Annotated in this window: 48 protein-coding genes and 1 riboswitch (1 of these 49 running past the window's edge); of the genes, 6 read left to right on the forward strand and 42 right to left on the reverse strand. The window is 38.8% G+C overall.

The window, feature by feature from the left end; translation table 11 throughout:
• The first annotated feature begins 374 nt into the window (after positions 1-374).
• On the forward strand, positions 375-827 hold the full coding sequence (locus LMF89_RS09795) for a hypothetical protein (RefSeq protein WP_229534892.1): 453 nt from the start codon (positions 375-377) through the stop codon (positions 825-827).
• Here the strand turns inward: LMF89_RS09795 and LMF89_RS09800 are convergent.
• Positions 814-1125 carry a hypothetical protein gene (locus LMF89_RS09800; protein WP_229534893.1) on the reverse strand — a complete coding sequence of 104 codons (312 nt, stop codon included), beginning with the start codon at positions 1123-1125 and terminating at the stop codon, positions 814-816. The two genes, LMF89_RS09795 and LMF89_RS09800, sit on opposite strands and share 14 nt — an antisense overlap.
• Positions 1126-1407: 282 nt before the next feature.
• Between LMF89_RS09800 and LMF89_RS09805 the strand changes: the two genes are divergently transcribed.
• Together LMF89_RS09805 and LMF89_RS09810 are read left to right on the forward strand one after the other, a co-directional pair.
• On the forward strand, positions 1408-2301 hold the full coding sequence (locus LMF89_RS09805; RefSeq protein WP_229534894.1) for a LysR family transcriptional regulator: 894 nt from the start codon (positions 1408-1410) through the stop codon (positions 2299-2301).
• Positions 2302-2335: 34 nt separating this feature from the next.
• On the forward strand, positions 2336-3529 hold the full coding sequence (locus tag LMF89_RS09810) for an MFS transporter (RefSeq protein WP_229534895.1): 1194 nt from the start codon (positions 2336-2338) through the stop codon (positions 3527-3529).
• Positions 3530-3677: 148 nt separating this feature from the next.
• Here the strand turns inward: LMF89_RS09810 and LMF89_RS09815 are convergent, their stop codons facing one another.
• The 19 genes from LMF89_RS09815 to ribB form a co-directional block, all read right to left on the reverse strand.
• Complete coding sequence (locus LMF89_RS09815; RefSeq protein WP_229534896.1) at positions 3678-4043, reverse strand: 3D domain-containing protein; 366 nt, start codon at positions 4041-4043, stop codon at positions 3678-3680.
• A gap of 403 nt (positions 4044-4446) precedes the next feature.
• The gene (locus LMF89_RS09820; RefSeq protein ID WP_229534897.1) at positions 4447-4587 is read right to left on the reverse strand and encodes a hypothetical protein; all 141 of its coding nucleotides are present in this window, start codon (positions 4585-4587) and stop codon (positions 4447-4449) included.
• 200 nt (positions 4588-4787) lie between these two features.
• The gene (locus LMF89_RS09825) at positions 4788-6446 is read right to left on the reverse strand and encodes a discoidin domain-containing protein (protein ID WP_229534898.1); all 1659 of its coding nucleotides are present in this window, start codon (positions 6444-6446) and stop codon (positions 4788-4790) included.
• 407 nt (positions 6447-6853) lie between these two features.
• Complete coding sequence (locus tag LMF89_RS09830) at positions 6854-7009, reverse strand: hypothetical protein (protein ID WP_229534899.1); 156 nt, start codon at positions 7007-7009, stop codon at positions 6854-6856.
• Positions 7010-7189: 180 nt separating this feature from the next.
• Positions 7190-7960, reverse strand: a complete 771-nt coding sequence (locus tag LMF89_RS09835; protein ID WP_229534900.1) for an ABC transporter permease — start codon at positions 7958-7960, stop codon at positions 7190-7192.
• Between the two features lie 10 nt (positions 7961-7970).
• Positions 7971-8750: an ABC transporter permease gene (locus LMF89_RS09840; RefSeq protein WP_229534901.1), complete on the reverse strand. Its 780-nt coding sequence runs from the start codon at positions 8748-8750 to the stop codon at positions 7971-7973.
• Positions 8743-9666 carry an ABC transporter ATP-binding protein gene (locus LMF89_RS09845; protein WP_229534902.1) on the reverse strand — a complete coding sequence of 308 codons (924 nt, stop codon included), beginning with the start codon at positions 9664-9666 and terminating at the stop codon, positions 8743-8745. Before LMF89_RS09845 ends, LMF89_RS09840 begins: the two co-directional genes overlap by 8 nt.
• Before the next feature lie 132 nt (positions 9667-9798).
• Positions 9799-10731, reverse strand: coding sequence for a sensor histidine kinase (locus LMF89_RS09850; protein WP_229534903.1), 933 nt, complete (start codon positions 10729-10731; stop codon positions 9799-9801).
• 3 nt (positions 10732-10734) lie between these two features.
• Complete coding sequence (locus tag LMF89_RS09855; protein WP_229534904.1) at positions 10735-11436, reverse strand: response regulator transcription factor; 702 nt, start codon at positions 11434-11436, stop codon at positions 10735-10737.
• Between the two features lie 526 nt (positions 11437-11962).
• A complete protein-coding gene (locus tag LMF89_RS09860; RefSeq protein ID WP_229534905.1) occupies positions 11963-16777 on the reverse strand; it encodes a PDDEXK-like endonuclease domain-containing protein in 4815 nt (1604 codons plus the stop codon).
• 153 nt (positions 16778-16930) lie between these two features.
• Positions 16931-17353, reverse strand: a complete 423-nt coding sequence (locus LMF89_RS09865; RefSeq protein ID WP_229534906.1) for a C-GCAxxG-C-C family protein — start codon at positions 17351-17353, stop codon at positions 16931-16933.
• 214 nt (positions 17354-17567) lie between these two features.
• On the reverse strand, positions 17568-18119 hold the full coding sequence (locus LMF89_RS09870) for a CBO0543 family protein (protein WP_229534907.1): 552 nt from the start codon (positions 18117-18119) through the stop codon (positions 17568-17570).
• Between the two features lie 204 nt (positions 18120-18323).
• Positions 18324-18722: a nucleotidyltransferase substrate binding protein gene (locus LMF89_RS09875; RefSeq protein WP_229534908.1), complete on the reverse strand. Its 399-nt coding sequence runs from the start codon at positions 18720-18722 to the stop codon at positions 18324-18326.
• Positions 18709-19008, reverse strand: coding sequence for a nucleotidyltransferase family protein (locus tag LMF89_RS09880; RefSeq protein WP_229534909.1), 300 nt, complete (start codon positions 19006-19008; stop codon positions 18709-18711). Before LMF89_RS09880 ends, LMF89_RS09875 begins: the two co-directional genes overlap by 14 nt.
• A gap of 307 nt (positions 19009-19315) precedes the next feature.
• Positions 19316-21136, reverse strand: a complete 1821-nt coding sequence (locus LMF89_RS09885) for a DNA/RNA non-specific endonuclease (protein WP_229534910.1) — start codon at positions 21134-21136, stop codon at positions 19316-19318.
• A gap of 374 nt (positions 21137-21510) precedes the next feature.
• On the reverse strand, positions 21511-21810 hold the full coding sequence (locus tag LMF89_RS09890) for a zinc-ribbon domain containing protein (RefSeq protein ID WP_007952459.1): 300 nt from the start codon (positions 21808-21810) through the stop codon (positions 21511-21513).
• Between the two features lie 306 nt (positions 21811-22116).
• Entirely contained in the window at positions 22117-22746 is a 630-nt protein-coding gene (locus LMF89_RS09895; protein WP_229534911.1) for an HAD-IA family hydrolase, read from the reverse strand.
• A 375-nt stretch (positions 22747-23121) separates the two neighbouring features.
• Positions 23122-23292: a hypothetical protein gene (locus LMF89_RS09900; RefSeq protein ID WP_229534912.1), complete on the reverse strand. Its 171-nt coding sequence runs from the start codon at positions 23290-23292 to the stop codon at positions 23122-23124.
• Between the two features lie 225 nt (positions 23293-23517).
• On the reverse strand, positions 23518-24162 hold the full coding sequence (gene ribB / locus LMF89_RS09905; protein WP_229534913.1) for a 3,4-dihydroxy-2-butanone-4-phosphate synthase: 645 nt from the start codon (positions 24160-24162) through the stop codon (positions 23518-23520).
• A 124-nt stretch (positions 24163-24286) separates the two neighbouring features.
• A riboswitch (FMN riboswitch) is annotated at positions 24287-24432 on the reverse strand.
• Positions 24433-24868: 436 nt separating this feature from the next.
• Between ribB and LMF89_RS09910 the strand changes: the two genes are divergently transcribed.
• On the forward strand, positions 24869-25144 hold the full coding sequence (locus LMF89_RS09910; protein ID WP_229534914.1) for a hypothetical protein: 276 nt from the start codon (positions 24869-24871) through the stop codon (positions 25142-25144).
• Positions 25145-25240: 96 nt separating this feature from the next.
• Here LMF89_RS09910 and LMF89_RS09915 read toward each other — a convergent pair whose 3' ends face one another.
• From LMF89_RS09915 to LMF89_RS09940, 6 genes are all read right to left on the reverse strand, one after another.
• Positions 25241-25657 (reverse strand): cupin domain-containing protein, encoded by a 417-nt coding sequence (locus LMF89_RS09915; protein ID WP_229534915.1) that lies wholly within the window; start codon positions 25655-25657, stop codon positions 25241-25243.
• A 27-nt stretch (positions 25658-25684) separates the two neighbouring features.
• Positions 25685-26644 (reverse strand): 6-phosphofructokinase, encoded by a 960-nt coding sequence (gene pfkA / locus LMF89_RS09920; protein WP_229534916.1) that lies wholly within the window; start codon positions 26642-26644, stop codon positions 25685-25687.
• Between the two features lie 46 nt (positions 26645-26690).
• The gene (tkt, locus tag LMF89_RS09925; RefSeq protein ID WP_229534917.1) at positions 26691-28688 is read right to left on the reverse strand and encodes a transketolase; all 1998 of its coding nucleotides are present in this window, start codon (positions 28686-28688) and stop codon (positions 26691-26693) included.
• Positions 28689-29000: 312 nt separating this feature from the next.
• Complete coding sequence (locus LMF89_RS09930; RefSeq protein WP_229534918.1) at positions 29001-31190, reverse strand: peptidase domain-containing ABC transporter; 2190 nt, start codon at positions 31188-31190, stop codon at positions 29001-29003.
• Positions 31191-31193: 3 nt separating this feature from the next.
• Positions 31194-32612, reverse strand: a complete 1419-nt coding sequence (locus LMF89_RS09935; RefSeq protein WP_229534919.1) for an HlyD family type I secretion periplasmic adaptor subunit — start codon at positions 32610-32612, stop codon at positions 31194-31196.
• A complete protein-coding gene (locus LMF89_RS09940; protein WP_229534920.1) occupies positions 32605-34758 on the reverse strand; it encodes a peptidase domain-containing ABC transporter in 2154 nt (717 codons plus the stop codon). The genes LMF89_RS09935 and LMF89_RS09940 overlap by 8 nt, the downstream gene beginning before the upstream one ends.
• Positions 34759-35147: 389 nt before the next feature.
• Here LMF89_RS09940 and LMF89_RS09945 point away from each other — a divergent pair, with 389 nt between their 5' ends.
• Positions 35148-35387: an Imm74 family immunity protein gene (locus LMF89_RS09945; protein WP_229534921.1), complete on the forward strand. Its 240-nt coding sequence runs from the start codon at positions 35148-35150 to the stop codon at positions 35385-35387.
• 13 nt (positions 35388-35400) lie between these two features.
• Here the strand turns inward: LMF89_RS09945 and LMF89_RS09950 are convergent, their stop codons facing one another.
• The 6 genes from LMF89_RS09950 to LMF89_RS09975 all read right to left on the reverse strand — a co-directional run bounded on the left by LMF89_RS09950 (position 35401) and on the right by LMF89_RS09975 (position 41624).
• Positions 35401-36054: a hypothetical protein gene (locus LMF89_RS09950; protein WP_229534922.1), complete on the reverse strand. Its 654-nt coding sequence runs from the start codon at positions 36052-36054 to the stop codon at positions 35401-35403.
• A 251-nt stretch (positions 36055-36305) separates the two neighbouring features.
• Positions 36306-37847, reverse strand: a complete 1542-nt coding sequence (citF, locus tag LMF89_RS09955) for a citrate lyase subunit alpha (RefSeq protein WP_229534923.1) — start codon at positions 37845-37847, stop codon at positions 36306-36308.
• Between the two features lie 2 nt (positions 37848-37849).
• Positions 37850-38731: an aldolase/citrate lyase family protein gene (locus LMF89_RS09960; RefSeq protein ID WP_229534924.1), complete on the reverse strand. Its 882-nt coding sequence runs from the start codon at positions 38729-38731 to the stop codon at positions 37850-37852.
• Between the two features lie 10 nt (positions 38732-38741).
• Positions 38742-39014 carry a citrate lyase acyl carrier protein gene (gene citD, locus LMF89_RS09965; RefSeq protein WP_229534925.1) on the reverse strand — a complete coding sequence of 91 codons (273 nt, stop codon included), beginning with the start codon at positions 39012-39014 and terminating at the stop codon, positions 38742-38744.
• A gap of 329 nt (positions 39015-39343) precedes the next feature.
• On the reverse strand, positions 39344-40036 hold the full coding sequence (locus LMF89_RS09970) for a response regulator (protein ID WP_229534926.1): 693 nt from the start codon (positions 40034-40036) through the stop codon (positions 39344-39346).
• 16 nt (positions 40037-40052) lie between these two features.
• Entirely contained in the window at positions 40053-41624 is a 1572-nt protein-coding gene (locus tag LMF89_RS09975) for an ATP-binding protein (protein ID WP_229534927.1), read from the reverse strand.
• Positions 41625-41859: 235 nt separating this feature from the next.
• Here LMF89_RS09975 and LMF89_RS09980 point away from each other — a divergent pair, with 235 nt between their 5' ends.
• On the forward strand, positions 41860-43185 hold the full coding sequence (locus tag LMF89_RS09980) for a CitMHS family transporter (RefSeq protein ID WP_229534928.1): 1326 nt from the start codon (positions 41860-41862) through the stop codon (positions 43183-43185).
• Positions 43186-43336: 151 nt separating this feature from the next.
• Here LMF89_RS09980 and LMF89_RS09985 read toward each other — a convergent pair whose 3' ends face one another.
• The 10 genes from LMF89_RS09985 to mmsB form a co-directional block, all read right to left on the reverse strand.
• Entirely contained in the window at positions 43337-44569 is a 1233-nt protein-coding gene (locus LMF89_RS09985; RefSeq protein ID WP_229534929.1) for an NAD(P)-dependent malic enzyme, read from the reverse strand.
• Between the two features lie 804 nt (positions 44570-45373).
• Positions 45374-46357: a galactofuranose ABC transporter, permease protein YjfF gene (yjfF, locus tag LMF89_RS09990; protein WP_369412575.1), complete on the reverse strand. Its 984-nt coding sequence runs from the start codon at positions 46355-46357 to the stop codon at positions 45374-45376.
• Positions 46332-47414: an ABC transporter permease gene (locus LMF89_RS09995; RefSeq protein ID WP_229534930.1), complete on the reverse strand. Its 1083-nt coding sequence runs from the start codon at positions 47412-47414 to the stop codon at positions 46332-46334. Before LMF89_RS09995 ends, yjfF begins: the two co-directional genes overlap by 26 nt.
• 1 nt (position 47415) lies before the next feature.
• Positions 47416-48927 carry a sugar ABC transporter ATP-binding protein gene (locus tag LMF89_RS10000; RefSeq protein WP_229534931.1) on the reverse strand — a complete coding sequence of 504 codons (1512 nt, stop codon included), beginning with the start codon at positions 48925-48927 and terminating at the stop codon, positions 47416-47418.
• Positions 48928-49066: 139 nt separating this feature from the next.
• On the reverse strand, positions 49067-50074 hold the full coding sequence (locus LMF89_RS10005) for an ABC transporter substrate-binding protein (protein WP_229534932.1): 1008 nt from the start codon (positions 50072-50074) through the stop codon (positions 49067-49069).
• Positions 50075-50200: 126 nt separating this feature from the next.
• Complete coding sequence (locus LMF89_RS10010) at positions 50201-52057, reverse strand: substrate-binding domain-containing protein (RefSeq protein WP_229534933.1); 1857 nt, start codon at positions 52055-52057, stop codon at positions 50201-50203.
• 5 nt (positions 52058-52062) lie between these two features.
• On the reverse strand, positions 52063-53274 hold the full coding sequence (locus LMF89_RS10015) for a response regulator transcription factor (protein WP_229534934.1): 1212 nt from the start codon (positions 53272-53274) through the stop codon (positions 52063-52065).
• 15 nt (positions 53275-53289) lie between these two features.
• Entirely contained in the window at positions 53290-55095 is a 1806-nt protein-coding gene (locus tag LMF89_RS10020; protein WP_229534935.1) for a cache domain-containing sensor histidine kinase, read from the reverse strand.
• A gap of 208 nt (positions 55096-55303) precedes the next feature.
• On the reverse strand, positions 55304-56506 hold the full coding sequence (locus tag LMF89_RS10025) for an ROK family transcriptional regulator (RefSeq protein WP_229534936.1): 1203 nt from the start codon (positions 56504-56506) through the stop codon (positions 55304-55306).
• 192 nt (positions 56507-56698) lie between these two features.
• Positions 56699-57671, reverse strand: the 3' portion of a protein-coding gene (gene mmsB / locus LMF89_RS10030) for a multiple monosaccharide ABC transporter permease (protein WP_229534937.1). 191 nt of this gene lie beyond the right edge of the window; only the last 973 of its 1164 coding nucleotides appear in the window; its start codon lies off the right edge, out of view — the gene reads right to left on this strand; its stop codon occupies positions 56699-56701.

A 57671-nucleotide genomic window follows, 5' to 3' on the forward strand; every position in this document is an offset into this window, starting at 1 on the left:
CGCACGGTTCCGTGCGGGTTGCGCGTCGTGAGGCGCACTTCTACTCGACTAATGTCCCTTAATTGCCTAAGTAAAGCATCACGCTCTGTTTTAGGCCAAGCTGCTATTTCATGATTCTCTTCCTTTTGTACATCGCAATATCTGCGACGAAATAAAAGTCGCTTTCCTCCTCAAATAAATGCTGCCGATTTATGCCACATAAATATAACAGGTAAAAGCAACACAAAGTCTCTTCTACCTGTTATGCGTATGCCATTAAGACAATTCAGGGGCGTCAGACCCAGGGTTACCTCATTTCATTCTTTCCATTGTCATACTTTTGTCAAAGTTTTGTAATATAGTAATTTCAGACTGAGATTAAGGAGATGTTACATATGAAAAAATTACCTTGCTTCGCACTACTCACCTGCTTCCTTGTCACCTTATCTGGAACCGCTTTTGCCTGGAGTGACCGTTCCGAGGGCCGTCCTGCACAAAGTCCCTCCAGCCTGTCCGTATGGCATGATCGAAATGACAAGTTTCATGTGAAAACAACTAACTTTCGTAAACAGCATGTATTTTCTGGCGTGATTCGTACAGACGGACGCTTTTACGGCATTGAAGAGAAAAATCTGGAAAATGGTGATTTCGTTAAAGTAGACCGTGACCGTAATACAATTCGCTTCCGTTTCACAGGACGCGGGATTGATGAATTAGATTTCAAAATAAGAGGAGGAGATACCTTAACTTTTGATATCAATAAAGATGGTCATGACATGGCGACTAATCAAATATTCATCGGTAAAAAAGGCTGGCATCCTAAAGACAATAAGTTTACCTTACGATAATAACGAATCCATTCCTAGCGGGCGTTTCATACGCTCGCTTTTTCGCTGTGCTTTTGTATATTATAAATCCTTCTTTTTCTTTTAATTGCCTAAGTAAAGTATCACGCTCTGCTTTAGGCCAAGCTGCGATTTCATGAGGTTCGCTTCCTTCTGTACATCGCAATATTTTGCGACGAATTTCTTCTTCAGATGGATTGATCCTTCCTGACACATCAAAATGGTCATTTGTGTTAATTTGGTGCAATCGCAGCCATTCATCTCTACCCAACAGTCCCAAAGAAAAAGCTGTATCTGTCAATGTTCAACCCTTTCTTTATGTCTACGATTAAAGACATAGTTGAAGAAAAGGTCCCTAAATTAACTCACGTGCTCAATATAAATCCTTTAGAACGTATTATACAAATCAATAGTTGGCTTAATTAAAAAAGCCTATTGATGCAATAGATATATTCAATTTCTCTTTTGAGTAAGAGAAGGGTATCATTAAGAAAGAGAAAAGGCCGGATAGATGATCAATTGTCAGGAAGCAACTATTATACTACAATAAGTACAAAGTGAAAATCGGGGATGTGGCAATTGGATGGATATACGGTTATTACAAACTTTTCTCTTAGTTGCAAAAATAGGCAATGTAACACAAGCGGCAGAACAGCTCAATTTTACTCAGCCAACAGTAACAGCTCAAATTCGAGCACTGGAAGAACATTTCGAGGTAATCTTGTTTGAAAGGGTCGGTAAAAAACTCTATATAACGAAAGCAGGTTTACGTCTTATTGCTTATGCAGAGAAGCTATTGCTATTGTATGGGGAAGCACGAGCAACAGTACAGGAATTTTCCCATGATAGAACGATTAAGGTAGGTCTTGGTACTGCTGTGGCGGCGCATACACTATCACCCATCTTGCGAGAGTTTCAAGAGCGGGTTCCCAATGTATCAGTTAGTATTGAACATTGTTTCAATATACCGATTACCGTTAAAGGTATCTTAGATAATAGCTTTGATTTAGCTCTGGTTCATGACAAGATATCGAATAGCAGAATTCTGCAGTTTAATGTTGTAGCCGAGAAATTATTATGGGTTACTCATGCAAGTCTTCTAGATACATATGGCGATACTCTGCAGCAGCAGCCTTTTATTGCCTTAAAACAAGGCAGTGTTTATCGGGAAAAATACAATCCATACTTACGGCAAAATGCAGTCATACCTATTTTAGAATATAGCGATTCTGAGGCAGTTAAACAGGCTGTTCTGAATGGGTTAGGTATTGGCGTACTGCCAGAGGTGCTGGTTCGCTCTCATATAGAAGATGGGACCCTTCATGAATTTTGTGATGCACCAAAGTTAGAGATTGATTTTTCGGTAATATTTCATAAAGATAAAACCTTTACGCTGGCAATGCGTACGTTATTAATGGCAATTGCCGAGCATGCCAATATTAATGGTGGTTTATCAGAGTATGTATCATCTATGTAGCATCAATGCATAGAGGAAAGGTTAAGAAACGAAAATGAATAAAATTTGTGACAGTAAAGAAATGACCAAAGGTAAGAAAGTCTTATTTGCAGGATGTCTTGCGCATCTTATACATGATGGATTTAGTGACATGCTATACATTTTTTTCCCAATCTGGCAAGTTCAATTTTCTTTAACCTTTGCTGAAATTGGTCTTTTAAAAACATTGTTTTCTGGTTCCTTGGCAGGATTTCAGGTACCAGCAGGTTTTCTAGCTTCCCGTATGGGCGAAGTTAAATTGCTGCTGCTTGGGACGATTCTCACCAGTGCTGCCGTTTTCATGCTCGGCTGGGCAGCAGCACCAATAATGGTTGGCTGTTTATTAGTAATTGGAGGGTTAGGATCAAGCACTCAGCATCCCTTGTCGTCTTCCTTAATATCGAGTGCTTATCCTGATAAAGCTGAACGCAGAACCGCTCTTAGTACTTTTAATGTAGCTGGAGATTTTGGTAAATTACTATTACCAGGCATGACCGCCCTGCTAATTGCCCAATATAACTGGATGACTGCAAGCCGATTCTTAGGTATGCTTGGCATGATGAGTGTAATTGTCATTTTTCTAATTACTAAAAACATTCGGCAGCACTCTTCAACGAATGAGGGAAAAACAGAGACAGCAACACTTGGCTGTTTTGCGTGGAAGGGAAATCAGTCCTTTTGGTCCTTGTCGATGATCGGAGTGATTGATAGTGCAACTCGAATGGGATTCCTTACTTTTTTTCCATTCTTATTGCAAGAAAAAGGTGCACAGGTTAGTTTGATTGGTTTAGCATTGTCTCTTGTATTTGCAGGAGGTGCAGTTGGTAAATATATATGTGGAAAATTGGCTACGAAATTCGGTGTATTGCGAACGGTAGTGACTACGGAGATGGTTACAACCTTGTGTATTTTAGGAATACTGTTTCTTCCCTTAGAGCCTGTCCTTCTGCTTTCGCCTATTCTGGGCGTTGCATTAAATGGTACTTCATCGGTATTGTATGGCAGTGTTCCGGAATTGGTTTCTGATGAACAATGCAAGCAGGCGTTTGCTATTTTTTATACAGCAACCATTGGTTCAGGAGCGATATCTCCTTTTCTTTACGGATTAGCAAGTGATATGGTTGGGATAAACATTGCTGTCGTAATGATTGCTTTCGTTGTTCTTCTGACTCTTCCATTAACATTACGCCTCCGAGGAAAATTTGCATAATTATTTTTAAAATGTTCCATATGCACAACCTTTGTAACAATGTAATACCGTGCACAAATTCATCGTCTGCATAGAAATTTCTATGCAGACGTCGCAGTATTCTTGTATCCTGTTCATTCTTCAGTCCAACCACAGTGAATTCTCATCGTTATTCCTCCTCGATCTTCACCTTTTTCCTCTGCCTCCCGAGTCTCAATGCCTTTTCCTTGTCTGCAACGTATACATCGACCCTATCGCCTACAATATAACCACCTCGATCCTCATTAACATACCAATGTCCATCTATGCATATCCTAGTTCCCAAGGCATACCTAGAACTCATTGCTACTGTGCGCCCCTCGTTTACCCTAGTACCACTTGCGGTAATTCCATGACCATTCATACCTTCATCATTTGCGGTGTAGTACGAGATTTCCATGACAACTTCACGATATCGAGGCTCTGGCTCCGCAACTACGGTTTCCTCTATGGGAGCTACATACTCCACGGGTACTTCGTAGTTATCTTCGTACAAGCAATGTGGTGCAGTGAAAAGCAGCACCAAAATAAGCAGTGTAATACGCAGTAATCATCGACCTCCCTTAACTCCCAGAATACAATCGTAAAACCTATGCAATATTCACACAGAGCATCAGTAAGTCCCTCCTATTATCTTATGAAGTCTTAGTTGATTTTGTAACCTTATTTTGTCTTCTTGATTTCTTCCCTTGCATTGGTATATATAAAAAAGTACCATCAAAGCTATCATTGGATAACATTGGTGGTACTTTTATTGTTCTTATATTGCTGCTTTCTAAAGCCTATGGGTGAAAGGAGATCAATCAACTTACCCTCTTCAGTTCTTGCGAACGATGTAATCGATATAGCCTTGGCGGATTTTATGACCTTTATATAGCCTTTCTAAAACTCTATTTTCTTTATAATTCCATATCGTCAAAGTGTTTGTCCCCTTCATCCAGTTGATAATAGGAATGTATGACAGTTTCAGTTTTGGGTATCAAATCTTTTATTGCATTCCAAAATTCGTCCGTAATTTCCCACGATTTCTTTTGTATCATTGTTCATCCACCTTTATCTTGAGTATTCCTCAAGTATTTCGGCATGATGAGTAATTAATTTAGGGATAAACCCTAAGTATAGCTATATAGTATTCAACGTTCATTTTCAAGGCTTTAAAGGCACTATGTTTACTATGAATACTGTGACTTTTAATAGTTAAGTTAATCCGACAATGTTGGCGACACCCCTTCATCGGCTATTAGTATCCGTATAACTCAAATTCAACAATTCGGGCAGTTTGATCAGTAGTCTGCGTCGGTGTAGTAATATTCAAACGGAAATAGCGGGCGTTTTTTGTAGCCATCTGCGCGTCTGTGACACTAAAAGAGTTACCGCTTACTGTATAAGCAACGAACCAGTTTGTGCCATCCATACTATACTCCAGCTTAAAATTCTTCGTATTCAAGCTAGTATCAAGACCTGCTGCACCTGCATGACGTGCCACAAATCGACTGACAGTCCTAAATTCACCTAAATCAACCTGTAAGTATTTATCCCCCGATACATTACTTGATGTCCATAAGGTATTTTTTTGTCCATCTACCGCGTTGGATGGGGGGGTGACATTAGAACCGTTATTCCAAACATATTTATTCAACGCCTGATTAGTGTCTATGTCAAAATAAGTTCTTATTGCTTTGGCATAACCGGCAGGAGTATTAACACTTATATTGTTTTGTATTTGATCATAGTTCCATATAAATGCACCAGCAAAGGAAACTTTAGTTGGGTCTAAACTACTTAATGCCGTTGCGACAGTATTTTCTGGACTGTACGCAGTATTAAAGCCATAAACCACAGGCATTCCCATAGCATTCTTCCACGATCCAGGATCTACTGTGCCACCATAGCCTTGCAGATACACGCGGTCTACTATGCTACCAAGAGTGTTTTTGACAATTGCCCAAGTACTTTGATGATCGAAAGGACATAAGGTAACCTTTTTACCCATGCTATTAACCATATTACCTAAGTCTATCATTAATTGGGAACTATATAGGTCTTCATCGTCAAAATTGACAGCATCAGCACCGGTTGCATTAATCAATGCCTGTAAGTTTTGTTTGAAAATGTTCTTAGTGTCAATGTTCTGCGTTGGCTTGGTAATATAAAGACGGAAATAACGTGCATATAAACCTGCCGGAAAAGCACCACTTACGATATCTTGAGTATTGCCGGTTATCGTAGCCTGATCCGTCCAGGTATTTCCATCGTCGCTGCTTTGAATTTTAAAGTCCGAGGTGTTCATACTGATTTTATCCCCATAACCCAAACTTGCACCTAAACCTGCATTTCCTATCGCCCAAGTAGAAACATTTTGCCGCGAACCGAGGTCAACCTGAAGCCATTGGTTACCCATACCTACATTTGAAACCCATTTGGTATTTTGTAAACCATCCACTGCTAAATCTGGCCCATAGAAATCTACATACTGGTTGGCTGTAGCAGGCTTGTTCTTGCAAAGATTGACGGTTGGCTGATTAGGAGGATTGATTTCAAATTCATAGATACGGGCAGCATCATTTGCAGAAAAAAATGAATTCATGTTTTGAAAGTCGGTTGTACTGCCCCCGCCTATCGCTATTTCCACACGATTAACACTTGTCGGGCCTGTCTTTAATGTTGCCCATTGTTGTCTTGCAGCATCAGTGCCTACATACTGGCCGCCTGAGCATACTAACGTGTTATTAAGGTATAAATCGCCGTTAGGATGAGGATGAACCAAACCTATGATAACAGTGTTATACCCCGAATTTTTTATGGCGTTGATGGTAGATTGCCCTCCTGAGTATATGGGGTCGCCTACAAAAATTGCCGCAACCGAATTGGCGTCAGCATGCACCACATAACTCGGCAAAGAAACACCGGCTAATAAACTTAGAACCATAGCTACGGAACATAATCTTGCTAAAAGTTTTTTCTTCATGTTTTTCCCCTCCATTTTTTTATTAATTGAGCTAGATCTATTCCGCTATATTGTATAGTGTTTAAACCGATATCTTTGTCGTATTGGGTCAGCAAATTAATTATTTTCTTTAATGTGTATAACCCCTCCATTTGTAATGTTGTGGATCTAAAAGGATTTTCAGAAATTGAAATATAATCTTTAAAATTGGTCTTTAATGAAGTAACCCTGAGTCTGATGTTATCGGACTCAGGGTTACTTCATTTAATATTTGTTAAAGCCTTGTTCCACTTTTCTACTTGTCCTTGAAGGCAAGTCGATCCCAGTTCTTATACCCTTGTGTTCTAATCCATTGCTCATTATCTTGTCTTCCTGATGAGCATTAGTCCTTCCGATACTTTAGTTGCCATTAATTCTTTAGCAGGAGCAGCTTCTGGAATTTCTCTGAGTTCAATTAGCTCTATTACCTCAATCGGTGAAACTCCTCCATCACTGGACCACGGTTGCTCGTTCAATTGGCGAATGGATGTCCTTCTTTTTCTTTCAATTGCCTAACTAAAGCATCACTTTCCAAGTTGATATTTCATGAGGTTCGCTTTCTTCTGTGCATCGCAATATTTTGCGGTGAATTTCTTCTTCAGATAGATTGATAATAAGTTTTTACCTGTATTATTTTCTTGCATGGCATTGCCCCCTTATGCTCTGCGTACTTGCTTAACAGGCTTATCTTTATATTTCAGCGTTTTTACGCGATCATGAGCGTTTAATAATAAAACGAATGAGAGTACAATCATTAATAAAATGACAATAAAGCATATTGGCTGGTTATATACGGAACCACCATCTTCCTGATAATTAATGATTCCCAATCCTGCAACGATTGGATATAGATTCGTCAATCCATGGCCTGATGCAAAAACACCCACAAATCCATAAAAAAAAGTAAAGCCGACACCTGACATAAAACTACCTGCACGCTGCCCGGTAAAAATAACAACAGGCATTACGGCAATATAGACGAATATATTCATGCCAATCATCTGGAACAAAGATTGCACCATGCCTCCAATCGTTAGCCCCGGATAATGGCTAAAGAGAACTATGAGCAATGTAAAAAGAAACTGCATAACTGCTAAAAAGATAGAGAGTAACCCTACTGTAATCAATTTTCCCGCCAGTAAACGCCGAAAAGATAGGGGGATTGTCAATATGTTCTTTAAGGTATCATCTGTTCTTTCACGTTCTATCATATATCCACTGATCAATGCTATTGTTGCAGGGAAAATCAAACTAAAATTATTCCAAATCACTGTATTGGAAAAGTTATGGAAAGTATGCGTTGTACCATCGGTAGCCATCGCCATAAATCTTGATAGAAGCACGACCGAAAGGGTTGCAGCAATGCCGATCCAGATTACAGAGTAGCGTTTAAGTTTCAAAAATTCCGTTTTAATAATTCGTAACATTCCACTCACCTCAACTTTCATGCTTTCTATAAATTTGGATAATTGCAAAATAGGAAATTCCAGCAAGGATTGCAATTACGAGAGATACCGTTTGTAGAGACAGAAAATATGGTTTTGAAAAAGAATATGCGGCTGTTCCCGGAGTAAATATTGTTAATTGCCAGCGATAGATTGTTGGTGTTGGCAAAATACTGGTGAGTAACTTCATTACGGGTTCAGGTGAAGATAAACCTGAAAAGGCCAATACATAATTGAACATTGTATAAAACAACGTGATAATAATTGAAAAAATGTAGGAACGGTTAAAAAACACTATAGCAATAATTACGGGCAGGGTTCCCGCTGTATATAGCACGCCTGTTATTGCGGCAATACCTAATTTGAATATAATCCCATCAATATGTCCGCCAACAATTACGCCTCCAATCATAGCAGCCCCTACCGAAACCATTGAAAAGATAAACCCAAGTATGAACAAGACTAGAATTTTGGCTGTAGCAATTTTGGACGTTGATATAGGTATTACTCGTAAATTTTTAAGCGTGTCGTTATCCCGCTCCATAAAGAACAGCATAGAGGCAATAATTCCAATTACACAGGGAAGCATGATTGATTCGCCCATACTCACAATCATGCCGAACAGTCCTTCAAAGGCTTCTACTGACCCCAAACTGCCGCCCATTACAAGCGCGGTAAAAGGAATTGGAAACAAAAAGGCGGCCAAAACGACAAAATTTACAAACTTTTTTCGTTTTAATTTCCAAAATTCACATTTTATCAATTTAAGCAATTCCCTCACCCCCGGTCACTCTCTTGAAGTAATCTTCCAATGTATCCTCACATGTATGAACCTCTGAAACTTCAAGCCCATTTTGCATGAACGACCGATTAATATCAGACACTGACAGGTCAGTATCATACAAGAAAATGTTACTGTTATCGACAATACGGAAGTTTTTGGTTTTAAAGGTTGCTTCGAGAATCCTAGCTGCTTGCGCCGGGTCTGAAACGCCAAAATGAATGTACTTATTATTTTTCTGTTCCAATTCTTCAAGGCTTTCTTCTTCCAGTAAAACCCCATGATCAATAATGCCAATGTCATCTGCCAGCAGAGAAATTTCAGAAAGAATATGACTGGAAATTATAACAGTTTTTCCCTTTGCATCACACAGTTCACGAATAAAGGAACGAACCTCTGCAATACCTATTGGGTCTAGGCCATTGATTGGTTCATCTAAAATTAAGATTTCGGGATCATGCATGATTGCCAAAGCAATAGCAAGACGTTGTTTCATTCCGAGAGAGTATTTTGAAAACAGTTTCTTGTCTTTGTAAGGCAATCCGACAAGCTCTAACGAAGTCTTAATTGCTTCGCGATTAGGGACACCGCGTAGTTCTGCAAATATTCGCAAATTTTCCGTGCCAGTGAGGTTCGGATAGAAGCCAGGAGATTCAATCAGGCAGCCGATACGGGGAAGGATTTTCTTTCCCTCTGTCCGCATATCTTTTCCTAAAATAAAAACTTCGCCAGAAGTCGGATGAACGAGGTTCAACAACATTTTCATAGTAGTTGTTTTGCCTGCACCATTACGGCCCAGCAGTCCATAGATCCGGCCCTTTCGTACATGAATACTCAAATCGGCAACACTTTTTTGACTGCCGTACGTTTTTGTCAGGTTATTTGTTTCGATAATAAAATCACTCATTGTAATTTAAGCCTCCTTGTCTTTATGAAGCCGATTATAGCACACCAACCTAGAGCTAACCTAGAGTTAACCTAGAGTTAACCTAGAATTTTGAAAATAGAAAAAGCCCCTGCGTATCAGGGACTTCCTTTATCACGAAACGTCCAAGGGAAGTTTCATGATAAACTCCGTTTGTTGAAAAGGAACACTTTGAACATCGATTGATCCTCCCATTTTACGGATAAGTTGCTGCACGATAGAAAGCCCTAAACCGCTTCCCTTTTCTGAACGTGCCTTGTCGCATTTATAGAGGCGGTCAAAAATAAACGGCAGGTCTTGTTTCGGTATCCCTTTTCCATCATCAGATATGGATATTGATACTTTGGTATCATTTCTTTTAATTTTTACTGAAATCTTTTTTGCCCTGCTATGAGCAACGACATTTTGAATGAGGTTATTTATAATTCGGGAATATGCGTTATGATCCACAGATACCAAAATCGACTTTTCAGGAATATCAATATCATAGTTTAATTGAATATTTTCAAATATTGGAATCCAATTTTGCAGGATATTTCGGGTGGATTCAGATAATTCTATGCGCTGAAAATCAAAAGTTTCTTCGCCAGAATTGAGTTTGAACCATTCAAACAGTTTATCTATATATTCTTTCATATCATATGCTTTTATGCGGGCTGTTTCAATATACTGTTCCCGTTCCTGTCCCTCCACAATGCCCTTTTGTGCAGCGTCTAAATAACCAATCAATGTAGTAAGAGGTGTGCGTACATCATGCGAAAGGCTCGTCATTAACTGCTTGTTTGTCTGTTCAGCTTTTTTTAGACTAATAAGTTGTTCGCGATAGTCATATACAATCTCATTAATTTTATAGCAAATGGAGGCTGTTACATCAGTAGGGGCAGCAAGTATTTTATGATCATCATTTCCTTTCGCTATATCGTCTAAAATCTCACATACATCATTTAGTCGATGTTTAATACGATGGTTTTTGAGTACCAAAATAACGATAGTTATTATTGAAAATATTGTTACTGTGATTAGAAACAATATTAAACATGATTTCATAGCTTATACCTCCCGATTAAAGCGATAGCCCATACCCTTGACTGTCTGTATGTATGTCGGGTTATTGGGGTCGGATTCTATCTTTTTTCGTAAACGGCTGATATAGCCCATCAAATTAGCATCGTCATAAGCATATTGTTCTTGCCAGACTTTTTCATAAATCTGTTGTTTGGTAAGGACTTTTCCTTGATTTTCCGCTAGATATCGCAAAACATCAAATTCCTTAGCAGGTAATTGTAATTGCTGTCCATTTGCAATTACAATACAAGTGTCCAGCTCAATAGAAAGACCCTGAAAAGAAAGCACTTTTATTTTGTCCTCCACTTTAACAGAATTCAGGGTTGTATATCTGCGGATTAAGGATACGACGCGGGCGTTAAATTCTTCTACTTCAAAAGGTTTTGTCAAGTAATCGTCGGCTCCGGATCTTAGCCCCCGCACTTTATCGCTGTTTTCGGTTTTGGAAGTCAACATCATGACAGGAACACGGCTTGTCTGTCTAATTTTTTCGAGGGTATCAAAACCATCAATACCAGGCATCATAACATCCAGCACAACCAGCTGATAATTGCTGTTAGAAAGTGCGTCCAGCCCTTCAATTCCTGAATGGCAAATGTCGGCGTCAATCGTTTCCTTGCTGACACATTTCTTTAGAAGTGTACAAAGTTCTCTATCGTCATCTATAATCAATATTCTATTTGGCATTTAAATTCCTCCGTTTTGTCCTATTATCATCAGATTTTAAGGTATTAGCAGGAGTCAGCCATAGATTATCTTTCTTCTCCGCACCGGCGATTCGTCTGGCAGAAAAATGATAGTTTGTTAGTCGGTAGTTTTTTCACAATTAAATAATCCATACCCAACACCTCGATAAACCTTTTATTCCATTATATTTCAGGTAATGAAATAAGCAAGAAAAAACCTGCCGAGGTGACGGTTCTGTTGTCTTATACATTTGCTATAACAATACACCCAACCAGTTCTTCCGAGTCATCTTTGGTTGATTTTCAATAGTTTTAAAATTATTTTTTATACAAACTATATTTACCATATAATAAAAAAAACTGCAATACTAAAGAAAATGTTAGGTTTAATCTCATTCAGAATATCAACAATAAATAATTATAAGTTAAAAGCACGTTTTAATCCGACCTTTTCCCCTTTAATGAAGTAACCCTGAGTCTGATGTAATCAGACTCAGGGTTACTTCATTAAAGGCCACTTTTAAAGACTATATTTCACTTTCTGAAAAGCCTTGCAGAATGCACTTCTCCATCATTTGCCTACCTTTGGCAGCCTGATAAAATGTAATCTCCCTTACATTCATTACGCTCTTACTAATCATTTGTGCAAAAAGAATATATTTTGAATTAAGTTTCCCATTCTTCGTACCCCATGCAGCAAGTCGATCCCAGGCCTTATATCCTTGGGTTCTAATCCATTGCTCATTACCTTGTTTTCCTGATGTAAGAAGAAGCATTAGTCCTTCCGATTCCTTAGTTGCCATTAATTCTTTAGCAGGAGCAGCTTCTGGAATTATTCTGCGTTCAATTGGCTCTATTACCTCAATCGGTGGAACTCCTCCATTACTGGACCAGGTGATGCGCAATAAATCGGCATCTCGGATAACTTTCTGAACGATCTCACTATCTTGAGAGATATCTGCTTCTTTCTCCATATGATTAGGAAATACTTCAAGTTCATTCAATCGTGCCAAGACGGCTTCCATGGTTTTTTCAGGGTCTAAATAGTACTGACTTCCACGAATACGGATGAATCTCCATCCTAGCCTTTCTAATACTGCTTGCCGTGCCATATCTTCTGCTAACTTATCAAGGGCGTGGTACTTTTCTCCATCACACTCGATAGCCACTTTTTTATCGCCACAAGTCGCAACCATGTCAATTCGATAATAGCCAACCTTCCATTGAGGAACTACTGTATATCCCTTATGAACTAAATTCTTTAATACTTCTTCTTCAAAAGGTGATTCTGTTGCATTTGCTAAACTTTCTAATTCTCTTTCACTCCGAAATGGATTTTCAACATGTTCAATCAATTCTCGTCGAATATCCCCTGGTTTTAAATCGATGTTTACATCCAGAGAATGGACAACCCACATTTGTTCACAGGCACGACTAGCTGCAACATTGTATCTTTTTTTATACATCCCATCTGGCCCGTCTGCCCTCATAGCTAGTGGTGGATTATCCGTAGAATCTACAAGAGATAAGAAGATAATGTCTCGTTCATCGCCTTGGAAATGAGCTGGATTACCACAAATAATATGTCTTTTGGTATATTCATCATCAGTAAGATGTTTTCGCAAATGTTGGTCGATTAACAGAGCCTGCTCATCCCCTAATAAGGTGATGACTCCTATCGTTTTGTCTTTATATACAGGCAACTTACAAGCGGCAACTATTAAGGAGGCAATCGTTATTGCTTCTTGTTCATTTATCTTCCCATCTTTTGAACCGCCTGTAACTCTATAAGGAATCGTCGCTGGTTTTAGATAGGAAGAATTTGATTCTCGTAAGGGTTTGAGCCCCATGTTATAGCAAAGCTTATTGCTGAAATGAATGATTTCTGGAACGCAGCGAAAATGTTCTGTAAGACAAAGAATCCCTCCGAAACTTGAACGGGCAAGATCATATATGGATGCTTTGCCATCGTAAAGAATAGCATTGGGTATTCCTTGCAAAAATTGGCTAATCAGGCTATCTATAATCGTGCTATTTTGACCAACTGATAATGGACTTACTTGTTCATGGTCACCCACTACAACAACTTTTTTACCAAGATACAGCGCAAGCAATCCCATTAAATCACACTGACTTGCTTCATCAATGATGACAACGTCAAATTGTGTCTGCGTTGGACTAAAGGTTTCAGCGACTCTTGTTAATGGCATAATCCAAACAGGGACTGCCGAACGGCACTCTGACATCAACCGTCTTGCTTCTTTTTGCAGCTCTGGAACACGCTTGCCAGTGCCGCGCCCGATTCTCTTCGTAACATCCAGATAACCAACTAATGCCTGTTGCTGATTCAATTTGACTCTTCGTTTTTGATGCAGCCAAGCACGATTTGAAATGAACTGATTTGTGATTGCATACAAATCAGTTGTTAGCAAGTCTAATTCTTCTTGCATTTTGTCCAAGGACAAACTGGCTCGTGCTGATAGTTCTTGATGTAGCTGCTTCCAAAGCCAGGCATCTTCCACATTGCCTGGCGGCTGAGAAGCAACATGATTCTCATTAAATTCTTGCATCTTTGTTGCCCATTCCTGGGCGTAAACAGCCAATTTATCCAATAGTACTTGTCGTTGCAAGACTACCTCACTCATAGTAATGGTATGATGCAAATTAGCAATAGCAAGTCGATATTCAGGTACATCGCGATTCCGAATCGCGGTACGAAGAGCGATTGCAATATCGGCGTACTTACTATGACAATAGCAATCTATATATGCCTCAACTTTTGATAAAGATCGCTGTATTTCTTCTAGACGATATCGATTCGAACGAGAAGTAAGACATTCTTTCAACGGACCGCAAATGGTTTGAAATAGTCGAATCAATTCAGCTGATTGTCCTGTTACCATGGGTTGCTTTGTCAAGAGTAACTCCCACGACAAGCCCACTTCTATAAGCTTTTCCTGGTGATTTTTCCATATTTGATCATACCAATTTAGCCTCTGTAAAATGACAGGATAAATTTGAGGAAGGATTTCCTCAATATTTTCCTCAGACTGTAGAAGTAAACCTCTGCAATCACTCATGCATCCATTCCAACGTTGTATTAAATTCAATCGATCCTGTTGAAGTATCATATATTCTCTAATGAATTGAAACTCATCAAGAGTACTAATCATCTTGTTATTTACAGTTACACTCTTGCGAAACGTTGACCATGAAGGGTGTATGATTAGGGTCAATCTCCCTAGTGTACCACCGCTTTCAAGATGAGCAATGATTTCATTCACAACATTCATATGCTGGTGAAATTCAAGCTTTGTAGCAAAGAGAGGTTGGTATTTATATATTTGAGTTTTGAAAAGAGCATGCTTCGTTACGTATTGATCTGCATCACTCACAAGCTGATCCCACACTTGCCGATGGGCCTTTCCTTTCCAACCAGCCTGTAGTATTGCTTTATGCCAATCAGCTGCTTCCCCTATTTCTTCAATAGCAGAGGAAAGTGCCTGGTTCAATTCATGAAGTTTTAGATAATAACCATCTTCAAAATCGAGGGGAATATCATTCCAATATTCTTCGCCGGTACGATAGTCCATATGGAGAAGTTCTCGTTCTTGTTCCATCCATAAGGCAACATCATCTTCAAAAGGTAAGCATTCTAAAGAAGGTAAAGCTGAGGCAATAACTGATACATTTTCAGTAGAAAGTGTATAGGTATATTCATATAACGTATTACATTCTTCTATGGACAATGGAACAGGCGAAAAAGGCTCAATCGTTCCCGGTATCCAATCATTACTATTTCTTCCCGATAAAACAATCTGAATTGCCTCTTTCGGCGAATACTCTTTTCCGGCAATTACGATGCTTTGAAATTCGATAGATCTTGCATCAATTAGATTTTTCTGGAGATCTTTTATACGCTTAATAATCCAGTCTCTTCGGGTCTTTAAATCATCAGTTTTACGGATATATTCGTTTTCATTGATGGTAGACAATTCTGAAACTATGCTCTCAATTGAGTTTTTCATTTCTTCCTGACTTTGGCTATCACGATCAAGAACGCTGACACATAATGGTTGTAATTCTTTCGCTACTTTTTCCCTCAATACCCGTAGAGCTTTGGTTGTATGACTTGTTACCAATACAGTTTTACCTTGTGTCAACAAATGACCCAATAAATTAGCGATCGTATGAGTTTTACCAGTTCCAGGAGGTCCTTGAACCAAGACTCCAAAATTATGATCTAGAACTTCAGCAACCTTGATTTGCTCTATGTTGGCTGGTTTTCCAAAGTAAATGTTATCTGGTTCATAATACTGTAGTTGACTGTTCCGTAAAGATAAATCCTCTTTATTGGGTTGACTAATACCAACAATACTTTGCAAAGAACCAGGTAATTCATTATTTTGTTGGATATGTTCAATAATGGACTGAATCGTAACCAACAAGCCACCACTACGGTCTTGAAGAAAGATACAAGGCCTTCTAAATATGCGTGGTGAATCAAGCTCTCCCTCCACATTGTCCTTCATGATAAATTCACCATAAACAGACAATTGACTAATAAATCGCTTGAAAAATGAATCTGTTGCTTCTTCCCCCAAGGGACTGTAATTTTTGTTTTCAATGTCATCACGGTGGTAAGCTAATAATTTTCCATCTATATCTTCCAATGAGGCAAAAAGCGCGCTGTATAGTTCTGGGGCGTCATTCGTTTCTTCAAATGAAAACTCAGTATTTGCAGAGTCAAATTCCAATTCTAATTTTTGCAATAAAATAGGATGATGAATTCCTCCCTCTGGCTGTCGCCAATTGAGAATACCATCCCCTAAGACAATCCGATATTTTTCAGACTCCTTCTGAAGAAGAACATATAAATCATAAATTCGCTCATATACCTTCATTACTTCACGAGCTGGGCATTCCGCTGCAGCCCATACATTACGTCGGCAAGTCCATTCCGCTACCTGTTCTATACGTTCTTTATCATCAATAAAAAAAATGGTAATTGTATTTTCACCACTTGGTAAATTGATGGATTCAAGAATTTCTACTTCCTTGAAAGGGTCCTGCCACCCATTCTTTATCCAATTTCTAAGATGATGAGGCGGCTCTGGAGCAACGGAAACGTTTGGACGCTTCACCTTAATGATAGACGATTTTTGTTCTTCAGTGGAATAGCTTCGAGAAAACTTGATGTTCGGATGGTCTGTAAGACTATCTAACCAAAGTACCCAAGGCTGCTCAGAGATTTGCCTTTTCACTGGGTTACGATGTTGATACAACGCTTCTAAATATTTGAATATCCTAGTTACTCTTTCTTTTGTAATATCTATACTCATAAATACATCCACCTTCTATTATTCAAAACATGTTCATTTTTATAGTCTTTTTCTGCTTTCGCAAGATTTTGGTGCGGTAATAACTGTTACTATCTTTTCAACGTCTGTAGGATTTAACTGTAAAATATGTTTATGAGTAATAAACGCCAGCATTTAGCAAGCCATTCCCATTTCTTCTAAAATGAATTGCGCAGAAAAAGTAACAGCCTGTTTAGTGATATTTTCGCAAAGATGTGGAGGGTTACCTGGACTGAACCCTTGGGTTCTTAATTCGTTACATAATAGACCACCGAAACGTGCTTGAAACTTACGACAAAATTCATGACATATGACTGCGATGTTTTCTTTATTCATATTTCTATAGCTTCCGTAGCTTCCGATAAACAGTAATGCTCCCTCAACTAAACCGCACTGAGAACCGAATCTGCCAGCATTTAACCCAAATGCAGCTTCTACGACCTGTGGATGCAGCTCAGTATAGAATAATTCAGATAGAATTTTTAGTGTTGTCACTGCACAACTAAGATCTTCATCCCAATAATAGTCATGTACTCTTACATTTATCAACTCCTGCAACTAGAATTCACCTCCGCTTTCCAGTTCTGGACTTAAATAATCGAAATCACTTTCCCATTTTTGTACAAACCCTTAGTATCTTACATTTCAACTTCGTTCATTGATTTTCCTTGTTTTATATTGTTACACAAAAAAATACAACGTCTGTTTTTAGAACGTTGTATTTTTGAATAAATCTAAATTTGAAAAAAACTCGTACCTAACTGGTTTCTCCTTATAGAGATTGGTTCTTTTTTATCAATCTCCCCATTACCCAGCGAAGAAATATGGCAAGGAAGAAGTATCCTGGAACAGAATATATGTGTTTCCATTGCATCATTTGATATATATCTAACCACATCAGAAGCGGTTCCGCACCAAAGGCAAATACAAATGCAAGGATAATATGAGCAATAATGAATGGCTGCCACTTTGGAAAATACTGATAAATAACCATATAGCTGACTGGCAATACCGCTATATCATAAACAATGAACACATCCAGCAAAGGGACAAGGTCGTATTTATATTCCCAAGCATCCGCTTCCACACCGATGGCATCGAGTAAACCGCTCAGTAACGTTACGAGTAGTCCGTAGGTTGTTATTTCGAAAAGTCTTCTGCGGTCAACAATTTTCCACCAGACTATATAGGGAATAATGGTTACGACCACTAATAACCACCACTGATAAGAAAAAACCACGTTATTAAACCAGAATTCACGGCCTGTTGCATCAGCTGCTGATTGCAGGTCATACATCTCTTCGAACATTGGTATCCGCTTCATTTTATCCCCCCATACCTTAGAAGGTTAAATTGTAAATAAATCTTCTGCTCATAGTCTCACCAATGAGTAACTAGATATGCACTGACCTCATCGTTTCCACCAGCAAAGCCCCTATGCTTATAATAAAAAACACACTATCTATGATGACAGCGCGTTTCTAAGTATCTCATAAATTCTGCTCTTATAAGCATTTAAACTCTCCACTCATATACCTATTCTCATTTTAATCTGTTCTTTCAATTGGCCAAGTTCACATACATATTCTTTGATAATTTTATTACATATTTCAATTGCTAATTGTTCATTGTAGATATGTGCAGTTGTGTTCCTATCACTTAACATTGCAAGCCACAATTCATCTTTTTCGATAAGTCCTGCGGAGAAAGCTTCACGAAGTACTGTTTTGGGAGAATTAAGACCTGTAAGTCCTTCCTCCTCAAAAATAGCTTTCAATGCTTTCCAAGCAAGCTCAAAGGTGAATTCAAAACGTTGAATTAATCCATCCCGTAACAAATCATTTGTCTGGTCAAATTTCATAATTCCATCATTTAGTCTGTTCAATGCATTCTTGTAGTTTTCAAATTTTTGCTTATAATCGCTCATATATAACCACACCTTCTTTTTTTATATTTTCTAATAATTTTATATCGGTATGATTATCTATAAATATTACATCTATTTTGAAAAGTGTTGCAAGATCGTCAATTTCACTGGAGAAATATCCTTTACTTTTAAATTCTGGCAAAGGGTACACTGCAAGATCAATATCGCTAGTTGACTTGTTGTCACCTCTTGCTCGAGAGCCAAAAAGAACAATTCGTTTGATTGCATACTCTCTGCCGATAGCTTGTATGGAACGAATGAGTGTATCATTCAGTGCACAATCCATTTATACGCCCTTCTCTCTCATTAAACCTTATTTTCACTATATTGTTGCCAATAAAACTTTATTAAAAACATCGACCAACGAATATTTCTTTGTTCAATAGTATATCATATAATCTTATGAAATTCATTACAGCTTATCCTCAGCCTGTAGAAGCTTCCATAGCTTCCGATAAACAGTAATTCGTACAAACCCATAGTATTTTACATTTCAACTTCGTTCATTGATTTTCCTTGTTTTATATTGTTTAACCAAAAATACAACGCCTGTTTTTTAGAGAGCGTTGTATTTCTGACAATATTGACCTTAATCAGATTCTAATATCTGAAGGAGTGTTGATAACATTAACGATTGCGGATTCAGTATCATCAGCAACCTCTGTAATACTCCTAAGAGGATCATGGTTCCGTAAATCACCAAAGTCAAGTCCCGTTAAAATTTCGATGTTACTGACAGCTACTTGGTACGTTTTGTAACTGCCAAATGCAAAATCCAAGTCTCTAATAAGGTTCTTTTGGGTTTGCAAATAGGCTGTTGCTGACATATTGCCATCCTCTTTAACCATTACCGCTATTTTCCAAAACTCGGCGGGAATTTTAACACCACGATATAGCATATCGTCCGTACGAAAGACCGGTCCAGTGAACACGGTCACTTTAAGATCAAAAGTCTCAGCGTTTTTTAAAATATAGTTTTCTAAATCTAGCCATGTGAGTTGATTAAAGTTTTTATGTTGGGGAGAGCAATTCGTAAAATGAAAAGTATCTTCGTTGGCTTTTTTGGCAAGCTTTCCCCATATTGGATCCAGTCTACGGACAAGATGCCCCCGGTCAATATCATTGTTGTCATACAATTCAGGACCACATTGATATTTGCGGTCAATACGAGGATCAAAGTACCATTTCTTTGGACGCTGAATATTAATGAGCTGTTGTCCATTAATATTTACTGCTGTATAATACGCTAAGCGACGCGATTTACTCATAACAATCGAAAAATGGGTATAATCTAGTACTGTTGTACCATTCTTTAGCAGGGCAATATCCTGCTTTAGATCAGATCGCAACTCAGGGAGAGGTACTGCATAATGGTTGCCGAGAAAGGCAGTGTTATAACCAGTTGATCTTTCGTACCAGTCAATAGCTAAGTTCCCTATTATCATTTGACTTCTTTCAATGTACGGTAACCCAGAACTAGCAAAGAGACTATCAAGTAGTACTTGCTGCTCTTCATGTAGTGTGGGTCGCAGCAGGGTAATACACTCCATAATACTACTGATACGAATGCCTTCATTAGCAATGTATTTGGTACTGTCATCGGGGTCAGGAACGCCTGTATGATGAAGAGCAATGGTCACCCACTCATCATTAAACACCGGAGAACCCGACGAACCTGGCATAGTGTCTGTTGTATAGTTGATAAAGTCGTCAAATATATCGGTGATTCTATTCTCTCTAATCGCAACTACTTTGGGTGCTCCTGAAGGATGCTGGATGCTTGAGACATATTCACCTAAGAGTGCTTTTCCTGATTCCATGTACAGTGGTAAGAATCCAAATTCGCTTAATTTCGTTCCGTCAGCAGAGTCAGTCTCTAATGCGACTAATGTGAAATCAAGTTTCACATCCGTTATAAACAAACGTTCCGGTACAAAACGGAAGCTTTTGATCTGACGCGGCATTAAGTTGAGATCAACCTCGCAGTTAAATTGGGCGAGGCTAGAACGTGCTACGCTTGCGCTGTCTAAGACGTGATGATTGGTAAGCAGCAAAGAAGGCGCAACGAGAAATCCTGTACCATGCCCGAGTACCCTACCTATAGAATCACGTATTTCAATTCTACACACGGACTTACCAGCTTTCAACCCCGCTTCCAGATACGAAATGGGAAATAGGTCACTTTCACCGATGATCCGCTTCATAGACAAGCCATCTCGAGGATTGATGAGTGTTTTGCGAATCGCAACTCGGTAAGATGTATCTACCTCGAGAGGGCTTTGGGTTGAAAGTTTACTAGCAATATGCTCTCGTTCACTCCTTCGATCTATGTAGCGTTTCAGTGAATTTTGCTCTTGCCTATCTACAAGGCTCTTATTCAATCTAGGAAAATCTTGATATGATATGACTGACAATGGTTAGACCTCCTTTCATCTGCCAAAAGTAAAGGAACAGGTTTAATAATATTATTAGAAAATTAAAGAGATAATGAATTTTTTCTTCAAGGAAATACATATTCCCATATTTTAGCATTTGTCATAGTAAGATAAAACTCCTGCTAAATGAATCACAAATTTAACAGTAACAGGAGTTTTGTTGATTTAATAATCGAATGCAATGGCTACTAAAGAAAATATTATAGTTGAAAAACTACTCACATTATATGGTGAGTAGTTTTTTTGGGATTGCATATCAAACCGTCTGTTTGCTCCATTTGCTATATTTTCCATCAGACTAAAAAAACTGCCCACCATGAGGCAGACAGTTAAATCAGAGATCGGTTACTTCGTTATCGATGGTTGATTTTGCTAAAACAGTCTCTGCAATACACTGGACGATCTCCGCTTGGGCGAAAAGGTACTTGAGTGGTTATACCGCACTCTGCACAAATAGCCTCATGCATTTCACGCTGTTGATAGTTATTACCTCGACCGCCGCTATTATGGGCTTGTTTGCGGGCAGCTCTGCATTCAGGGCAGCGTCCAGGTTCGTTAGTAAACCCTTTTTCGGCAAAGAAATCTTGTTCTGATGCTGAAAAAACAAATTGAACACCACAATCCTTGCATGTTAATGTTTTGTCTTGATTCATATTATTAGCCTCCTCGAACATATAAGAAAGCAACGAGCTACTATGTAATAAGGATCATAATGATTGATATAAAGATTATAATCGAAATCTAATTACTCATTGCTTCCCTTGTAAATAACAACATTTCTGGAATAAGAATGTTATTAATTACAGTGTAGTACTAATTTTTTTTCATGTCAAGCCTGAGCTAAAAGAGAATGGATCTGGGGCACCTCGCTTTGCTATTAAACACAATTCATCTTTTATTAACAATGCAGCAGTTACAGTTCTCATCTTTATACTCCTATGCGTACTTCTTTTAAGCTCCTAAATCGACTGCGAAATACTTAAAATTTCATGGGGTTTATGAACTATATAGTTTGGATGTTCCTTCTTCGCATTATCAATCTGATCGTATCCCCAACTTACCCAAATCACCTTAACACCACTTTTTTTGCCCGCAATAATGTCTCTAACTTCGTCTCCAACATAAATCGCTTCGGAATCTTTCAGTTTGTGCGTTTTTAAAAATCTTTTAATATCTTCATTCTTTCCAAACATATTGTTAGAACAAATAATTTCATTAATAAAGTCAATCTGATTATGCTTAAGACATTCTCTTATATTCTGCTCCGAATTTGTTGAGACAATTGCTAGCTGAAAGCCACACGCATTTAATTCTTCCAATAATTCCTTAATTCCATCAAACAAAATAAGATCCTTTATGGAGTACTTATATAGTTTGTAAATGTCCAACGCTAGAAGTGGAAATTTATATAATTTAAAATCAAGAAATTTAGACCTTTCCGTAATAGATAGTCTTTTTATATGTGCAATATCCTTTTGCTCTATCTTCTTTGCTTCATACTTGCTTGCAAGCTGGTTATACACTTCGATAACGATATTTAGTGAATCTACCAAAGTACCATCAAAGTCAAATAGTACGTACCTTACCATAACAATACGTGTCCTCCTTTTAAATTGTTTACCTAATTGATATTCACTACTATGTCAAATCAAAACAGAAGATACTAATGATTTAATATGCAGATTCCCTATACCTGCGGTTCAATTCGTTTTAATTCTTCTGGTATTTTCTATTTCACCTTCTTTCACTGCTTTTCCTTGTTTTATATTATTTAGCCAAAAACTACAACGCCTATAGTAGAGCGAGTTATAGCCGACCTATAAAACAGAGAGAACGTCCCTGTCAAAATGTCTAGGAACGCTCTCTCTTTCTTTGCGGTTAACTGGCGCAATATGCTAGAAAGTCAACGCTACAATTACGGTGAAAGACAGCCATCCTGCAAACAGAGCTCCGGGGGCAAAAGGTCAGCTACTAGTTGTATGATTGTCCATTTCCTCATTTGCAACTCCGTTTTGGCTATTGATTTCCTGCTGCTCAGCTGGCGCATCCTCAGCCTCTGACTCAGCAGCCAATAACATCATTAATTCAGCTTCGGACACAGTGGAAAACATGCCAGAAATCAATTTTTCTCTCATGCTTCAAACCTCCCTTGCTGTGCTTATGCTACCAGTTTACCGCATGATTAGTTATTGACCTGTGGCGAAATTCTTATGCACTGCATTTTCAGGAAATCTTGTCTCTAGCTTCTAATTAACACTTTTAAACTACCTAATTTTTCCTACAAAACTCCTCTTACTGCAATTTATTATAACTAATAAAAGGTAGAAGCAACAAAACCGTCGCTTCTACCTTGCTGTATTTTATATTCCCCTGTTCTTGCGATAAGCAATTATATCTTCAACCGTAATTACCGGCATATGATTTTTCTCTGCAAATGCTACTATTTCAGGCATACGTGCCATTGTACCATCAGGATTTGTTAGTTCACATAATACACCATAAGGTTTTAATCCTGCAATGCGCATTAAATCAACATTGGATTCGGTATGTCCTGCTCTTTCCAAAACGCCGCCTTGCTTGGCCTTTAATGGGAAAACATGACCTGGCCGCCGAAGGCAATCAGGTCTTATAGGATCAGCAATCGCCGCTTTCACCGTGGCCACACGGTCAGCAGCAGAAACACCTGTAGTAACTCCGGCTGCCGCTTCAATTGAAATGGTAAAAGGGGTTTCAAAGCTACTGGTATTTACATCTACCATCATGGGCAATTCTAATGCCTGTACTCTTTCTTCCGTCAAGCACAAGCAAACAATTCCGCTTCCCTCACGAATAAGCATAGCCATTTGTTCATTGGTTAAAGATTCTGCTGCAAAGAAAATATCGCCTTCATTTTCCCGCTCTTCATCATCAGTAACCAAGACCCCCTGACCATTTCGCAATGCGTGTAATGCGGCTTCCACCCGCTCCATAGGATTTCCAAATCGAGTTAGTAATGTTTGATTCACAGTATACTCCTCCTAATGATTTTAGTCGGACTTACTAGAATCAGGGCACAGATGGACAGACAGCTCAACACAGACATAAAACAGCATTAACCCACATTTTAGAATAAACTTTTTTAGCTGACTGCCTTATCCTCTTCCATCCGGACTATACCGTCGGCACTGGTTTCTCACCAGTTCTGCTGACCTCTTTTTCTAAAAGAGCGCTCGCGGGCTCCTCAGTACAACTGAGATACCGCCGATGGGGAATTTCACCCCGCCCTGAGAATAAGTCGATACTTATAAGTATACTTGTGATTTTATATTTGTCAAGGAATTCCATTCCTCTGCTCCTAACAGTTCAATCCTACCCTTTTCTTGCACGCAAAAAAAGAAACTGAGGTTTTTGAGTGAGGCGTTCATAAGCTTGAGGATGTATTTCGGTGAATAAGGAACTCGCACTGGAGAGATACTAGGTGTATGTCGATGATGGGAGGGCTAGTTGTCTCTTGCTGGAATCGGAGCATTTACAACGACGCTGGCACATTTAATTTTCGATTATATCTGTCAAATGTGGCAGGAGAGCATATTCGTCCGCAGCAGTTAAACCGCTAGATCAGAATTTACCCCATTTGGAATTGGTTGCCAATCGTCATTATTTTGTCACATTTATATACTATTCTAAAGATAGTATTTCAAGTAAATTCCAAAAGAAAGGAGTTTATCATAAATGCAACCAATCATTAAAGTATCTCCCATACGAAAAATGGGTGCTGCCTATCTTCAAATATCGCAGCAAAATCAAATGACTAACATACAAAAAAGCAGCAAATACAATAAACGTAATTTTGGCTCAAAAATTACACGACAAAAAGCAGATGTTGTTGAAATTAGTGATCAAGGTTTACGCGCATTACAGCAGCAGGAATACTTAGCCTCTCCTGCGCAAAGCAGTACCGCTCCCTTGTCATATGCTTCACGTTTAATCGCAAATTACGAAAAATAGGATTCTGCCAGGGAACGCAAAAAACCGAACGACTTGCAAGAACTCAACAGAGAACTTGCAGATCGTTCGGTTTTTATTGCATGGTAGTATTATTTTTTAAAAGCTGCTATACCACTCATCTAAGCTTCCGTTATCCTCAACGGTAACTTTATCATTACCCGAAGGATATTTAAAAAACAATAATTTAAGCCCCGCTTTTGACTTTTGTGCATAGGTAATTCCTTGATGAATTAAATAAAAATCTCCTTGTTTAACAAAGGTTTCTTCTCGCGTCTTTACGTTGATATACTTGCTTTCCCCTGCTAATACATAGATATACTCGGTTGTTGTTGTATGATAGTGCGGTTTTTCAATCGTATACTCTGTATATTCTGTAATGCCGGCTTCTACATGAGGATCTCGTAAATATTCCAGTTCTTGAGGCAAGGCTAATTCACCCACTAGATATTGTCGCTTTGAACTGCCTAGTGCTAATTGGATATTTTCACCGCTTATTACTTCGATTCTTTTCATCCTTCTCACCTTACCCTTACCGTCTTGCTAGATTGACAATATTTGAGATAAATTGTACATTTCTTGATCAAATACTTTTCTTTTCGTAAGCGCTTCCATAATATCTATGTTAATCAAGTGATTGTCTTTTATGCCAATGGCACGATTGGATTTCCCCTCAATCAATAGATTAACAGCCATAGCTCCCATTTTGCTTGCTAATATTCGATCAACAGCGGTGGGCACTCCGCCTCGCTGAAGATATCCAAGCACCGTAACTCTTGATTCAATACCAGCATTATTCAATATTTCTTTTTGTAACTCTGCAGCAGATCCTCTGCCTTCAGCCAACATAATAATATTATGAGCTTTCCCGCGCTTCCTGCCTTGCAGCATTTTCTCACAAATTTTCTTCACTTCATATTGTTCTTCTGGAACTAAGATACTTTCCGCCCCTCCAGCAAGACCTGCGTAAAGAGCGATATCCCCGCAGTGCCTTCCCATCACTTCAATAATGGTTACTTTCTCATGAGACATGGATGTATCTCTTATTTTGCTGATGGAATCGAGCACCGTATTAACTGCTGTATCAAAACCAATTGTATAATCGGTGTACGCTAAATCGTTATCAATGGTACCGGGAATTCCCATTACTTTGATATTGCCGCGACCAAGTTTATTAATTCCCTGGAAAGAACCATCTCCACCGATTACGATGAGGCCGTCAATTTCATTTTTCTCTAATATTTCAATTGCCTTATTGATGCCAGCTTCTGTTTTCATTTCTTCACATCTGGAAGTTTTAAGAATCGTTCCGCCTCGGTGAATGATATCGCCAACCGATGCTATATGCATTTCTTTTATTTCACCATGTAAGAGACCCGTATAACCTCTTTGGATTCCAACAACTTTGAGATCATGATAAATGCTTGTTCTTACTATGGCTCGAATGGCTGCATTCATGCCTGGGGCATCCCCGCCGCTGGTTAACACTCCTATCTTCTTCATGAATCCGATCTCCTTTTTTAACACTACAGTTCCTATTTCTTCTACGCTAGTTGCCTTTCAATACCTTCTTGGTTACTGCAACAACATTTTCTGTGGTGAAACCAAATTTATTAAATAATGTTTTCGCTGGCGCTGATGCCCCAAAACCTTTCATGGTTACATATGCACCATCAAGTCCAACATACTTGCCCCAACCAAAATCGCTGGCTGCTTCTACTGCGACTCTCCCTCTCACGGCTTTGGGCAGCACACTTTCTTTATATTCGTCTGACTGCTCCTCAAAAACATCTATAGAGGGCATACTTACGACTCTTACGTCAATATTTTCTTTAGCTAATTCTACTTTGGCATTCACAGCCAATTCCACTTCTGATCCGCTTGCTATAATAATTCCATCTGGCACTGCTTTATTGGAATCGGCCAGGACATATCCACCTTTTAATGCTTCTTTGCTTGCCCCTTTTAATTGTGGCAGATTTTGTCTTGATAAAACCAAAGCAGTCGGCGTTTTTGCCGTTGTAATGGCATAGTACCATGCAGCACATGTTTCTGTTGCATCTGCTGGTCTGAACACGGTAAAATTAGGCATTGCTCTCAGCATAGCTAATTGTTCAATTGGTTCATGGGTGGGACCATCTTCACCAACACCGATGCTGTCATGAGTCAAAACATATGTAACAGGCAATTCCATCAGCGATGCCAATCTTGCCATTGGTTTTACATAGTCACTAAATACAAAGAAAGTCCCAACAAAAGTTTTCAGTCCCCCATGTAAAGCAAGACCATTACCAATCGCTGCCATTCCAATCTCTCTTACACCATAGTGAATATTTCTGCCACTGTAATTTGATTTTGAAAAATCTCCGGCATCTTTCATATTTGTTTTATTGGAAGGTGCAAGATCGGCACTGCCGCCAATAAAGTTTGGCAATATATCTTTAATGCGATTGATCATAATTCCAGACAAGTTTCGTGTTGCATCTGCTTTGTCAGCGTAAGCCCAAAACTCTTCTTTATTTAGAAGATCTGTTAATGCATTATTATCGAAATATTGCTGCCAAAGAGTTTTCATCTCAGGGTATTTTTCACTATAGGCCAAAAACAGCCCATTCCAAGTTGTTTCGTCCTCTGCCTTTTTTTCTGCAATCTTTTTGTAATGATGGTAAACAGCATCAGGGACATAAAACGCATCTTGTTTTTCCCATCCGAGATTTTCTTTCAAAGCCGCAACATTTTCTACACCTAAGGGTTCGCCATGTGCACTTGCTTGGCATTGCTTTGCCGGGCAGCCATAGCCAATTTGTGTTTTTACTATGATAAATGAGGGTTTATTGGTTTCAGCCTTAGCCGCTTGAATTGCCTTTCCAATTCCCTCAAGATCATTTCCATCCTCTACTACGATGGTCTGGAAACCAAATGCCTGCATCCTTTTTTCTACATCTTCTGTGAAAGCAATGTCCGTGCTTCCTTCTATGGTAATGTTGTTGCTATCGTAAAATACAATCAGCTTACTTAGACCTAAGGTTCCTGCCAGTGAAAGTACTTCTGAGGTGATTCCTTCCATCATGCATCCATCACCGCCTAGTACATAGGTATAATGATCTACAATAGGAAATCCTTCTTTATTAAAGATGGAAGAAAGATGGGCTTCTGCCATTGCCATACCTACGGACATACCCATACCAGCGCCAAGTGGCCCGGTTGTAGCTTCCACTCCTATGGTATGACCATATTCTGGATGACCTGGAGTTAGCGAATCCTCTTGTCTAAATTGCGCGAGGTCTTCAATTGACAAATTACCATAGCCAAATAAATGTAATAGCGAATAGAGTAATGTAGATCCATGACCAGCTGATAAAACAAAGCGGTCTCGATTTACCCATTTCGGATTTTTAGGATTGTGTTTCATGTGATTTGCCCATAATTCATACGCCATGGCTGCGCAGCCAAGGGGCAGTCCAGGATGACCGGAATTCGCTTTTTGTACCGAATCTGCTGCTAGAATTCGAATTGCATTTACTGACATCTCATCAATTTTACCCATTTGTTTCTCTCCTTTTACATACCGTTTTTTTAGTAACTACTAGTTTTACAATAAAAGCTGATATGAATTTTCATATCAGCTTTTATTGTAACTCTTAATCGATAAATATTCTACTTATTATACATCGCATCTTGTTCTTTGCGAAGCTTATAAATCAGTGTTGTTTGATCTAATTCCACCATATCCAGAGTTAAAAGCTTACCTTTTTTCGCATCTTTTAACATGCGAGTCTTATTCGATACCAAACCGTAAGAAACATAGCCTTTAGCATCAGATTCTGCAGCACTGGCAATCGAGCCATACTATGTTGAGTTAATGACCACCTGTCGGGTGGTTTTTGCTCTCAATTTCCTGCAGTTTATACAATTCGTAATAACTGCCTTTTTGGGCTAGCAATTCAAGATGCGATCCTTGTTCAACGATCTTTCCCTGCTCCATTACGATAATGGTATCACAGTCACGTATTGTCGTCAGTCGATGAGCGATCATGATTAATGTTCGTCCTGCTGCCATTTGTCCGAGATTCGCTTTTATAATATTTTCTGATTCATTGTCTAGTGCACTGGTGGCCTCATCAAAAATAAGAATTCTAGGATCTGTAAGCAATGCCCGGGCAATGGCGATGCGTTGTTTTTGCCCTCCTGATAAGGTAGCACCTCGTTCACCCACAATCGTGTTATAACCATTGGGCATTTCATTGGCAAATTCATCTACTCCCGCAATCTGTGCGACCTTTTGTATTTCTTCCATACTAGCATCCAGTTTAGCTAATGCAATGTTATCTTTAATACTCCCATTGAACAGATAGGTTTCTTGCAGCACTACCCCTACCTGTCGTCTCAGCCAAGCGGGTTCGACTTGAGCCATATCCACACCATCAATTAGTATTCTGCCTGTTTCTGGTACATACAGTCTTTGAATGATTTTGGTCAAGGTACTTTTACCTGAGCCCGATCTGCCAACAATACCAATACTAACACCAGCCTCTATTTTCAGGTTGATTTGGCTAAGTATCTCATTTGTATCTTCCCGATACCGGAATGTGACTCGATCTAATACAATTTCTCCACGAATCGTTGATAGGGTGGTTCGGTTTGGATCAAAAACAGGTTCTGATTTTTCACTCATAATATCATCAAGTTGATTGATCGATACTCTTGTCTGTTGGAAATTCTGCCAAAGATCAACTAATCGCAGCACCGGAGAAACTACAAAACTGGAATACATTTGAAAAGCAATCAATTCTCCAACCGTTAGTCGATTCTCCATGACTTGATTGATGCCAACCCACAGTATGCCAATCATGCAAAGTTGCTGAATCAACGCTGCTGTGTTATGACCGATATTGTTTATATTCGCAGTGACAAAAACCGATTTAATATATCTTGATAACATTTCATCCCACTTTTGGATAAAATATTTTTCTACTGCCAAGGATTTTACGGTTTGAATGCCTGTAATGGCTTCTATCATAAAGGTTTGGTTTGCAGTCTCAAGCTTAAATTTCTCTTTCAATTTTCTTCGAAACAAAGGGGTCAAGATTAAATTAAGGATGATATAAAGCCCCAAAGCTACTAATGTAATTCCGGTGAGATAACCGCTATACGTAAACATGATGGCAAGATAGATTACTGAAAACGCACTGTCGAGAACCGCAGTGAAAGCAGAGCCGACAATAAACCCCCGTATCGTATCTAACTCTCGAATCCGAGATACAATCTCACCAACTTTATATTTTTCGAAAAACCGTATTGGCAATGCCATAACATGATGAAAGATTCTCGCACTAAGCGTAACATCAATTTTACTTACGTGATGATTAAACATACAACTTCTTAAACCATTAATCCATGCTTCAAAGATGCAAAGGATTATCATACCTACAATGAATATATTGAGGGTACTAAGACCGTGATGTACTAAAACCTTATTAATGATTACTTGGGTAAATAAAGGGCTCACAAGTCCGAACATCTGTAACACTAATGAAAGCAGCAGTATTTTACCAAAGGCTTTTTTGTACTGCATAATGATCGGGAGAAACCAGCCTAATCCAAATTTGGGCTCTTCTTTTTCGATATAGCTAGGCTGCTTCGCAATCAGAATGATTTTGCCACTCCATTGTTCTAAGAAAACACTTTCAGCGATACTTACTGGATGGTTCTTGTAAGGGTCAAAGACAATTGTGTTTTCATGATCTCGATTCAGTATAATTATGTAACAGCCATTTTTTAAGATCCCGATTGCAGGCAATGGGAATGATGCTTTACCTTTTTTATTACTGTAATCCGTAAAATGAGCTTTTAGCCCCATTTCTTTCGCTGTTCGGATGAGAGTTGTTAAATCCATCCCCTCATTGCCTATGATATGAGCACGACGTATTTGTTTTTCATTAGCTGCAATGCCAATCATTTGAGCTATCATTAGTAAGCATTTTAATGCTGAATCAACAAAAATGTTTTCTTGCAGCTTCACTTCTTCTTGCATTTTTTGTTTAGCCATATCTTATCTCTCTCTCAAAGATTCGCTTTGGTATTTTTTAAAGGGTTCTAAGAAAAATTCATAGATTTGCTTTTGCCGCGTTTTAATTTCAGCATTGACCACCATGCCACTATTGAAACGCGTTTCTTGGTTGTTCACAACCACATAGTCTCTATCCATTTGCAAAATTACTCGATATACATTGCCCTTTTCCCGGTCTTCTACTGCATTCGGGCTAATCGTAAGGACAACAGCAGGCACCGTGCCATATTTTTGAAAATTAAAGGATTCTATCTTAACCTCGGCAGACTGTCCCTTCTGTATGAATCCAATATCTTTATTTGCCACCCAGGCCTCAACTTCTAAGCTGACTTTATCAGGCACTACCTCCAGCAGTACTTGCGCAGGCGTCACAATGCCTCCAATTGTATGCACTGCTAAATTGCTTATGTATCCGTCATCTGGCGCCACAATAGTTGCTAAACGATTCTTTTCTTCTGCCTTTTTCACTGCTTCATTGCAATAGAAAAGTTTTTGTCTTGCCTCAACCAGCTTTGTATCAACTTCCACATTTTTTTCTGCTACAACCCGCGCTAAAGATGCCTGGCTTTTCGATAATAAGGATTCTTGTGCCTTGATTATCGATTCTTGTTCTGCCAAATTCTGCTCAACTTCTTCTCGTTTACTTTGCTGGTCTATTAAGGTAAATTTTGATATCGCATTTTCATTTACTAATTGTTCTAATTTACTCTCTTTTTCTTTAGCAAGCTGATGCAACTTTGTTAGTTTATTCTTCTCCACTTGAGCACTTCGCAAATTTTGTTGATATTGCTGCATCGTATGCCGAGCCTCTTCGATTCTTGTCTGATATGCAAAATTACGACTGTTATAGAGATTGATTTGCGTTTGTATATCTTTTTCATCTGCTTCGGGTATTGTATGGGGCAGAAAGGATCGATTTTCTTTTTCGGCGATCAAGCGCTCTACTTCAAGATTGGCATAAATAGCTTCCCTTTTCACTTTAGCTAAATCATCTGCAGAATATGTAGTATCTAATTCTAATAACAAATCTCCTTTTTGTACTTTTTGTCCATCTACAACATAAATCTTTTTAATGATCCCCTTATCTTCGGCTTGAAGTATTCTAACATAGCCATTAGGAATAATTTTTCCTGGCGCTATAGCAACTTCGTTTACACTGCCAAATGTCACCCACAGCAATCCAATAACTGCTAAGATGAAAAATGTCCATAATACAGTTCTACTGCCATAGGATGGCGGCGATTCAACGATTTCCAAAGCTGCAGGTAAAAATTCAGCTTCTTTACTTTGAAACTTTTCGATGTTCTTAATTTTTACTCTTTCATAAAATCCCTTTATCTTTTCTGGAAGAATCTTTAATTCTTCATTCTTCTTTATATATCCATACATTTTATTAAACATGGCTGTCTCCTTGCTGTTGATAGAGATTATAATACGCGCCTCTGTCCTTTATAAGTTTGTCATGTGTCCCTTGTTCTATAATTTGACCTCGCTCCATGACAATGATTGCGTCACACTCTTTGACATTTGCCAGACGGTGGGCAACGATGATCATCGTACGTCCAGCTGCGATCTGTGCAAGATTTCCCATGATGATCCGCTCTGAATGATAATCTAACGCACTGGTAGCTTCATCAAATATTACAATCTTAGGATTGGAAATTAATGCTCGGGCAATTGCAATTCGCTGGCGCTGACCACCAGATAATGCAGCACCCCGTTCTCCGACAATCGTATCATATCCTTCGGGAAGTTCGAGAATAAAATCGTGAGCACCTGCAAGCTTAGCGATCTGAGTGATCTCTTCCATGCTTGCACCTTGACGGGCAAGAGCTATATTGTCCCGTACACTGCCATTGAACAGATAGTTATCTTGCAGCACTACACCAATCTGCTGTCTTAACCAAGCTGGATCAGCTTGGGCTATATCCACATCATCAATCAAAACCCGACCTGCTTCAGGAATATATAATCGTTGAATGATTTTGGTTAAGGTACTTTTCCCGGAACCCGATCGTCCTACGATACCTATCTTCATGCCTGGTTTTATGTGTAGATTAATTTTTCGCAGCACTTCATCATTCTCAATGTAGTACCTAAAGGTTATATTTTCAAGTTTTATTTCGCCTTTGATCTCTGATAATCGAATTGCATCAGGTAAAGAGGTTGGTTCTGGTACTGCATTTAATATATCTCCGATTCTTGTAACAGCGAGCTTTGTCTGTTGAAAGGATTGCCACATTCCTACTATGCGCAATAAAGGTGCACCAGCCTGATTCGCCATCATTTGGAAAGCAATAAACTGGCCAATTGTTACTGCTCCATCAATTACCATAAATCCGCCAAACCAGATCAGTAAGTAGGCAACTAGTTTTTGTGTAAGGCTTCCCCCATTATTTAATACAACGCTGAACTGTGCTTTATCCAAATTGGTACTAACGCTTTTGGCTAATAATCTTTCCCATTTAAAATTGAATTGCGGCTCCACTGCCAGAGACTTTACAGTATGAATGCCCGTTATCGCTTCAACAACAAAAGCATTGTTTTCTGCACTGGCATTCCAAGAATCTTGCAGTCTTTTTTGATACATTGGCGTTCCTACTATATTGATTGCCAATTGAATGGGTATGGCTGCAATAGCGATTAAGGTCAAAGGTGCACTATAATAAAACATTACAGCAAAGAATATGACGGAAAAACCCAAGTCAATCAGCACCGTCATGGCGGTACCAGTTAAAAATTCGCGAATATTATTTAAAGCAGACACTCTCATCAGAGTATCCCCAACTCGCCTTTTTTCAAAGAATTGTATAGGTAGATGCATCAAAAGCCGGAACATTCTAGTACCTAAGATTACATCAATTTTATTTGTGGTATGGGTAAATAAATATGTCCTTATCAGGTTCATTACGGTCTGGAATAGGACTACAAACACCATCCCCACGACGAGTATATTTAAAGTGACTGTTCCATGATTAACAATTACTTTGTCAATGATTACCTGTGTGCATAAAGGCACTACTAGTCCAAATAATTGAAAAAAGAATGCGGCTCCCAAAATTTCTATGAAGTAACGCTTATATCGGACTACAACAGGTATAAACCAAATTAAATTAAATTGTCTACTGATGTCCTTTAAATTAAAGGAGCGCTTACATATAATAGCTTGACCCGTCCAACTAAGAAGAAATTCTTCTAAGGGCATTACAATGGAATGTCCATGCCTTGGAGAAAACAGTGCTATTTTCTTTGCATTATGTTCCCCAATCACTATATAATCTCCGTTGTTCATAATCGCAATTGCAGGAACCGGAATGGCAGATAGTCCTCTTTTCCCTGATTTTACTACTTTTGCTTTCAGATTTATCTTTCTTGCAGCTTTTATTAAGTCCTTTGGTTCAAAGAGATCATCGCCAATCCCATATTCGTTTGTCAGTTTTTCTTCGTCAATTGGCATTCCAAAGCCTTTTGCTACCACTGCTAAACAAATTTTCCCGGTGTTCATATACGTTAAGGTTTCTTTTTCTGTAATTATTTTTTCTTCCATAGTACTCCTTTCTCTGGAATCAAAACATATCCTCTTTCCAACTTTTATTCATTCTCACTTATTTTGGGCGTTTTATTAAAATACGTTACACATACGTATAGATTTTGTCACATATTGAGTATCCTGGCAAGGCTTTCAAGCAACAAGAGGACTAAAGTAACATTTTATTTTCTATAAAAAAATTGCTACTCCCAGCACATTACTGAAAGGCAGCAATCTATTTTAAAGACACTATGATGCTCAGTAACGAATGTTCGCTAATCATAAGCTTGTCATAAATTTGTCATATTTTTCTTATATTATAACAACAGAACACCATAATTGGAAGAATCTAAGAATCATAACAATAATCTCCAAATATAAAATAAATCGGTTAAAGAGGTGACAACATGAAAATAACAGCAACAAAATCGTATCTTAAAGTAGAGATCGCTGACAAAGAAACAATCATTCAAGGAAAAATGCTTACAGACGGATTCATTGCTTTTAGCGATACCATGAAGTATTGGGAACCGCCATATGAAGATATCAAAATTAAAGAGAATATAAAAACGGAACTTATAAACTGCCTAATGAAAGGAACTCAGAATTCTGATTTTAAAATCATCTTCACTAAAGAATCAAATTAGTACATTCTAATCCTTAATCACCAAGATCCGTCTTCTCACTCTTCTTAAGAGCCCCCCCTGCAGCGATATCGATTTGGATTTCATTACGATCATCATTTCGGTAAAAAACATTGCTTTGATCAGACTCTGCTATGTCTCCTTTGATACAACCATCTAACTGGATATTTCTGTAGGGACTATCCCAACCCCCAGATGAAATTTCTTCAATTTTTGTTACGATCTTATTATCGATATCAGCAATAACTTTCTCTACACTTTTCATTTCTGGTGATACATATTTATTATATAAATCAGTGACAACTTGCACTACCGATCCAACTATACTTCCACGTTCAAACCAACTTTGAACATTGCCAAATTCACGAGTATCACAGATTTCCTCTATTGAATCATTTACAAAATAGCGATTCACATTTCCTAAATAGACAGCACCTCCTGCAATCCCCCCTTTAGTATCAGTATTAATATCTAACATACTCCCAACTGATTCTATAGCAATTTCGCTTCCTAGGACTGCCTTGTAATCACCGCTAGGATTCTCTACACCAAAGCCACCATTAGAACTATTATTTAAGAGCTCTAATCCAAAACCGCCACTAAAGCTGCTATTGGAAGTTTCTGCTCCAAAACTTCTATTAGAGGTTTTTTCAGAACTATCATGACTCATTTATTATTACCCCCATTCATTTAGTTCTTTCTAAGAAATAAAATTCCTATCTATGTTATATTTACCATTAAATATAAAAATCCTGCAATTAATTTACAAAAACTGTAACTTAATTGCATTTTTTTTTTAGATAGAGTTTCACTTAATTTCAGATTTACACAAAAGACCGGATACTGCTGACAGTATTCGGTCTTTTGTTGCTGATTTTTTAATCCCTATCCCTCTTGCTTTTATATTTGAGACAATTCCACCTAGAATTTTGGGCGTCTAATTACATCAATAATGGTTCCATCCCGATATTCTACAACTCCGACAATCTCATCGCTGAGCTGAATCGCCTCTGGTTTACCACACAGTTTGTAGGCAATATCCTTAAGTTCATGTATGGACATGATGGGAAGGCCAGAATTTTTTACATTATCAATGATGTCTAATCTTTTCGGATTGATAGCAATTCCTCGTTCCGTAACAATAGCATCAACTGTTTCACCAGGTGTTACCACCGTATGAACGGCATCTTTAACCATGGGCAAACGACCACGGAGCAGCGGCGCTACCACAATGGTTAGTTTAGCACCAGCAGCCGTGTCGCAGTGACCGCCGGAAGCACCCATAATCACTCCGTTTGAATCGGTAATCACATTGACATTAAAATCAACGTCAACTTCTGTCGCACTTAATATAACTGCGTCAAGATTATTCACAATCGCTCCACTATTATGAGGGTTTGCATAATAAGACGCTGACATTTCTAAGTGATTACTATTTTTCTTGATGGAATCAATAGCGGGAATATCAAAACTCTGTACATCAAACATCATTTTGAATAAGCCTTCTTCCATCATTTCAGCAAAAACACCAGTCATGCCACCAACTCCAAAGCTGCCGGTTATTCCTCTTTCGAGCATCTTTGTCTTGATAAACCGACCGACAGCCATGGAAGCGCCACCGCTGCCAAGCTGCATGGAAAAATCTTGTTGCAAGTAACCCGAATAGTCCATCACATCGGCAGCATATTTCGCAATGAGCAATTCTTTAGGGTCTTTCGTATAGCGAAGAGCACCTGAAGCGATCCCAGCTGGATCACCAATACTGTCAACCACAACAATATAATCTACCTGGGTTTGAGGGATACTGATGGGAAACAGGGGATGAGGCATTAGATTATCGGTAATGGCTACAACTTGATCGGCATACGCTGCATCTTGTATGGCATATCCTAGAGAACCACAAGCAGACTGACCTTGAATTCCGTTAATATTTCCGTAGCGATCGCAGGCCGGAGCACCTAGGAAAGCCACATCAATGTGAATGGCTCCACTTTCAATGGCCTGAGCCCGACCGCCATGGGAACGGATATGCAATGGTTTTTTCAAATGGCCTTCTGTTAAGAACCGTCCCATTTTCCCTCTGGCGCCGCTTGTTTCGATTGCTGTAATTACACCCTGCTCGATATAAGGAATAAGTGCATCATTGACCGTGTTAAGTGAACTCGGGGAAAGGGTAATATCACGAATCCCCTTTTTCGCAATGGCTTCAACAACACGGTTTAAGATTCGATCTCCATTGCGAAAATGGTGATGAAAAGAAATGGTCATTCCGTCTTTAAGTCCTACTGCATCAATCGCAGTTTCAATGGAAGCTAATAGTTTATCCGCACGTGGTAAGCATGTACTTAAAGCTGCTCCGGCAGTCCGTCCTACAGGTTTACGGGCAAAGGCACCGCCAAAACCAGTCACCTTCCCTAGCCCAGGTATAAAGTCAGGAATTTCTCTTCCGATGGAATTTTTCATTTTTATTTGCCTCCTTTCCCAGCAGTGGCTTTAGCATAAGTCAAAGTACGTTCTGCCCGTGCTACAATCGGCAGATCAATCATTTTTCCGTTTAGTGAGATAACTCCCGATTTTTTCTCAAGAGCTTCTTGATAAGCAGCAAGAACTCTTTGGGCATGGTCAATTTCTTTAGCCGTAGGTGCAAAGAATTCATGAACAACACTGACTTGGCGAGGATTTACAACGGATTTACCATCAAAGCCCATTTCTTTAATGAGTTCGAGCTCCTTTTTAAATCCTTCTTCATCATTAATATCAGAGAAAACCGTATCAATACATTGGATACCAGCTTCCCGAGCCGCCAGTACCAATTGTCCCCTGGCCGCCAATAACTCCCGACCCAATTTACTGCGCGTGGTTTTTAAGTTGGCAATAAAATCCTCTGCCCCAATGGCTAATGCCACCATTCTTGGACTCGCTGATGCGATTTCATAGGCTAATCGTAAGCCTTTGGGAGTTTCAACAGCAGCCATCATTTTTATGGATCCTGAAGGAAATTTATTTTTTTGTTCTGCTTCGCTAATGAATTCATCAATTTGGCAAATTTCATCTGGTCCTTGGCACATCGGTAAACGAATGAGATCCGGTTTTGCTGGTAGGATTCGTTTTAGATCATCCCAGCCAAAGGGTGTGCTAATGTGATTGATCCTAACAGCTACTTCTGTACCATAATTGATTTCTGAGATGGCTTGAAATACAAGATTTCTTGCGGAATCTTTCTCAGTAATTGCTACGGCATCTTCACAGTCTAGAATGATTGTATCAGCGCCATAAATGCCGGCGTTTAGGAGCATTCCTGGATTGTTACCAGGAACAAACATCATGCTTCTTCTCAGCTTTTCCATTGTATCCTCCTCACTCTCCTGCTCTTTGTAATGCGGTTATTACCCGGGCCTTTATTGTACAATCTAATGCGCCTCTGTCGTTCGCATTTACCAGCACATCTTCAATTCCATGGTCAACAAGTGTTTTCGTTATTAAATTTCTGATATGCGCCCCATATTGCTGGATTGTAGGACTGACTAGCTCTACTCTTATTCCAGTTCCAGCATCTGCTGGTGCCAAGGTTATAAGGATATCGCTTGATTCTACCGTCCCTGCTTGGGCTAATTTAAGTAACTTACTCATAAATACCCCCCATTTCTGTTTGTTCATACATAAAAATCAAGGATTAAATAAGAAAATCATTCTATAATCTAGAACACTCTTGCTTATCGACAAGTTCACAATAATAGAATTGCCTTCTCTGGTCTTATGTTATCATATATTATCAAAGAATTCTCAATAATCAGAGTTTCGTATTTTTAGTTTATTTAGTTTATTTAGTTCATCATCTTACTATAGGGATTAGTTGATTACCATAAAGACCAATCTATCCAAAAAGATAAACATGAAATTTTATATCAAAATTCCATGTTTATTACTTCCTCTTAAAATTAGAGCGTAGTATTCATAACTTATAGATTTATATCCGGGCTTACTAACGTAAAGCGATGGATTGGTCGACCTACTGAAATGTAAGATAAATCCATCTGCAATTGTCCTTTATCGACTAAATACTCCAGGTAACGTCGACATGTCACCCGTGAAATCCCCACACCAGAAGAAAGTTCTTCAGCCGAGATCGGTTCTTTACACGCAAGTAAATAATTAGTAATCATAGTCAGCGTTTGAGTATGAAGATTCTTAGGCATTACCTTTTTTTCATTGTGCACTGCAACAGCTAACATATTGTCAATATCACTTTGTTCAAGATTTGTTTTCTGCAGTATAGTTTGCTTTTGTCGTCTATAATTTTCAAGAATGAATCGATAACGATCAAACTTAAAGGGCTTTGTTATATAGGCAATGACGCCTTGGCGCAACACTCTACTAACGGTATCAGAATCATCGGCAGCAGTAATCATTATTACATCAATGTTTTTGTCTTCCCTCCGAATGAGAGATAGAAGGTCTACTCCATTGATTTCTGGCAAATAGATATCAAGAATGACTAAATCTATATTCATTGTGTTAATCTTCTCTAATGCATCTTTCCCATTTTTGGTAACACAATTAACACAAAACCCTTCAACAGCTTCCGTATAATTTTTATTAATCTCCGCAACCATAGGGTCGTCTTCTACAATTAAGACCTTAATTTTTTTCATACTCATCACCTTTCTACTAATAGGGTAACCATACGATAAACTCTACTCCACCTTTAGGCAAATTGCGATGAACTATCTCACCAGCCACTAGTTTTAGTTTGTCCAAAATTAATGCAAGACCTAACCCGCTATTTCCTTTCTTAGTCGTAAAGCCACGTTGATAAATTTCCTCTGACAATTCAGTGGATATTTGCTGACCAGAATTCTGTACCCTAATTTCCAATTTATCATCAAGCTGAACTATACCAAAGACAATGCGTTTGTTTTCAACACTAACAACGGCTTCAATCGCATTCTGCAGAAAATTACCTATAATTAAAGCAATATCACCACTATTCATTTTTGCCGGCAACTTAGTCATCATCGTATCAGGCAAAATATTAAATTTTATACCTAATTCTCGCATGTGACTTATTTTTCCGATAAGTAAACCACAAATAGTTGGATCTTTAACTCGCCCACTCAGCCAATCAACAACTTCCTGCTTTTCCAAACCACTATCTATCGCAAAATCTACCGCCTCTTCATATCTGTGCAGTTGTATTAATCCGACTATGGTATGCAATTTATTTTTAAATTCGTGGGCTTGGGCTCTTAAAACATCTACAAATCGATGCACCCCTGTAAGTTCCTCAGCTAGCCTATTTATTTCGGTACGATCTCTAAAGGATATTACAGCACCTACTACTTTACCATCAACAGTTATCGGCACACTGTTGGAAAGAATAATAATGTCATTGACCCTTTGTTCCTCATCGTATACAGCTTGATCATTATTAATAACAACATCTAGTCTATTTTGAGGAAGAATGGTATCAATATGATGCCCACAAGCCATCTCTGAATTGATCCCTAATAGAGAAGCAGCTTCGCCATTTAGTAAACGAATCGTTCCATTCTGATCTACAGCGATTACTCCTTCCCGGATAGATTCCAGGGTAGCTTGCTTTTCCCTGACAATTGTTGCTATTTCGTGCGGTTCTAGACCAAAAATAGATTTTTTAATATTACGGGCAATCATGACAGAACCCAAAACGCTCAATGCTATTGCCACTAGAAATAAGTATAAAATTGGAATAAATTTTTCTAAAGCCTCTTTATAGACATTCGTCAAATAATAACCTACAGAAACAAATCCAATTTGCTTATCCCCACTCTCACTATAGATAGGTATATTGGCCCGAATAGAACTAGGCAGACTTCCTCGCGCAACATATATATATTCCTCTCCCCTAAGTACAGGCTCCCGATAAAGGTTTGATAACGAAGTACCTATTTTTGAAGGATCAGGATATGATAGTCGCACTTGATCCATATTTGCTACAATAACAAACGCAGCCTCACTGGAAAGTCGCCAATTTTCGGTTAGGGGCTGCAGCACTTCAGAAGGGTTTTCAGAAAGAATCGCCTGTTGCACTTTTGGTGTTTGTGCTACAATCCGTCCTATAATCATAGCCCGCTCACCCACATCTTCTCGAACCTGATGATCAATGATACGGACCACTAAAACACTTACTACTAGCAGTAATATAGAAATCATTGAAATAGTAAGAAACATCACTTTATATTGCAATGATAATTTATGCATCTTTTCAAATAGACCCCTTTCTGATTATAAAGAACTAAATGAATGACCTATGAGCGGTACATTCAATCGTATTAGATTATTATACATCATTTCAATTAATAAAATAATTAGAAAGCAGAAAATATCTCAGTATTACTTTTAAGATTTTTATAACCAAAATGAACAAAATAATATCTCTGCCAATTAATATGTTATCCTATTAACGGAATATACTAAAAATTCAGGAGGAATAAACATGTTAGCACTTATTGGTTTTCTCATGGTAATCTTTATTATTTATTTGTTAATGCAATCAAAAGCAACGCCAGCCCCTATATTTATCCTTGTGCCCTTGATTGCTGCCGCTGCTGCCGGCTCATCCTTTGTAGAGGTATCAAAGTATGTTAAAGACGGTGTGGCTGTTACGATGCCCATCGCTGTCTTGTTTATGTTTTCTATTATCTACTTTGCTTTAATGTCTGATGCAGGGATGTTTGATCCTCTTATCAACTTTTTAGTTAAGAAAGCAGGAAATAATGTTGTAGCAATCACAGTTGCAACTGGGATCATCGCCACAATTGCCCATCTCGACGGCTCCTTAGCAGCTACCTTGTTGGTAACTGTACCAGCGATGCTGCCTTTGTACAAAAAACTTAATATCAGACCATTGATAATGCTCGTTATTATCGGATCGGCTATGAGTATCATGAATCTGGTTCCTTGGGGCGGACCTGTTGCCAGAATAGCCGCTATTACTAAAGTAGACATCAACCAGTTATGGCATACTCTAATTCCCCTTCAGGTCGTGGGAATGATCATCGTTCTTGCCTTTGCTGCTTTCTTAGGCGTGCTAGAGAAAAGACGCGGTGCTGGTATGCAAGCAATTGATGTAAATGCCGCTACTCTTACTGCTGAGGAACAAGAGCAAAATGCTGCTAAATCCGCCAAGGCAGAAGCTCTAAAGCGTCCTAAGCTGGTGGTGTTCAATGTCTTCTTGACAATTGGTGTCATTGCTTTAATGATGTTCACTAAGATTCCATTGTATGCAGCATTCATGTTTGGATTAGCTATTGCCTTACTTGTAAATTACCCTAATGTTAAGGAACAAAATGCCCGGCTCAAGGCTCATGCTGGAGAAGCATTATCTATGGCAACCATCTTATTAGCATCCGGCGTATTTTTAGGAGTCATCTCTGGTGCTAAAATGCTTGATAGCATGGCGGTCACCTTCATTTCGATCATTCCTCCTTTTTTAGGACCATATTTACATCTTATCATGGGAGTATTTGCAGTACCCCTTGGTATGTTACTCGGGACAGATTCTTATTTCTTTGGCTTAGTTCCAGTTGCTATGAGCGTAGGAAGTAAATATGGCATTGATCCAATAAATATGGCTAACGCAATGCTGATTGGTAAAAACTATGGGGTTCTCGTTACTCCTCATGCAGCAACAACATTTCTAGCAATCGGACTTGCCGGCGTAGAATTAAAAGAACATTTAAAGTATTGTATGCCGTTATTGTGGGGACTAAGTCTCGTATCACTATTTGCAGCAATTCTACTAGGTATTGTTAAAATCTAATAAATCTAGTTAAAGCACTGCTCTTCATTTTTTGTTTCATGAAGAGTAGTGCTTTTCTTCATGAAACAAAATCCAGGCTTCCTGCAATGTTTCCTAAACTAGAAATATTGCAGGAAGCCTGGATTATTATTTTATAGTACTTACAAAGGACTTAAGCTCGTTCAATTCTAGCTGCCGTCTTAGCCCTTATTTCTTCAGGATCAACGATTATTCTAGCAACACCAGTTTTTATCGCCGCTTGTGCTACAGCTGCTGCCACGGCTGGAGCAACACGTTTGTCAAAAACATCAGGAACAACATAATCTTCTCGCAGTTCTTCTTCTGCTATTAACTCGGAAATGGCATACACTGCTGCTAGTTTCATTTCTTCATTAATTTGGCGGGCCCTAACATCTATGGCTCCACGAAAAACTCCAGGAAAGACAGTAACATTATTCACTTGATTCGGAGAATCCGAGCGCCCCGTACCGGCTACTTTTACCCCAGCAGCTTTAGCCTCCTTATAGCTAATTTCTGGTTCTGGATTACACAAGGAAAATACGATAGAATTTGCATTCATACTTTGAACAATATCTGTTGTGAAGGAGCCAGGCTGTGATACTCCAATCAGCACATCTGACCCTTTGGCAATATCTGCTATACTGCCTTTTTCTTTCTTTAAGTTGGTTTTAGACAACAGTGCCGCCTGAACCCGATTCACTCGGGACATCTCCATTCCCTCGTACATGGCGCCTTTGGAGTTCATCATAATGACATGCCCCACACCAGCATTGAGTAATAGCTGTACAATCGCGGTACCAGCTGCACCAGCACCATTGACGACAACTTTAACATCGGACAATTGTTTTTTTACCAGCCGCAGTGCACCAATAGTAGCTGATACAGCGGCAATAGCTGTACCATGCTGGTCATCATGAAACACTGGTATATCCATTTCTTTTTTTAGAGCATCTTCAATATCATAGCATTTAGGAGAAGAAATATCTTCTAAATTAATTCCTGCAAAATTAGGCTGCAGCATCCGAACCGTTCTGATAAATTCATCTGCATCCTTCGTATCAATGGATAAAGGAATCGCATCTACATCCGCAAAGGTTTTATATAGCACAGCTTTGCCTTCCATTACAGGTATAGCTGCTTCTGGACCAATATCTCCAAGCCCTAATACCCTAGTTCCATCCGTAATCACTGCCACCATATTACCCCGACAGGTGTATTCAAAGGATAAATCTTTCTCACGGTGGATCTCCATACAGGGTTCTGCTACTCCTGGGGTATATGCTAGACTAAGATCATAACCATCTCTTATAGGAGCCTTAGCTATCACACCCATTTTACCATTATTTTTTCGATGATATTGTAGTGCTTCATCACGTAAACTCATATCTATCTCTCCTTCTAACTCAATAAACTAGCAATGACTTCATCCACATTATACGGTTTATTAGAATAGAAAGATAATATCGAATATTCATTACATGATAACTTTTAGTTATCGATATCATTCTCGATCGCTATATATATTTCTACTTTCAACAATACCGCTATATTTAAGTAATTAAAAAGAAAGTCGCTTATTAGGGACGACTTTCTTTTCAGGATTTCAGAGAGAAAAGAGAAGAGTACCGTATTCTTATAAATTGAATAAGACCATAATTGAGTTACTTACAGTATACACTACCAATAATCCAGCAATGAATACAACCGGACTTTCTTTCCATTCGCAATTATTCAAATCAAACACCTCTTTTACCATTTAATACTATTAACAATGCCATGGTTATGGCAATTTAAAGTACATGCACAATACAGCACCTAACGTGATAACACCGATACAAAATGATCCGTATAAAATATCTAACAGCATCTAAATCCTCCTCTATTAAGTTAAAAGTAATTACAATTCAATATAATATCAAATCATTATTGTAAAAATATGTAATCTCATGGTAAGTTATTAACTTTATTTATTGACAAATTTCGTGATTAAGTCTGACTTAATTCCATTATCTTTTTTCATCATTAACTATCGTTTCGATTTCTAGATCCTCAAATATTGTATGATTCAATACAAAAAAAGCCACTCATTATGAGTGACTTTTTTTATACTATTTATCTATTATATTCAAAGTGCTGCGTCCTGGCGCATGTATTAACGTAAGAGCAATCCTGGCTATTCTCGGTTATACTATGAGATTGACTTAGTACGCTCCTTTCTGGAAACAACGATTCTTTGCAGTACAATAAACAAGCAGAGTAAAAATGCAACAGCAATTTTGGTCCACCAAGAACTTAGTGTCCCCTGGAACATGATTAGGGTTTGGATTACTCCTTGGATCAAAACGCCAAAAAGTGTTCCTGTGACAAATCCGACCCCGCCTGTTAAAGGTGTCCCACCGATAACAGCAGATGCAATCGCATCCATTTCTAAACCCATGGCGTGTAGTCCATAACCCGAAAGCATATAAAAACTAAATACAACTCCTGACAAGGCAGAGCAAAATCCGCTTAGACCATACACTAAAACTTTTGTCCTACCAACTGGCAGTCCCATCAACATTGCCGATTGCGCATTACCACCGATGGCATATACGGCACGTCCGAATTTAGTATAATTGCTAAGATATAATGCTGCTAATACTAATACAAGAGCAATAATAACGCTAATTGAAATAAAATTACCAAAAGGTAATGGTATTCGGTAGGTAGCGACAAATTGATAAAAGGGATTGGTAATCATAATGGTATCAATGCTGATTACATAGCATAATCCTCTAGCTAAAAACATACCTGCAAGAGTTACAATAAAAGGCTGTATAGTAAAAAAATGAATAAAACTACCTTGCACAAGCCCAAAGAGAAATCCCATTAGCAGCATTAGAGGTATGACAATCATAGCGCTAAGGTGCTGTATTTCCAGCAAATATGCTGATAGCATACATACTAACGCAATTACGGAACCCACAGAAATATCAATCCCGCCAATAATAAGTACAAAGGTCATACCGATTGCTGTAATAATCAGAAAGGCATTATCAATGAGCATGTTGAGCAGCACTTGTGTGGAAAAAAATCCATTATACAAGACAGAGCCCGCTGCAAATAAAGCAAAAAACAATACAACCGTAATCATTAGATTAATGTACTTATAACTTAGCTGCATTTTTTTCACCTGGAATCCCCCTCTTTTGAGCCCATTTAGAAAATACAATTTTTCGAAAATTAGCAGATTGCAGCAAGCATATGACAATGACAACAACGGATTTGACCACTAGTGTAATTTCTGGCGGTACCCCTAGGGCGTAAATTGTCGTTGTGATACTTTGAATAACTAAAGCCCCAATCAAACTTCCGACCAAGGAAAATCGACCACCATCGAGAGAATTCCCCCCAAGAGAGACTGCTAAAATAGCATCTAGCTCGATAAATAATCCCGCATTATTTCCATCAGCTGAACTTACATTGGAGCAGATAATAAGTCCTGCCAAGCCAGCGCACAAGCCGGAAAAGGCATAGGCAGAAAAGATGTATTTACTCACATTGATTCCTGCAAACCTGCTAGCAACGGCATTAATTCCTATCGATTCAATAAACATACCCAAGGCTGTCTTTCGTACTGCATAAAAGGTAATACCGAAAACCAGCCCTACAATAAAGAGGGAAAAAGGCAATCCGAATATATATCCAGTGCCAATGAATTGAAACGGTTTATAATATACTGTAATAATCTGTCCTTGAGTAATCAGCTGGGCGATTCCTCGACCAGCAACCAGTAGAATCAGCGTGGCAACAATCGGCTGAATTCCCACTTTAGAAATTAATAATCCATTCCACATTCCTAAAAGAGTGGTAACGAAAAGAGCAGTAAATATGGCAACGGGCATAGGAACAATTGTAACGAGTGTTTTTACGCCATCGACATATTCTAGCTTTCCGCCAATTAGCGAAGCTGCTACTGCTCCAGAAATAGCAATCATCGACCCTACAGATATATCAATTCCTTTTGTAGCAATGACCAAGGTCATACCAATGGCGAGCAGCATCAAAGGTGCGGCACGATTCAAAATATCAATGGTAACTCCGTAGAAGTGTCCATCCTTAATTTCAATCGTGAAAAAATCTTTCGTAAAAAAGAAATTGAAAAGCAAAACAAAAAATAATGCTGCTAGAGGCCAACAGAGTCTAGAACTCGTAAATCGATTCCAAATAGACTGTATTTTCTCCATCATCCTACACCCCTGCTATCGTCTGCATAATATATTTTTCTTCCATCTCATCACCGGAAATCTCTGCTACCTTTACTCTGTCCCTTAAAACTGCCATACGGCTGGAGCATCGAACCGATTCATCCAGCTCTGAAGATATAAATACAACGGACATGCCGGTTTCTGCCAGAGACAGTATTAATTTTTGAATCTCAACTTTAGCACCTACATCAATCCCCCGTGTAGGCTCATCCAGTATTAAAAGCTTAGGTTCTGTCAGCAGCCATCTGGCTAATATTACTTTTTGCTGATTGCCTCCGCTTAAATTTTTGATTAGTTGTTCCGGTCCAGCGGTCTTAATATTTAATAATTCAATATATTTTTTTGAAATCTCATCTTGCCTTTTCTTAGGTATGTATTTCATCCACCCTACTTTGGCCTGTAATGCCAAAATGATGTTTTCTCTTACAGAAAGGTTTTCGATAATCCCTTCTGTTTTTCTATTTTCGGAACAATATGCCAGACCATATTGAATTGCATCAGCAGGGTTTTGTATGGTAACGGTTTGTCCTTCAATGGCAATTTCTCCGCTATCGGCTTTGTCAATACCAAAAATAGTGCGGGCAACTTCTGTTCGCCCTGATCCCAATAAACCTACAAGACCAAGCACTTCACCTTTGCTGATATCAAGGTCAAAGGGATGAATCGAACCTTTGTGCCCAAGACCACGAACTCGTAAAAAGTTATTACGGCTTTCTTGAAGAATATCCAGTTTCAGTGTCTTGCAGTTGCTTTCAAATCCATCAAAGGCTTTGCCAATCATTTTTGCAATCAGCTGAACACGAGGCAGATTTACGGTCTCATAGGAACCAACTAATTCACCATTACGTAATATGGTAATCTTATCGGAAACGGAATAAACTTGCTCAATAAAATGGGTTACAAAAATAATTCCTAAACCTTGCTTTTTTAATTTACGCATAAGTCCAAAAAGTTTTTCAACTTCTTGAGCATCCAGGCTCGAAGTCGGTTCATCCAATATCAAAACTTTAGCCGATATGTCAAGTGCTCTTGCAATCGCTACCATTTGCTGTATTGCAACTGAGTAACGCTCTAAAGGCTGGGTAACATCAATCCCAAGACTCAACTTCGCCAATAGTTCCTGTGATCTGCGATTCATTTCCTTCCAATCAATACCGCCAAAGAGCAATGGCTCTCTGCCTATAAAAATATTTTCGGCAACTGACAAATTGGCACAAAGATTAACCTCTTGATAAACTGTACTAATTCCTAGCTGCTGGGCATGATGAGGAGACTTGGGCGCAATGGCTTTACCATCTAAAAAGATATCCCCAGCATCGAGAGGATCAACACCTGTCAACACTTTAATCAAAGTCGATTTGCCAGCTCCATTTTCTCCCATCAAACAGTGAATTTCTCCAGGTTTTAGTTCGAAATCTACATTGTTAAGAGCTTTAACCCCCGGAAAAGCTTTACAAATCCCCTTTGCCTTTAACAAAGAATTTGCAACATCCATTATTATTTCACCTCCGTATCAAAATCAGTAGTCGATAAAAGAAAAACCCACTCCATCAGGGGCTATCTTGTAAAGATAACCCCTGATTGTTTCTATTTTACATAGAACTGGTGGGGTGGATCGGTATATCCGTATAATTTTAGTATTTACGATTTGGCAATTCCTTGGAAGCAACTTCTGCAGGGAATACACCTTCTTTTGTAACAATCCGTTTGTCAAGTGTCTTACCTGCCACCAAGTCTTTTGTAGCTGTCATCAATTGATCGCCGAGCAGTGGACTACACTCAATTGTTGCATTTAATTTTCCTGCAATCATGGCCTCAAAAGCACCTTTAACACCATCAATTGAAACAATAATAATGTCTTTTCCAGGTTTTAGCCCAGCTTCTTCAATTGCTTGAATCGCTCCAATTGCCATATCATCATTATGGGCATATAATACATCAATTTTTTCTCCATCAGCCTTGGCTGATTTTAGGAATGATTCCATCACTTCTTTACCTTTGGCACGTGTAAAATCACCGGTTTGCGATTTAATGACTTTATAATTAGCATGTTGTTTTAAGATTTCTTCAAAACCGGCTTTACGATCAATCGCAGGAGCAGAGCCAACAGTGCCTTGCAATTCGACAATATTCACAACCTCATTATCTTTTTTCATGAAATCGACCAGCCATTTACCAGCTCTTCTGCCTTCTTCCACAAAATCGGAACCCATAAAGGTAACATAATAATCTTCTGCATTGCCACTGCTCATTTTAATGGACCGATCCGTTAAAATCACAGGTATCTTAGCAGCCTTTGCTTCTTGCAGTACAGCATCCCAGCCTGTTTCTACAACGGGCGAAAAAGCAATTACATCAACCTTTTGCTGTATAAATGACCGTAGGGCTTTTATCTGGTTTTCTTGTTTTTGCTGGGCATCAGAAAACTTAAGTTCAATGCCAGCTGCTTGTGCCGATGCTTTTATGGATTCCGTATTTGCTGTACGCCATTCGCTTTCTGCACCGATTTGCGAGAATCCTAGAACAATTTTTTTGTCTGCAGGCTTAGTCGTCGTTTCTTGCTTGGCTCCCCCACAGCCTGCCAGTGTGAACATCATAATTCCGACACTCAAAGCAATAGTAACTTTTTTCCACTTTGACATGTTTCTTACCCTCCTTATTTTTAAGAACCAGTAGTGCTAGCTCTATTATAGGATGGTAGTAACGCCTCAGTATTTAGAATAATCAGTAATTTCTTATACTTTTCCGCACTGTTTTAAAAAAGTTGATTAATACCTGCGATTCAGATAGTCCTGCCGCGCCGTTTCTGCTGGAAATACACCTTCAGAAGTAATAATCCGCATTGGCAGCTGCCGCCCTGCCATCAAACTCTTTACCGCTTGCATGAGCTGAGGACCAAGAAGAGGATTACACTCCACAGTACAGTTTAGCTTACCTGCCATCATCGCTTTAAAGGCTGCTGCTGTAGCATCAACCGAAACAATCAGAATATCCTTGCCCGGTCTAAGTCCATATTCCTCAATCGCCTTGATAGCGCCGAGAGCCATATCATCATTATGCGCATAAACGACATGAATTTGATTGCCATAAATGGCTAAGGCAGCTTTCATCATATTCTGCCCGCCAGCTTCGGTAAAATCGCCGGATGCAGAGTAAATCACTTGAAATTGAGGGTAATTAGCAATAATCTCAGCAAACCCTTTTTTTCGATCAATAGCTGGGGCCGAATCAATTGTTCCTTCCAATTCAATCACATTGACTGATTGCCTAGTTAGTTTTCTCTCCACAAGCCAGCGGGCGGCCCTGCGCCCTTCTTCCCAAAAATCGCTGCCAATAAAAGTAGCATATAAAGAATTATTGTCAGGTTTAATCGCTCGATCCGATAAAAGAACAGGAATTCCCGCCATCTTAGCTTCTTCCAATACTTCATCCCACCCCCCTTCTACGACAGGAGAAAAGGCAATTACATCCACGCCTTGGTTAATGAAAGATCGGATGGCTTGAATCTGCATTTCCTGTTTTTGATCAGCCTCCAGAAAAATAAGATCAATGCCTGTCTCTAATGCCGCGTTCTTTATGGATTGGGAATTCGCCCTACGCCAATCACTCTCCGCCCCAAGCTGAGAAAATCCTAACATAATTTTTTTGTTACGATTATCTTTTCTAGGTTCATTCGCAGTTTTCATATATTCCAAGACATTGTAAAGAGTAATTTTATTGCTCCGAGGAATAATCTTCTTTGGTATCCCTTTCTCATGATTTAGAATGTCAACAGCATATTGAATGGCCTCTCGCCCACCTGTCAGACAAGTAAATGTCCCTTGTAAAATACCTTTCTCTACCAATTGCAATCCCCCATTAGGACCTGTAAAGCCATCAACGCCAACAAACTTTATCCCATTGGATCCATGTTTTTTTGCAGCCTTATAAGCCCCCAGTGCCATGTAGTCGCTATGAGCAAAAACAACATCAATTTTAGGATACTGCTGCAGCAACTTTTCCATTTCATCTTCTGCCTTATCTCTCTGCCAATCGGCAATTACAGTAGCAACAATTTTAATATTGTCATACTGCCCCAGGACTTCCCGAAAGCCAGCACTTCTTTCTCTAAGGGAAGGCAATCCCGCTGGTCCCTGAATCTCTACAACATTTCCCCCATTTCGCAAAAGATCTGCGATGTATTGCCCCGCTTCTTTGCCAAGAGATTTATTATCCGGTCCGATATATAACGTGTACGCATATCCTTCCACTGCTCGATCCAATACAATGACTGGAATCTTTTTGTAAGCCTTCGCTACAATTGGTGTCAGCTCCGCAGAATCATTGGGTGAAATAATTAATAAATCAATCCCCGCTTCTAACAATTCTTCTACATCTCGAATCTGCTTGCCACTGTTTTGCACAGCATCGGTAAAAACAATCTTAACATCTGCATGCTTTAGTGCTTCTTCTTTGATTTCTTCATTCATAATCACTCTCCAAGGCTCAACCAAATTGGCTTGAGATACACCAATTACAAACTTCACCTGATCGGAACTTGCTACTTGGCTTGATGGATGATAACATCCTGTAAGTATTGTCACTATAATCAGAAGAATGATCATACTCTGCTTGACTTTAAACACCCCACTCACCGCCAGTTGCCTTTTTTACGATATTCCGCCGGAGATAATCCCACTACTTTTTTAAATGTATTACTAAAATAATGTTGATTACTATACCCTACTTTTTCTGCCACTTCATACAGTTTTATCGTAGGATCACCCATCATTTGAATGGCTTTTTCGATTCTCACCTGAGTTAAATATTCAACGAAAGAAACACCAATTTCATTTTTTAACAAGCGACTTAGATACGTAGGGCTAATCTTAATAATTTCTGCTAGATTCTGAAGTGAGAAATCCTCCTTGTAGTAATTGGCTTCTATGTGTTTTTGTGAAAGAAGCACTGCGGGAGTATAACTAACCTTGCGGTTTAGTTCTAAGGTCAGTTCATTATAAACAGAGGAAACACCGCTTAGCAAATCCACTAGCGGGCGTTGAGCGACAATTACGACTTGCTCTAAATGCTGCTCAATAACCTGCTGCAAAGCAGCACTAAGTTCATACCAGTCGCTTGGATTAAGGAGGGGTGTTATCGCAATCAGATTATCCACTCTGTCATGAAAAATGATATACGGCTGCCATGGCTCTAATAATTCCACACAAATATTTTCTATGGAAAACACCAACAATTCCCGCTCCCAATCTTTGAGAAGCTGTCCTCTGGTGTACTGCCCAGCCACTTTCAGAGCAATCATTCCGGATACTGGCGACAAATCCAATTCCAAAAAAGCGAGCTGAGACCTAATGTATTCCTCACTTAATTGACCATTTACCCAATCTTTGCAGAAAGCTTCCCTTAATAGCGGCAAATGTTTTTTTGTTTCCTGGTTGGTCCAATTCAGGTAATGATTTTGCAGACGAGAATTCAGCAATTGCTGTGCTGCTCGTTTTAACACGTTTTCTAGTTGATCTTCAAAGACAGGTTTTAATAAATAATCAAATACTTGCAATTTAATCGCTTTATGGGCATAGGAAAACTCATCATGTCCAGTGATGACAATGATGATGCAATCTTGTAATATGCTGTTTACTTGTTCTATAAACTGCAATCCATTTAAAAAAGGCATACAAATATCTACTAGCAGAATGTCTGGAAGGGTTTTTTTAGCCACTTCCAAAGCCATTTCTCCATCTTCAGCCTCCCCCACAACCTCCATGTCAAGCCTTACTTTCTCAACGAGGCTTTTGAGACCACGACGAATTTTAGGCTCATCATCGATGATTACTACTTTCAACATTGAACCACTCCCTATTTAACGTATTGGATGCCAAACTTCTACCTTCGTACCTTCCTGATCCACGCTGGTATATAGTAAGCCGTATTCTGAGCCAAAGGATAATCGAATTCGTTCATTCACATTAAAAATACCAAAACCAGTCCTTGCTGCCTCTCCATGCTGATTGTCTAATGATTTTCTTAGTTCTGCGAGTTTTTCCGCTGTCATTCCTATGCCGTCATCTGCTACGCTAAAATATAATTTCTCCTTGTCAATGCGAGCGGTGATCTTGATGGTACCGCCCCCTCTTTTAGCATTAATGCCATGGTAAATCGCATTTTCAACAAGAGGCTGCAATATCAGCTTAAGTACTCTGTAATTCAATATATCTTCTTCATAGTTAATTTCATATCTCAATTTATCTTCATAGCGAGCTTTCTGAATCATTAGATAACTGCGAACATGTTCTAATTCTTCATGAACAGGAATCATCTCTTTCCCTTTACTTAAACCAATGCGAAATAAATTAGCAAGTGCACCAACAATACGAACGACTTCCTGTGCACCGTGTTCCCCAGCCATCCACTGAATCGTATAAAGAGTATTATAAAGAAAGTGTGGTTTTATTTGGGCCTGCAAGGTTTTTAATTCTGCTTCTCGTTTCCGTTTTTGTTCCGTATACACCATATCCACTAAATTACTAATCTCTTTGATCATCGTATTAAAACTATTACCAAGCTGTCCAATTTCATCATTATATTTACTGTTAAATCGTACGCTTAGATCGCCTTCCTCAGCCTTCTTCATTAAGCTGCGGAGTTTACTTAAAGGCTTGGCAATGGAAGCAGTAAAAAAGAAGGCGGCGACTACTGCCAGTATTAAGGTAACAAGCCCAATAAGTATGGAGTAATGACGCAGAATCGTTACCTCTTTCAGTGTCTCACTAAGGGAAAAGACACCGATGGTCTTCCATTTTGTATAAGCTGAATCTTTATAGATAATCTGAAACTCACTGCCCTGAATGATTTTTACAATACTATTGGCAGAATGGTTGAACCACTCACTTTTTACGCGATATACAATCGGATTGACTGGCGCATATACAATGCCACCATTTGCATCCATAATATATAAAAATCCATTTTTACCTAATGTAATCGTCTCAATTACTTCTTTAATTTTATTCAATTTCAGATCAATCAGTATGACGCCAAGGTGCTGGCTGGTCTTAGGATCAACAACCGCCTTAGCAATCGAAACCACTTCATCAGCACTATAGTTAAGAGTTGTCGTTATATTACGGCCAATCGGTTTACTAAATAGCTGCATTGCATTTGGCGATGCAATCGCTCTTTTGTACCAAGTCTCATCAGTAAGGGGATCACGTGAAATTCGATGCATTTCATTGCTAATATAAAGATTATTCTCATTTACAATGAGTATTCCGGCAATCTCTGGGTGCACATTCGTATAGGTTCTTAAGATTCGCCGAACCTCATTGTTCAGCGATTCATCCCTATCTCCCTCTTTCGCAATCCGTAAGAATGCAATGATCTGAGGATCACCCAAAAGGTAAGAAACGATATTTTCCATATCATGAATATAAAACTCAACATTGCGAGTTACTTGCTCAATCATTTGTCCCGTATGTTCATTGGCCTGTTCTTCAATGGATTTGCTATAGATGACATTACCCAATACTCCGAGTGTAATAATGGGCAATAAAATGAGAGTGAAAAAATATAATAATAATTTAGAACGAATATTTTCTATCTTAGGTAATTTGCGAAAGAATTCCAATATTGCACCATCCCAGCACTCATTTTTTTCTAATACTCCCACTTTTATTATACACAATAAAGTATAAAAAATGGTAAATTTTTCTTGTTAATAAAACCATAATCGAACCACATCAGGCGCAGAAAAAAGATAGAAATATGCGAAGAATAAGGTGCACAGGAAATTTTCTTAGCAAAAGGCCCTCTATATGAGCAGTTTCTTAGGGTGTTTTATACCCCTGCCAACATAGAGAGCCATTTCGTCATGTTACCTACCGTAAATAAATTCCTTCCATTACCACATCTACAATGCCCTTTAGGGCATCTTGCCTGCCTTCTGAAGAAAACTCAATACGAGTTAAAGAATAACAGCTTGCTAAAGCCCTTTCTTTTATAACTTGCATGATTGTCTCTTCCATGAATCTTCGTCCCTTAACAATGCCGCCACCAATGAGTACCAACTGGGGATTAAAAATATTAATAATATTGGCAGCACCCATACCAATATATTGGGCAATCTGCTGGAGGGTTCTTATTGAAAGCGGATCTCCCTCCTCAGCCGCAGCGTAAATATGCTTTGGTCTAATGGCATCTAGATTGCCTTTTACCATATCTGATACTACAGAACGTTCACCATCTGTTATTGACTGAACCATGCTATTTACCAACGCTGACTCAGATGCCATGGCTTCTAGGCAACCACGATTCCCGCAGCTGCATAAGGGGCCATGAACATCTACAACTGTATGGCCAATTTCTCCTGCACTATCACCTAAGCCTCGATATAGTTCACCATTTAAAATAATTCCCGAGCCAATTCCACCCCCGACTCCTAGAAAGACCGCATTTTTAATATCGCGGTATGGACCATAATGATAGGCTCCCAATGCCATAGCCCGCATATCATTCTCGACAAAAACAGGCAACTGAAACTGCTTTTCCACAAGATATTTTAGTGGCACATTACGCCAGCCAGCACTGGGAGAAAATAAGGAAAGCCCTTCCTTGGACATAACAGGTCCTCGTACAATTATACCAATCGCTAAGGCCAATTTACCGTTCTCCGAAGCATAACACTGTGCAATTGTATTTTCCAAAAAAGATAAAATCTTTTCTTCCTTTAAATGTTGAATATCATGACATATTTCTTCTTTAATCTCTAAGCCTCCATTAATTAGATAGCCAATCATTTCCTTAGAACGAATATCTACAATAATCATGTTCGCTATTTCAGAATGAACCTTAAGCAGCACTGGACGTCTGCCTCCACTATACTCACCAACCATATACTCATGAATCAGTCCATTTTCAATGAGTTTACTTGATATATTCGTTACAGTTGGTGCTGTTAAACCAGTCAACTTGGCAATATCGACACGAGATATTGGACCCCGCCTGCGAATCGCATTAATAATCAGCGACTCATTTGCTCCTCCTCCTATAGCTTTTGAAATAATCGTATTTACACCTTCCATAAAACACCTACACTCTTGCTTTCAATATTTTTATAATAGACAACCTTTTAATCCATTCTCTTTTACCATATAGAAGACATGAAAGAATTTATTTTAACCATTATATAATATTAAAAGCTAAAAAGCCTAATTAAATTTTTAATTAATGATTTATGCATCTAATATAATAAAACTCCCCCTATATGATAAGTTTTATGACTGTTTTGATTTTGTATAAATATCAAAAGCTACAGCTAATAATAATACTAAGCCTTTAATGGTTTGCTGCATATCAATAGTAACGCCAATTAAAGACATGCCATTATTCATAACCCCCATAACCAAGCCGCCAATAATGGCCCCCATAACAACACCAATCCCTCCTGCAGTGGAGGCTCCACCAATAAAACAGGCAGCAATGGCATCTAATTCAAAACCAGTGCCTGCTTTCGGTGTTGCGGCATTAAGGCGAGCCGCAAAAACAAGACCCGAAAGAGCTGCTAATACTCCCATATTTACGAAAACCCAAAACACAATGCGTTCGGTTTTTACACCTGATAGCTTTGCCGCCTTTTCATTACCGCCTAATGCATAAATATGACGCCCTACCACTGTTTTTGTCGTTATAAAGGTATAAAATACAATTAGAATAAATAATAATATCAACACATTAGGAATGCCTTTATAAGAGGCCAGCAAATACATAAACCAGTTGATTGCCACGCCAACAAATACCAATTTGGCAGCTAAAAACCGTACCGGGATTACCTCGAAATTATACTCTAGCTTAGCTTTTCTATGACTTAATTCAAAATATATATATACCAACGTCAAAATAATCCCAACCACAAGGGTTGTAATATGGATGGATGTTCCACTCAATACATCTGGTATAAACCCATTACTCATTTTCTGAAAAACCTCTGGAAAAGGAGCTTTCGATTGCCCCTCTAAAGCAGTCATTGTTAACCCTCTAAAAATCAACATCCCTGCTAATGTAACAATAAATCCAGGGATTTTAAAATAGGCAACCCAATACCCCTGAAAAGCTCCAGCAAGACCTCCTATCAGCAAAGAAATCAATATTCCAGGCACAACACCAATATGATAATCGATCATTAAGATTGCAGAAACGGCACCAACAACAGCAGCGATAGATCCTACAGATAAATCAATCTGAAAAGCA

It is taken from the genome of Pelosinus baikalensis (assembly GCF_020819555.1).
GTDB lineage: Bacteria > Bacillota > Negativicutes > DSM-13327 > DSM-13327 > Pelosinus > Pelosinus baikalensis.

Coding starts and splice junctions, on each gene's coding strand:
- LMF89_RS09795 (WP_229534892.1), top strand. CDS start 375: ATGAAAAAATTACCTTGCTTCGCACTACTCACCTGCTTCCTTGTCACC.
- LMF89_RS09805 (WP_229534894.1), top strand. CDS start 1,408: ATGGATATACGGTTATTACAAACTTTTCTCTTAGTTGCAAAAATAGGC.
- LMF89_RS09810 (WP_229534895.1), top strand. CDS start 2,336: ATGAATAAAATTTGTGACAGTAAAGAAATGACCAAAGGTAAGAAAGTC.
- LMF89_RS09820 (WP_229534897.1), bottom strand. CDS start 4,587: ATGATACAAAAGAAATCGTGGGAAATTACGGACGAATTTTGGAATGCA.
- LMF89_RS09835 (WP_229534900.1), bottom strand. CDS start 7,960: ATGTTACGAATTATTAAAACGGAATTTTTGAAACTTAAACGCTACTCT.
- LMF89_RS09845 (WP_229534902.1), bottom strand. CDS start 9,666: ATGAGTGATTTTATTATCGAAACAAATAACCTGACAAAAACGTACGGC.
- LMF89_RS09850 (WP_229534903.1), bottom strand. CDS start 10,731: ATGAAATCATGTTTAATATTGTTTCTAATCACAGTAACAATATTTTCA.
- LMF89_RS09855 (WP_229534904.1), bottom strand. CDS start 11,436: ATGCCAAATAGAATATTGATTATAGATGACGATAGAGAACTTTGTACA.
- LMF89_RS09860 (WP_229534905.1), bottom strand. CDS start 16,777: ATGAGTATAGATATTACAAAAGAAAGAGTAACTAGGATATTCAAATAT.
- LMF89_RS09870 (WP_229534907.1), bottom strand. CDS start 18,119: ATGAAGCGGATACCAATGTTCGAAGAGATGTATGACCTGCAATCAGCA.
- LMF89_RS09875 (WP_229534908.1), bottom strand. CDS start 18,722: ATGAGCGATTATAAGCAAAAATTTGAAAACTACAAGAATGCATTGAAC.
- LMF89_RS09880 (WP_229534909.1), bottom strand. CDS start 19,008: ATGGATTGTGCACTGAATGATACACTCATTCGTTCCATACAAGCTATC.
- LMF89_RS09890 (WP_007952459.1), bottom strand. CDS start 21,810: ATGAATCAAGACAAAACATTAACATGCAAGGATTGTGGTGTTCAATTT.
- LMF89_RS09895 (WP_229534911.1), bottom strand. CDS start 22,746: ATGGTAAGGTACGTACTATTTGACTTTGATGGTACTTTGGTAGATTCA.
- LMF89_RS09900 (WP_229534912.1), bottom strand. CDS start 23,292: ATGAGAGAAAAATTGATTTCTGGCATGTTTTCCACTGTGTCCGAAGCT.
- LMF89_RS09910 (WP_229534914.1), top strand. CDS start 24,869: ATGCAACCAATCATTAAAGTATCTCCCATACGAAAAATGGGTGCTGCC.
- LMF89_RS09915 (WP_229534915.1), bottom strand. CDS start 25,657: ATGAAAAGAATCGAAGTAATAAGCGGTGAAAATATCCAATTAGCACTA.
- pfkA (WP_229534916.1), bottom strand. CDS start 26,644: ATGAAGAAGATAGGAGTGTTAACCAGCGGCGGGGATGCCCCAGGCATG.
- tkt (WP_229534917.1), bottom strand. CDS start 28,688: ATGGGTAAAATTGATGAGATGTCAGTAAATGCAATTCGAATTCTAGCA.
- LMF89_RS09930 (WP_229534918.1), bottom strand. CDS start 31,190: ATGGCTAAACAAAAAATGCAAGAAGAAGTGAAGCTGCAAGAAAACATT.
- LMF89_RS09935 (WP_229534919.1), bottom strand. CDS start 32,612: ATGTTTAATAAAATGTATGGATATATAAAGAAGAATGAAGAATTAAAG.
- LMF89_RS09940 (WP_229534920.1), bottom strand. CDS start 34,758: ATGGAAGAAAAAATAATTACAGAAAAAGAAACCTTAACGTATATGAAC.
- LMF89_RS09945 (WP_229534921.1), top strand. CDS start 35,148: ATGAAAATAACAGCAACAAAATCGTATCTTAAAGTAGAGATCGCTGAC.
- LMF89_RS09950 (WP_229534922.1), bottom strand. CDS start 36,054: ATGAGTCATGATAGTTCTGAAAAAACCTCTAATAGAAGTTTTGGAGCA.
- citF (WP_229534923.1), bottom strand. CDS start 37,847: ATGAAAAATTCCATCGGAAGAGAAATTCCTGACTTTATACCTGGGCTA.
- LMF89_RS09960 (WP_229534924.1), bottom strand. CDS start 38,731: ATGGAAAAGCTGAGAAGAAGCATGATGTTTGTTCCTGGTAACAATCCA.
- citD (WP_229534925.1), bottom strand. CDS start 39,014: ATGAGTAAGTTACTTAAATTAGCCCAAGCAGGGACGGTAGAATCAAGC.
- LMF89_RS09970 (WP_229534926.1), bottom strand. CDS start 40,036: ATGAAAAAAATTAAGGTCTTAATTGTAGAAGACGACCCTATGGTTGCG.
- LMF89_RS09975 (WP_229534927.1), bottom strand. CDS start 41,624: ATGCATAAATTATCATTGCAATATAAAGTGATGTTTCTTACTATTTCA.
- LMF89_RS09980 (WP_229534928.1), top strand. CDS start 41,860: ATGTTAGCACTTATTGGTTTTCTCATGGTAATCTTTATTATTTATTTG.
- LMF89_RS09985 (WP_229534929.1), bottom strand. CDS start 44,569: ATGAGTTTACGTGATGAAGCACTACAATATCATCGAAAAAATAATGGT.
- LMF89_RS09995 (WP_229534930.1), bottom strand. CDS start 47,414: ATGATGGAGAAAATACAGTCTATTTGGAATCGATTTACGAGTTCTAGA.
- LMF89_RS10000 (WP_229534931.1), bottom strand. CDS start 48,927: ATGGATGTTGCAAATTCTTTGTTAAAGGCAAAGGGGATTTGTAAAGCT.
- LMF89_RS10005 (WP_229534932.1), bottom strand. CDS start 50,074: ATGTCAAAGTGGAAAAAAGTTACTATTGCTTTGAGTGTCGGAATTATG.
- LMF89_RS10015 (WP_229534934.1), bottom strand. CDS start 53,274: ATGTTGAAAGTAGTAATCATCGATGATGAGCCTAAAATTCGTCGTGGT.
- LMF89_RS10025 (WP_229534936.1), bottom strand. CDS start 56,506: ATGGAAGGTGTAAATACGATTATTTCAAAAGCTATAGGAGGAGGAGCA.